The organism is Brevundimonas kwangchunensis (genome assembly GCF_039523815.1).
Taxonomy (GTDB): Bacteria; Pseudomonadota; Alphaproteobacteria; order Caulobacterales; family Caulobacteraceae; genus Brevundimonas; species Brevundimonas kwangchunensis.
The window spans coordinates 1-55,137 of sequence record NZ_BAAAGA010000006.1 but is presented as its reverse complement, the minus strand read 5'-3'; the positions used below and the strand labels follow the sequence as shown (position 1 = coordinate 55,137).

General features: G+C 68.0%; 56 protein-coding genes, 1 tRNA gene and 2 pseudogenes (1 of these 59 only partly in view). 42 read left to right on the top strand and 17 right to left on the bottom strand.

The annotated features are described in order from the left end of the window. The 4 genes in view from ABDZ95_RS12920 to ABDZ95_RS12905 are tightly spaced (at most 45 nt apart) and all read left to right on the top strand, a layout consistent with a single transcriptional unit that may run on beyond the window. Window positions 1–379, top strand: the end of a protein-coding gene (locus ABDZ95_RS12920; RefSeq protein ID WP_343794366.1) for a TetR/AcrR family transcriptional regulator. It extends 383 nt beyond the left edge of the window; only the last 379 of its 762 coding nucleotides appear in the window; the start codon falls outside the window, past its left edge; the stop codon is at window positions 377–379. After that, complete coding sequence (locus ABDZ95_RS12915) at window positions 372–1,622, top strand: serine hydrolase domain-containing protein (RefSeq protein WP_343794365.1); 1,251 nt, start codon at window positions 372–374, stop codon at window positions 1,620–1,622. Before ABDZ95_RS12920 ends, ABDZ95_RS12915 begins: the two co-directional genes overlap by 8 nt. A gap of 45 nt (window positions 1,623–1,667) precedes the next feature. After that, window positions 1,668–2,999 carry an MFS transporter gene (locus ABDZ95_RS12910; protein WP_343794364.1) on the top strand — a complete coding sequence of 444 codons (1,332 nt, stop codon included), beginning with the start codon at window positions 1,668–1,670 and terminating at the stop codon, window positions 2,997–2,999. After that, the gene (locus tag ABDZ95_RS12905) at window positions 2,996–4,177 is read left to right on the top strand and encodes a lipid-transfer protein (protein ID WP_343794363.1); all 1,182 of its coding nucleotides are present in this window, start codon (window positions 2,996–2,998) and stop codon (window positions 4,175–4,177) included. The genes ABDZ95_RS12910 and ABDZ95_RS12905 overlap by 4 nt, the downstream gene beginning before the upstream one ends. A gap of 12 nt (window positions 4,178–4,189) precedes the next feature. Here ABDZ95_RS12905 and ABDZ95_RS12900 read toward each other — a convergent pair whose 3' ends face one another. Then, on the bottom strand, window positions 4,190–5,548 hold the full coding sequence (locus ABDZ95_RS12900; protein WP_343794362.1) for an MFS transporter: 1,359 nt from the start codon (window positions 5,546–5,548) through the stop codon (window positions 4,190–4,192). A gap of 154 nt (window positions 5,549–5,702) precedes the next feature. Here ABDZ95_RS12900 and cyoA point away from each other — a divergent pair, with 154 nt between their 5' ends. From cyoA to mnhG, 13 genes are all read left to right on the top strand, one after another. Then, a complete protein-coding gene (gene cyoA / locus ABDZ95_RS12895; RefSeq protein WP_343794361.1) occupies window positions 5,703–6,890 on the top strand; it encodes a ubiquinol oxidase subunit II in 1,188 nt (395 codons plus the stop codon). An 8-nt stretch (window positions 6,891–6,898) separates the two neighbouring features. Then, on the top strand, window positions 6,899–8,926 hold the full coding sequence (gene cyoB / locus ABDZ95_RS12890) for a cytochrome o ubiquinol oxidase subunit I (RefSeq protein ID WP_343794360.1): 2,028 nt from the start codon (window positions 6,899–6,901) through the stop codon (window positions 8,924–8,926). A 2-nt stretch (window positions 8,927–8,928) separates the two neighbouring features. After that, window positions 8,929–9,552: a cytochrome o ubiquinol oxidase subunit III gene (cyoC, locus tag ABDZ95_RS12885; RefSeq protein WP_343794359.1), complete on the top strand. Its 624-nt coding sequence runs from the start codon at window positions 8,929–8,931 to the stop codon at window positions 9,550–9,552. Continuing rightward, window positions 9,549–9,950, top strand: a complete 402-nt coding sequence (cyoD, locus tag ABDZ95_RS12880) for a cytochrome o ubiquinol oxidase subunit IV (RefSeq protein ID WP_343794358.1) — start codon at window positions 9,549–9,551, stop codon at window positions 9,948–9,950. The genes cyoC and cyoD overlap by 4 nt, the downstream gene beginning before the upstream one ends. Beyond that, complete coding sequence (locus ABDZ95_RS12875; RefSeq protein WP_343794357.1) at window positions 9,940–10,641, top strand: SURF1 family protein; 702 nt, start codon at window positions 9,940–9,942, stop codon at window positions 10,639–10,641. Before cyoD ends, ABDZ95_RS12875 begins: the two co-directional genes overlap by 11 nt. Further along, a complete protein-coding gene (locus tag ABDZ95_RS12870; RefSeq protein WP_343794356.1) occupies window positions 10,638–11,915 on the top strand; it encodes an ATP-binding protein in 1,278 nt (425 codons plus the stop codon). Before ABDZ95_RS12875 ends, ABDZ95_RS12870 begins: the two co-directional genes overlap by 4 nt. Then, window positions 11,912–12,445 carry a response regulator transcription factor gene (locus tag ABDZ95_RS12865; protein ID WP_343794355.1) on the top strand — a complete coding sequence of 178 codons (534 nt, stop codon included), beginning with the start codon at window positions 11,912–11,914 and terminating at the stop codon, window positions 12,443–12,445. The genes ABDZ95_RS12870 and ABDZ95_RS12865 overlap by 4 nt, the downstream gene beginning before the upstream one ends. A 159-nt stretch (window positions 12,446–12,604) precedes the next feature. Then, window positions 12,605–15,538 carry a monovalent cation/H+ antiporter subunit A gene (locus ABDZ95_RS12860; RefSeq protein WP_343794354.1) on the top strand — a complete coding sequence of 978 codons (2,934 nt, stop codon included), beginning with the start codon at window positions 12,605–12,607 and terminating at the stop codon, window positions 15,536–15,538. Next, window positions 15,535–15,879 carry a Na+/H+ antiporter subunit C gene (locus ABDZ95_RS12855; protein ID WP_425542994.1) on the top strand — a complete coding sequence of 115 codons (345 nt, stop codon included), beginning with the start codon at window positions 15,535–15,537 and terminating at the stop codon, window positions 15,877–15,879. The genes ABDZ95_RS12860 and ABDZ95_RS12855 overlap by 4 nt, the downstream gene beginning before the upstream one ends. After that, window positions 15,876–17,471 carry a monovalent cation/H+ antiporter subunit D gene (locus ABDZ95_RS12850; RefSeq protein WP_343794353.1) on the top strand — a complete coding sequence of 532 codons (1,596 nt, stop codon included), beginning with the start codon at window positions 15,876–15,878 and terminating at the stop codon, window positions 17,469–17,471. The genes ABDZ95_RS12855 and ABDZ95_RS12850 overlap by 4 nt, the downstream gene beginning before the upstream one ends. Beyond that, window positions 17,468–17,953: a Na+/H+ antiporter subunit E gene (locus ABDZ95_RS12845; RefSeq protein ID WP_343794352.1), complete on the top strand. Its 486-nt coding sequence runs from the start codon at window positions 17,468–17,470 to the stop codon at window positions 17,951–17,953. Before ABDZ95_RS12850 ends, ABDZ95_RS12845 begins: the two co-directional genes overlap by 4 nt. After that, the gene (locus tag ABDZ95_RS12840; protein WP_343794351.1) at window positions 17,950–18,231 is read left to right on the top strand and encodes a K+/H+ antiporter subunit F; all 282 of its coding nucleotides are present in this window, start codon (window positions 17,950–17,952) and stop codon (window positions 18,229–18,231) included. The genes ABDZ95_RS12845 and ABDZ95_RS12840 overlap by 4 nt, the downstream gene beginning before the upstream one ends. Next, entirely contained in the window at window positions 18,228–18,584 is a 357-nt protein-coding gene (gene mnhG / locus ABDZ95_RS12835; protein WP_343794350.1) for a monovalent cation/H(+) antiporter subunit G, read from the top strand. Before ABDZ95_RS12840 ends, mnhG begins: the two co-directional genes overlap by 4 nt. A gap of 4 nt (window positions 18,585–18,588) precedes the next feature. Here mnhG and ABDZ95_RS12830 read toward each other — a convergent pair whose 3' ends face one another. Continuing rightward, on the bottom strand, window positions 18,589–19,287 hold the full coding sequence (locus tag ABDZ95_RS12830) for a class I SAM-dependent methyltransferase (protein ID WP_343794349.1): 699 nt from the start codon (window positions 19,285–19,287) through the stop codon (window positions 18,589–18,591). A gap of 125 nt (window positions 19,288–19,412) precedes the next feature. On the opposite strand from ABDZ95_RS12830, the pseudogene ABDZ95_RS12825 reads away from it, so the two are divergent. Next, window positions 19,413–19,538: pseudogene (locus ABDZ95_RS12825) on the top strand (IS6 family transposase); the annotation flags it as partial. A gap of 261 nt (window positions 19,539–19,799) precedes the next feature. Here ABDZ95_RS12825 and ABDZ95_RS12820 read toward each other — a convergent pair. Together ABDZ95_RS12820 and ABDZ95_RS12815 are read right to left on the bottom strand one after the other, a co-directional pair. Next, the gene (locus ABDZ95_RS12820) at window positions 19,800–20,921 is read right to left on the bottom strand and encodes a glycoside hydrolase family 5 protein (RefSeq protein WP_343794348.1); all 1,122 of its coding nucleotides are present in this window, start codon (window positions 20,919–20,921) and stop codon (window positions 19,800–19,802) included. Between the two features lie 91 nt (window positions 20,922–21,012). After that, on the bottom strand, window positions 21,013–22,248 hold the full coding sequence (locus tag ABDZ95_RS12815; RefSeq protein WP_343794347.1) for an MFS transporter: 1,236 nt from the start codon (window positions 22,246–22,248) through the stop codon (window positions 21,013–21,015). Window positions 22,249–22,373: 125 nt separating this feature from the next. Between ABDZ95_RS12815 and ABDZ95_RS12810 the strand changes: the two genes are divergently transcribed. From ABDZ95_RS12810 to ABDZ95_RS12790, 5 genes are all read left to right on the top strand, one after another. Continuing rightward, window positions 22,374–23,408, top strand: coding sequence for a LacI family DNA-binding transcriptional regulator (locus ABDZ95_RS12810; protein ID WP_343794346.1), 1,035 nt, complete (start codon window positions 22,374–22,376; stop codon window positions 23,406–23,408). A gap of 137 nt (window positions 23,409–23,545) precedes the next feature. Then, entirely contained in the window at window positions 23,546–26,263 is a 2,718-nt protein-coding gene (locus ABDZ95_RS12805) for a TonB-dependent receptor (RefSeq protein WP_343794345.1), read from the top strand. 69 nt (window positions 26,264–26,332) lie between these two features. After that, window positions 26,333–28,834 carry a glycoside hydrolase family 3 protein gene (locus ABDZ95_RS12800; RefSeq protein WP_343794344.1) on the top strand — a complete coding sequence of 834 codons (2,502 nt, stop codon included), beginning with the start codon at window positions 26,333–26,335 and terminating at the stop codon, window positions 28,832–28,834. Window positions 28,835–28,936: 102 nt separating this feature from the next. Further along, entirely contained in the window at window positions 28,937–29,626 is a 690-nt protein-coding gene (locus tag ABDZ95_RS12795) for an IS6 family transposase (RefSeq protein ID WP_343794343.1), read from the top strand. Window positions 29,627–29,750: 124 nt separating this feature from the next. After that, on the top strand, window positions 29,751–29,981 hold the full coding sequence (locus tag ABDZ95_RS12790; RefSeq protein ID WP_343794342.1) for a hypothetical protein: 231 nt from the start codon (window positions 29,751–29,753) through the stop codon (window positions 29,979–29,981). Between the two features lie 109 nt (window positions 29,982–30,090). Here ABDZ95_RS12790 and ABDZ95_RS12785 read toward each other — a convergent pair whose 3' ends face one another. Beyond that, a complete protein-coding gene (locus tag ABDZ95_RS12785) occupies window positions 30,091–30,216 on the bottom strand; it encodes a hypothetical protein (RefSeq protein ID WP_343794341.1) in 126 nt (41 codons plus the stop codon). 286 nt (window positions 30,217–30,502) lie between these two features. On the opposite strand from ABDZ95_RS12785, the gene ABDZ95_RS12780 reads away from it, so the two are divergent. The 7 genes from ABDZ95_RS12780 to ABDZ95_RS12750 are packed head-to-tail and all read left to right on the top strand — an operon-like array spanning window position 30,503 to window position 39,105. Further along, on the top strand, window positions 30,503–30,589 hold the full coding sequence (locus ABDZ95_RS12780; protein WP_425542996.1) for a potassium-transporting ATPase subunit F: 87 nt from the start codon (window positions 30,503–30,505) through the stop codon (window positions 30,587–30,589). Between the two features lie 12 nt (window positions 30,590–30,601). Next, a complete protein-coding gene (kdpA, locus tag ABDZ95_RS12775) occupies window positions 30,602–32,311 on the top strand; it encodes a potassium-transporting ATPase subunit KdpA (RefSeq protein ID WP_343794339.1) in 1,710 nt (569 codons plus the stop codon). 15 nt (window positions 32,312–32,326) lie between these two features. Beyond that, window positions 32,327–34,399 carry a potassium-transporting ATPase subunit KdpB gene (gene kdpB / locus ABDZ95_RS12770; RefSeq protein ID WP_343794338.1) on the top strand — a complete coding sequence of 691 codons (2,073 nt, stop codon included), beginning with the start codon at window positions 32,327–32,329 and terminating at the stop codon, window positions 34,397–34,399. 29 nt (window positions 34,400–34,428) lie between these two features. Next, window positions 34,429–35,166 (top strand): TorF family putative porin, encoded by a 738-nt coding sequence (locus tag ABDZ95_RS12765; RefSeq protein ID WP_343794337.1) that lies wholly within the window; start codon window positions 34,429–34,431, stop codon window positions 35,164–35,166. Then, window positions 35,166–35,750: a K(+)-transporting ATPase subunit C gene (kdpC, locus tag ABDZ95_RS12760; RefSeq protein ID WP_343794336.1), complete on the top strand. Its 585-nt coding sequence runs from the start codon at window positions 35,166–35,168 to the stop codon at window positions 35,748–35,750. Before ABDZ95_RS12765 ends, kdpC begins: the two co-directional genes overlap by 1 nt. Window position 35,751: 1 nt before the next feature. Next, entirely contained in the window at window positions 35,752–38,415 is a 2,664-nt protein-coding gene (locus ABDZ95_RS12755) for a DUF4118 domain-containing protein (RefSeq protein WP_343794335.1), read from the top strand. 6 nt (window positions 38,416–38,421) lie between these two features. Continuing rightward, entirely contained in the window at window positions 38,422–39,105 is a 684-nt protein-coding gene (locus ABDZ95_RS12750; RefSeq protein ID WP_343794334.1) for a response regulator, read from the top strand. A 90-nt stretch (window positions 39,106–39,195) separates the two neighbouring features. Here the strand turns inward: ABDZ95_RS12750 and ABDZ95_RS12745 are convergent, their stop codons facing one another. The 4 genes from ABDZ95_RS12745 to ABDZ95_RS12730 all read right to left on the bottom strand — a co-directional run bounded on the left by ABDZ95_RS12745 (window position 39,196) and on the right by ABDZ95_RS12730 (window position 41,914). After that, window positions 39,196–40,665, bottom strand: coding sequence for an alpha/beta fold hydrolase (locus ABDZ95_RS12745; protein WP_343794333.1), 1,470 nt, complete (start codon window positions 40,663–40,665; stop codon window positions 39,196–39,198). Between the two features lie 171 nt (window positions 40,666–40,836). After that, entirely contained in the window at window positions 40,837–41,037 is a 201-nt protein-coding gene (locus ABDZ95_RS12740; protein WP_343794332.1) for a helix-turn-helix domain-containing protein, read from the bottom strand. Next, a complete protein-coding gene (locus tag ABDZ95_RS12735) occupies window positions 41,010–41,519 on the bottom strand; it encodes a hypothetical protein (RefSeq protein ID WP_343794331.1) in 510 nt (169 codons plus the stop codon). Before ABDZ95_RS12735 ends, ABDZ95_RS12740 begins: the two co-directional genes overlap by 28 nt. A 305-nt stretch (window positions 41,520–41,824) precedes the next feature. Further along, a tRNA-Ser gene (locus ABDZ95_RS12730) sits at window positions 41,825–41,914 on the bottom strand. Window positions 41,915–42,045: 131 nt separating this feature from the next. Here ABDZ95_RS12730 and msrA point away from each other — a divergent pair. From msrA to ABDZ95_RS12715, 3 genes are all read left to right on the top strand, one after another. Then, a complete protein-coding gene (gene msrA, locus ABDZ95_RS12725) occupies window positions 42,046–42,699 on the top strand; it encodes a peptide-methionine (S)-S-oxide reductase MsrA (protein WP_343794330.1) in 654 nt (217 codons plus the stop codon). Between the two features lie 2 nt (window positions 42,700–42,701). Next, a complete protein-coding gene (locus ABDZ95_RS12720) occupies window positions 42,702–43,046 on the top strand; it encodes an MmcQ/YjbR family DNA-binding protein (RefSeq protein WP_343794329.1) in 345 nt (114 codons plus the stop codon). A gap of 62 nt (window positions 43,047–43,108) precedes the next feature. Further along, window positions 43,109–43,627, top strand: a complete 519-nt coding sequence (locus tag ABDZ95_RS12715; protein WP_343794328.1) for a cytochrome C — start codon at window positions 43,109–43,111, stop codon at window positions 43,625–43,627. Here ABDZ95_RS12715 and ABDZ95_RS12710 read toward each other — a convergent pair. From ABDZ95_RS12710 to ABDZ95_RS12695, 4 genes are read right to left on the bottom strand one after another with little or no spacing between them, the layout of a single operon-like run. Next, on the bottom strand, window positions 43,624–45,417 hold the full coding sequence (locus ABDZ95_RS12710) for a DUF885 domain-containing protein (protein ID WP_343794327.1): 1,794 nt from the start codon (window positions 45,415–45,417) through the stop codon (window positions 43,624–43,626). The genes ABDZ95_RS12715 and ABDZ95_RS12710 overlap by 4 nt on opposite strands. Window positions 45,418–45,466: 49 nt before the next feature. Further along, entirely contained in the window at window positions 45,467–45,970 is a 504-nt protein-coding gene (locus tag ABDZ95_RS12705) for a hypothetical protein (protein WP_343794326.1), read from the bottom strand. Window positions 45,971–45,986: 16 nt separating this feature from the next. Beyond that, window positions 45,987–46,421, bottom strand: coding sequence for a hypothetical protein (locus tag ABDZ95_RS12700; RefSeq protein WP_343794325.1), 435 nt, complete (start codon window positions 46,419–46,421; stop codon window positions 45,987–45,989). Between the two features lie 39 nt (window positions 46,422–46,460). Next, window positions 46,461–46,928: a hypothetical protein gene (locus tag ABDZ95_RS12695; RefSeq protein WP_343794324.1), complete on the bottom strand. Its 468-nt coding sequence runs from the start codon at window positions 46,926–46,928 to the stop codon at window positions 46,461–46,463. A gap of 218 nt (window positions 46,929–47,146) precedes the next feature. Here ABDZ95_RS12695 and ABDZ95_RS15350 point away from each other — a divergent pair. The 5 genes and pseudogenes from ABDZ95_RS15350 to ABDZ95_RS12675 form a co-directional block, all read left to right on the top strand. Next, window positions 47,147–47,314 (top strand): annotated as a pseudogene (locus ABDZ95_RS15350) (response regulator transcription factor); the annotation flags it as partial. Window positions 47,315–47,429: 115 nt separating this feature from the next. Further along, entirely contained in the window at window positions 47,430–47,678 is a 249-nt protein-coding gene (locus ABDZ95_RS12690; RefSeq protein ID WP_343794323.1) for a hypothetical protein, read from the top strand. Between the two features lie 145 nt (window positions 47,679–47,823). Then, on the top strand, window positions 47,824–48,162 hold the full coding sequence (locus tag ABDZ95_RS12685) for a hypothetical protein (protein WP_343794322.1): 339 nt from the start codon (window positions 47,824–47,826) through the stop codon (window positions 48,160–48,162). Between the two features lie 157 nt (window positions 48,163–48,319). Next, window positions 48,320–48,598, top strand: a complete 279-nt coding sequence (locus ABDZ95_RS12680) for a hypothetical protein (RefSeq protein ID WP_343794321.1) — start codon at window positions 48,320–48,322, stop codon at window positions 48,596–48,598. Between the two features lie 49 nt (window positions 48,599–48,647). After that, window positions 48,648–49,028 carry a helix-turn-helix domain-containing protein gene (locus tag ABDZ95_RS12675; protein WP_343794320.1) on the top strand — a complete coding sequence of 127 codons (381 nt, stop codon included), beginning with the start codon at window positions 48,648–48,650 and terminating at the stop codon, window positions 49,026–49,028. A gap of 57 nt (window positions 49,029–49,085) precedes the next feature. On the opposite strand, the gene flgH is transcribed toward ABDZ95_RS12675, so the two are convergent. Genes flgH through flgF form a run of 4 tightly spaced genes read right to left on the bottom strand, consistent with a single transcriptional unit; the run spans window position 49,086 to window position 51,971 of the window. Continuing rightward, on the bottom strand, window positions 49,086–49,820 hold the full coding sequence (gene flgH / locus ABDZ95_RS12670) for a flagellar basal body L-ring protein FlgH (RefSeq protein WP_343794319.1): 735 nt from the start codon (window positions 49,818–49,820) through the stop codon (window positions 49,086–49,088). 14 nt (window positions 49,821–49,834) lie between these two features. Continuing rightward, entirely contained in the window at window positions 49,835–50,434 is a 600-nt protein-coding gene (locus ABDZ95_RS12665) for a flagella basal body P-ring formation protein FlgA (RefSeq protein ID WP_343794318.1), read from the bottom strand. Continuing rightward, entirely contained in the window at window positions 50,431–51,219 is a 789-nt protein-coding gene (flgG, locus tag ABDZ95_RS12660; RefSeq protein ID WP_343794317.1) for a flagellar basal-body rod protein FlgG, read from the bottom strand. The genes ABDZ95_RS12665 and flgG overlap by 4 nt, the downstream gene beginning before the upstream one ends. 14 nt (window positions 51,220–51,233) lie before the next feature. Beyond that, complete coding sequence (flgF, locus tag ABDZ95_RS12655) at window positions 51,234–51,971, bottom strand: flagellar basal-body rod protein FlgF (protein ID WP_343794316.1); 738 nt, start codon at window positions 51,969–51,971, stop codon at window positions 51,234–51,236. Between the two features lie 175 nt (window positions 51,972–52,146). On the opposite strand from flgF, the gene ABDZ95_RS12650 reads away from it, so the two are divergent. The 4 genes from ABDZ95_RS12650 to ABDZ95_RS12635 form a co-directional block, all read left to right on the top strand. Then, window positions 52,147–52,824, top strand: a complete 678-nt coding sequence (locus tag ABDZ95_RS12650) for a flagellar basal body-associated FliL family protein (protein ID WP_343794315.1) — start codon at window positions 52,147–52,149, stop codon at window positions 52,822–52,824. Then, window positions 52,821–53,885, top strand: a complete 1,065-nt coding sequence (gene fliM / locus ABDZ95_RS12645) for a flagellar motor switch protein FliM (RefSeq protein ID WP_343794314.1) — start codon at window positions 52,821–52,823, stop codon at window positions 53,883–53,885. Before ABDZ95_RS12650 ends, fliM begins: the two co-directional genes overlap by 4 nt. Further along, window positions 53,885–54,433 (top strand): DUF6468 domain-containing protein, encoded by a 549-nt coding sequence (locus ABDZ95_RS12640; protein WP_343794313.1) that lies wholly within the window; start codon window positions 53,885–53,887, stop codon window positions 54,431–54,433. The genes fliM and ABDZ95_RS12640 overlap by 1 nt, the downstream gene beginning before the upstream one ends. 19 nt (window positions 54,434–54,452) lie before the next feature. Next, window positions 54,453–55,137 (top strand): MotE family protein (locus ABDZ95_RS12635; protein WP_343794312.1); only part of this gene is annotated, 685 nt, incomplete at its 3' end.

Genomic DNA, 55,137 nt, shown 5'->3' with positions numbered 1-55,137 from the left:
CCTGGATCTCTACATCGAGGGCGGCGAGGGCTGGCGGAATTATGGCGCGCTGGGCGGCCAGGTGAACAACGCGCCGGTCTGGGGCGCGACCCTGATGTACAGCCTGTTCGACCCGGTGGTGCTGAAGCTGATCGGCCTGCTGAAGAAGGCCATGCCCGAGGCGGCCGACGAGGACATTTTCTGGGGCTATCACTTCGTGACGGGCGCCCTGACGCTGACGCTGGCCCGGACGGGCCGGATCGATCACCTGTCGGGCGGGCTGTGCAAGTCCGAGGATTTCGAGGCGGTGAAACTGCGCATGGCCACCTTCATGGCCGGCGGGTTCAGGGCCGTCTGCATCGACCGCATCAAGGCCAGATCCGGAGACCCCAATGGCTGACATCGCCGGCTTTCCCGTCGCGGAGCGGCCCGAGGCTCTCGGGTTCGACAGCGGGCGTCTGCAGAGGCTGGACGACTATATGTCGGACATGGTCGCGGCCGGACGGGTGGCGGGCGTCACGACGCTGCTGATGCGCCACGGCAAGGTGGCGGCGTTCCGGACGCATGGGAAGCCGGTGCTGGGCGGCGGGGCGGACCTGTCGGACGATGCGATCTTCCGCATCTATTCGATGACCAAGCCGATCGCCGCGACGGCGATGATGATGCTGTTCGAGGAAGGTCGCTGGCTGCTGGACGATCCGGTGACGCGGTTCATCCCGGAGTTCGAAAACCTGAAGGTCTGCACCGGCGTGGGGCCCGACGGGCAGATGACGCTGGTGGACGCCAAGCGCGCGCCGACGATGCGCGAGGTGATGAGCCACACCGCCGGCTTCGCCTATGGCCTGTTCGACTTCCACCCGGTGGAGCGCGACTACAGCGCCGCGGCGGTGATGCACCCCGAGAGCGATCAGGACTTCATCGACCGGATCGCGGCGCGGCCGCTGATCCATCAGCCGGGCGAGGAGTGGTTCTATTCGGTGGCGTCGGGGATCCTCGGCGTCATCGTCAGCCGGATCTCTGGCATGCCGTTCGGCGAGTTCCTGAAGATGCGCATCTTCGGGCCGCTGAAGATGGTCGATACGGACTTCCACACGCGGCCGGACAATGCCCACCGGCTGGTGACCTTCTATCAGGACGACCAGCAGGGCGGACTGGCCGAGGTCACGACCGTGCTGGGCGCGCCGATCAACGACTTCCACGCGCCGCCGCGCTTCCAGGACGGGGGCGGGGGGCTGGTGTCGACGGCGAAGGACTATGTCCGCTTCTGCCAGATGATCCTGAACAAGGGCGAGCTGGACGGGGCGCGGATTCTCGCGCCGGCGACGGTCGAGCTGATGGCGACGAACGTTATCCCGGACGCGGTGCTGGCGACGCCGGGGCCGATGCGGCTGCTGCCGTTCAATCCGGCGTTCGGCTTCGGTCTGGGCTTCTCGATCATGAAGGACCCGCGCCGGATGGGCTCGATCGAGGGGCGCGGGACGCTGGCCTGGGGCGGCATGGGCGGGACGTGGTTCTGGATCGATCCGGAGAACGACCTGGTCTTCGTGGGCCTGATCCAGCGCCTTGCGGACCCGATCAGCGGCGAGTTCCGGGCCAAGGCGCGCACCTTCACCTATGCGGCCCTGACCCGGCCGGAGCTCTGACCTGAACGACAGACGGACCCGAAGGTCCGCATCGAGGAAACGACCATGACCACGGCATCCATCGAAGAGCCACCGCAGCCGCCTGTCCTGTTCCGCAAGACGAAGTGGAGCGTGGTGTGGCTGCTGACCATGACCCTCTTCTCCGCCTTGACGGTGGGCGGGCTGCTGGCGCCGATCCAGGAGGCGGTGAAGGCCGACCTGGGCATCAACGACTTCCAGCTGGCCATGATCGTGGGCACGGCGACGGCGATCCCGGCGGCGATCCTGTCGCTGCCGATCGCCTGGATGGTGGACCACTACACGCGGGTGAAGCTGCTGATCGTGCTGGCGACGCTGTGGGCGCTGGGGACGATCGGGACGGCGTTCGCGCAGGACTTCTACGGCCTGTTCGCGGCGCGGCTGGTGGCGGGCGTGGGCGCGGCGACGGCCTTCCCGGTGCTGGTCTCCCTGCTGGCCGACGTCTGCATGCCCGAGCGGCGCGGGCGGGCGATGCTGCTGGTTTCGATCGGCGCATGGGCGGGCGCGGCGGCGGCCTTCGCCATCGGCGGCACCCTGTACGGCTGGCTGGAAGCGAACCCGTCGGCCTTCGTGGCCGGCATGGCCCCGTGGCGGGAGTCGCACCTGCTGGTCGGCATCGGCGCGGCGGTGCTGGTCCTGCCCCTGTTCCTGATCCGCGAGCCGGTCCGGCACGAGGTGAAGGAGGCCAATCCGGGTTTCGTGCAGTCGCTGAAGACATTCTGGGGCCGGCGCTACTTCCTCGGCTCACTGTACGTCGGCAACTTCGCCGGCTCGCTGGCCGAGGGGGCGGCGGCGCTGTGGATCGGTTCGGTGCTGGTGCGGCAGTACAATCAGTCGCCCGGTGAGTTCGGCGGCTGGGTCGGGCTGGTGATCCTGGGCGGCGGCATTGTCGGCTCGATCATCGGCGGCCTGACCGTGGACGCCAGCCAGAAGCTGAAGATGCGCGGGGCCATCCTGCTGCCGGCGGTGATCGCCACGGCGCTGAGCATTCCGGCCAGCGCCTATCCGATCATGCCGAACGTGACGCTGTTCGCCTGGGTGCTGTTCGCCCTGCTGACCGGCGGGGCGGTGGTGAACCTCGTGAACTCGGCGGCCATCGCGGTGCTGCTGCCAAACGAGGAGCGGGCGACCTCGCTGGCGGCGCTGGCCATCATCGGCAAGTTCGTGGGCGGGCCTGTGACGGCGGCGATCATCGCGTGGATGGCGTTCCTGTTCGAGGGACCGACCGGGCTGGGCCTGACCCTGACGTGGCTGGGCGTGGTGACGGGCTTCATCTCCCTGATCGGCTACTGGGCGGCGATGCGGTTCGCCCCGCAGCCGGCGGCGGAAGTCACCGGCGAAGCGGAGCCAGTGTCGTGACGAAGGCTCTCGTCGCCGGCGTCGGGATGATCCCCTTCGCCAAGCCGGGCCAGAGCGCGGACTGGGACGTGATGGCCGAGGAGGCGATCCGGCTGGCGTTGAGCGACGCCGGCGTCGGCTACGAGCAGATCCAGCAGGCCTATGCCGGCTATGTCTACGCCGACTCCACCGCCGGGCAGTCCGCGCTATACCGGGTGGGCTGCACCGGCATTCCGGTGGTCAACGTCAATAACAACTGCGCCACGGGCTCGACCGCCCTGTGGCTGGCGCGGCAGATGATCGAGGCGGGCGCGGTCGATTGCGTGCTGGCCTTCGGCTTCGAGCAGATGCTGCCGGGCGCGCTGGGCGCGGTGTTCAACGACCGCAAGCGGACGCTGGATCACCATCTGACGAAGCAGGAGGAGATCCTCGGCAAGGACGACACCTCCCCGCTCGTCGCCCAGCAGTTCGGCGGGGCCGGGCTGGACTATCAGTCGCGATACGGCGCGGCGGACGAGGTGTTTGGCATGGTGGCGGTCAAGGCGCGCCGCCACGCGGCCAACAATCCGCTGGCCCTGTTCCGCGATCCGATCTCGCTGGAAGAGGTGATGGCGTCGAAACACCTGTACGGTCCGCTGACCCGCTATCAGGCCTGTCCGCCGACCTGCGGCGCGGCCGCGGCGGTGCTGGTCTCGCCGGCGTTCGCGGCCAGGCACGGGCTGAAGGCGGAGGTCTCGATCCTCGGTCAGGCGATGACGACGGACTATGCCGGGACCTTCGTCGGCCGGTCGATGATGAGCGTGGTCGGCTACGAGATGACGCGCGAGGCCGCGCGGTCGGTCTATGAGCAGGCCGGTGTCGGGCCGGGCGACATTCAGGCGGTCGAGCTGCACGACTGCTTCACCGCCAACGAGCTGATCTCGTACGAAGCGCTGGGACTGTGCGCCGAGGGCGGGGCGGAGACCTATATCCGCGACGGCCGGAACAGCTATGGCGGAGACCACGTGGTCAATCCGTCGGGCGGTCTGCTGTCCAAGGGGCATCCGCTGGGCGCGACAGGACTGGCCCAGTGTTTCGAGCTGACGCATCAGCTGCGCGGCACGGCCGGGGCACGTCAGGTCGAGGGCATGCGCTTCGGCCTGCAGCACAACCTGGGTCTGGGCGGCGCCTGCGTGGTGACCCTGTACGGGCGAGCCTGACGCCGCCGGAGATCAGCCCGCCTTTTCGGCCGCGCGCTTTCTGCCCTCGGGCAGGTGGCTGTGGCCGAGGGTGCGGTTCAGCCACAGGGCCAGCAGGGTGACGAGGGCGCCGGACAGCAGATAGGCGCCGGACGCCAGCAGGCCGCCGTAGACCGACAGCAGCAGGGCCGCCAGCGGGGCGAAGCCGGCGCCGAACAGCCAGGCCAGATCCGAGGTCAGGGCCGAGCTGGTGTAGCGGTGACGCTTGGCGAAGCTGTTGGCCACCGCGCCGGAGGCCTGTCCGAAGGCGAGGCCCAGCAGGATAAAGCCCGAGACCATGAAGACCAGCTCGCCCACCGTGCCGCCTTCCAGCAGCTGGGGAGCGAAGCCGCTGAAGGCGGCGATGGCGGCGGCCGTGCCGCCCAGCACCTTGCGGCGTCCGTAGCGGTCGGCCAGCACGCCCGAGGCCATGATGGCGAAGATGCCGGCGACGGCGCCGACCATTTCGATCATCAGGAACCGGCTGGGCTCCTCGCGTGTGAACAGGAAAACCCACGACAGCGGGAAGACGGTGACCATGTGGAACATGGCGAAGCTGGCCAGCGGGGCGAAGGCGCCGATCACGATGCGCGGGCCCTCCGCGCGGATGGCCTCGAACACCGGCGTCGGCTGCAGCTCGCGGCGCTCGAACAGTTCCTGGAAGGTCGGGGTCACCACGATGCGCAGACGGGCGAACAGGGCCACGACGTTGATGGCGAAGGCGCAGAAGAAGGGATAGCGCCAGCCCCAGTCGAGGAAGTCTTCGGCCGACAGCACGATCAGCAGGTAGGCGAACAGGGCCGAGGCGACGAGCAGGCCGAACGGGGCGCCCAGCTGGGGCACCATGGCGTACCAGCCCTTGCGCTTCTCGGGAGCGCTGAGCGCCAGCAGGGAGGGCAGGCCGTCCCAGGCGCCGCCCAAGGCCACGCCCTGACCGATACGGAAGATGCCGAGGATGATCGCAGCCCACACGCCAGCCTGGGCGTGACCGGGGGTGAAGGCCACGGCCACCGTTGAGGTGCCGAGCAGGAGGAGGGCGGTGGTCAGGCGGGTCGCACGGCCGAAGCGGCGATCGATGGCGATGAAAAAGGCGGTGCCCAGCGGGCGGGCCAGGAAGGCCAGGGCGAAGATGGCGAACGACCAGATCATGCCCTCGATCGGGGGCAGATGCGGGAAGATCAGGCGCGGGAAAACCACGACCGACGCGATCGCATAGACGAAGAAGTCGAAGAATTCGGAGGTGCGGCCGATGATCACCCCGACCGCGATCTCACCCGCGTCGACACGCCCGTGCAGCTCTGCAGCGTCGTGCTCCAGACCCTCGGAATTCGGCAGTTCGGCCTTCGCGGACATGAACGAGGATTACTCCTGAGTTTCCTGCGCGACCCTTTCACAGTTACAACGTTCAAAGGGCATTGGACAGATTGTCCAATGTGCAGAGGGCGCGGCTCTTTCTAACGAGCCATCGTCCTCGCTCCCCCGAGGGCTACGTGGAGAGTTAAAGGCGTTGCGCCCGATAACGTTCATCAGCCTCTGTATCGGCGGCCTGCTTCTGTCAGGCTGTCAGGCCGTCGTGCTCGATCCTGCGGGCCATATCGCCGCGCAGCAACGCGACCTGCTGGTCTGGTCGGTGATCCTCATGCTGGTCATCATCATCCCGGTGATGGCCCTGACCATCTGGTTCGCCTGGAAATACCGCGCCTCGAACAAGGAGGCGAAGTACGAGCCCGAGTGGGATCACTCCACGCACCTTGAACTGGTGATCTGGGCGGCTCCACTGCTGATCATCATCTGCCTGGGCGCCATCACCTGGACCGGCACCCACCTGCTGGATCCTTACCGGTCGCTGGACCGCATCGACCACGAGCGTCCCGTCACCGCCGACGTGCGGCCGATGGAAGTGCAGGTCGTCGCGCTCGACTGGAAATGGCTGTTCATCTACCCGGAGTACGGCGTCGCCTCGGTCAACGAGCTGGCCGCGCCGGTGGATCGTCCGATCCGCTTCACCCTGACGTCGTCGTCGGTGATGAACTCCTTCTACATCCCGGCCCTCGCAGGGCAGATCTACGCCATGCCGGGCATGGAGACGAAGCTGCACGCGGTCATCAATGCGCCGGGTGAATATCGAGGCTTTTCCGCCAACTATTCCGGTGACGGCTTCTCCGGGATGAAGTTCGCCTTCCACGGTCTGGACGATGCGGCCTTCGACGCCTGGATCGCCGAGGCCAAGGCCGGCGGGCGTCTGCTTGACCGCGTCTCCTATGTCGATCTGGCCCGTCCCAGCGAGCATGTTCAGCCGATCAGCTACGGCTCGGTCGATCCACTGCTGTGGAACGCCATCGTCGGTCGCTGCGTCGAGCCCGGCTCGATGTGCATGGGCGAGATGATGGCCCTGAACGAGCAGGGCGGCACGGGTCTCGACGGCATCCGCAACTTCCTGCCGCCGGGCTCGCTGCAGTACTCGCGGCCGCGCGTGACGCCGCTGGGCGGCGACAACGCCGGCTATGTCATGCAGATCTGCACCCCCGACGAGGCGCGCGAGGCCGCCATGGGCCGCGCCCGTCTGGCCGAGGAATCCCTGCTGGCCCCGCCGCGCTCGCTGGAGCGCCTGACGGGCGCCGGCCTGCCCCGCAACAAACCTTTCGTCCGTTCCACTCCGGCCTCCCGCGCTGACGCAGTCGAGGCCGGCATCTGATGGCTCCCATGACGTCTTCCGACCCCTCGGCCTATGTCGAGATCTCGCCGCTGCTCGGTCGTCTGACCTGGGCGGCCATTCCGCACGACCCGATCGTGCTGGCCACCTTCGCGGTGGTCGTGCTGGGCGGTCTGGCCCTGCTGGCGATCATCACCCGCTACAAGCTGTGGGGCTATCTCTGGACCGAGTGGTTCACGACGGTGGACCACAAGAAGATCGGGATCATGTACATGATCCTGGGCACGGTCATGCTGCTGCGCGGCTTCGCCGACGCCGTCATGATGCGCCTGCAGCAGGCGATGGCCTTCGGCGGGTCCGAGGGCTATCTGAACGCCCACCACTACGACCAGATCTTCACAGCCCACGGCGTGATCATGATCTTCTTCGTGGCGATGCCGTTCATCACCGGCCTGATGAACTATGTCGTACCGCTGCAGATCGGCGCGCGGGACGTCTCCTTCCCCTTCCTGAACAACTTCAGCTTCTGGATGACCACGGCCGGCGCCGTGCTGGTCATGGCCTCTCTGTTCGTGGGTGAGTTCGCGCGCACCGGCTGGCTGGCGTACCCGCCATTGTCGGGGATCGGGTACAGTCCCGGCGTCGGGGTCGATTACTACATCTGGGCGCTGCAGATCGCGGGGGTAGGAACCACCCTGTCCGGCATCAACCTGATCGCGACCATCGTGAAGATGCGCGCGCCGGGCATGGGCCTGATGAAGATGCCGGTCTTCACCTGGACCAGCCTGTGCGCCAACGTCCTGATCGTGGCGTCCTTCCCGGTGCTGACGGCCGTCCTGGCCCTGCTGACCGCCGACCGCTACCTGGGCACCAACTTCTTCACGACCGATCTCGGGGGCAACCCGATGATGTATGTGAACCTGATCTGGATCTGGGGTCACCCCGAGGTCTACATCCTGATCCTGCCGCTATTCGGCGTGTTCTCGGAGGTCGCCTCGACCTTCTCGGGCAAGCGCCTGTTCGGCTACACCTCGATGGTCTACGCCACGGTCGTCATCACCGTGCTGTCGTACCTGGTGTGGCTGCACCACTTCTTCACGATGGGCTCGGGCGCCTCGGTGAACTCGTTCTTCGGGATCACCACCATGATCATCTCCATCCCGACAGGGGCGAAGATCTTCAACTGGCTGTTCACGATGTATCGCGGGCGCATCCGGTTCGAGCTGCCGATGATGTGGCTGATGGCCTTCATGCTGACCTTCGTGATCGGCGGCATGACGGGAGTCATGCTGGCGGTGCCGCCGGCAGACTTCGTGCTGCACAACAGCCTGTTCCTGGTCGCGCACTTCCACAACGTCATCATCGGCGGCGTGATGTTCGGCCTGTTCGCCGGCATCAACTTCTGGTTCCCCAAGGCCTTCGGTTTCAAGCTCGACAAAAAGTGGGGGCTGGTCAGCTTCTGGTGCTGGGTCGTCGGCTTCTGGGTCGCCTTCGCGCCGCTGTACGTGCTGGGCCTGATGGGCGTGACCCGTCGCCTGCGCACCTTCGACGATCCGTCGTACCAGATCTGGTTCGTCATCGCGGCGATCGGCGCCTGCATCGTCGCCGTCGGCATCCTGGCTTTCCTGATCCAGATCGCCGTCAGCATCCTGAACCGCGACAAGCTGCGCGACGAGACGGGCGATCCGTGGGACGGCCGTACGCTGGAGTGGGCGACCTCGTCGCCGCCGCCGGCCTACAACTTCGCCTTTACCCCGATCATCCGGGACGGCGACGCCTGGTATGACATGAAGCAGGCGAAGTACGAGCGGCCGCTGAAGGGCTTCAAGGCGATCCATATGCCGAAGAGCACGGGCACCGGCGTGATCCTGTCCGGTCTGGCCATCGCGCTGGGCATGGCCATGGTCTGGTACATCTGGTGGCTGGCCATCGCCTCGTTCGTCGCCATCGTCGGCTATGCGATCTGGCACACGTTCAACTACGACCGCGACTATTACATCCCCGAGGATGAGGTGCGCGCGATCGAGGACGGACGCACAGACGCGCTGAAGGCCGCGCTGGCGAAGGCGGAGGGCTGATCATGGCGAGCACCGTGAAATCGACCGAGCCGTTCGCGTTCCACCCGAAGGAGGAGCCGCACCATCCGGAAGGCCACAGCACCCTGCTGGGCTTCTGGCTGTACCTGATGAGCGACCTGCTCATCTTCGCCATCCTGTTCGCCACCTTCGGCGTACTGGGCACGGCCTATGCGGCCGGACCGGGACCGCGCGACCTGTTCGATCTGGAGCTGGTGGCGCTGAACACCGCCATGCTGCTGTGTTCGTCGATCACCTACGGCTTCGCCATGCTGGCGATGTTCAAGGGGGCGAAGAAGCAGACGCTGGGCTGGCTGGCCGTCACCGGCCTGTTCGGCGCGGCCTTCCTGGGCATCGAGCTGTATGAGTTCTCGCACCTGATCCATCTGGGAGCGACGCCGCAGCGCAGCGCCTTCCTGTCCGCCTTCTTCGTGCTGGTGGGCACCCACGGGCTGCACGTCACCTTCGGCCTGCTGTGGCTGGTGGTGCTGATGGTGCAGGTCAGCATGAAGGGGCTGATCCCGGCCAACCGCCGCCGCCTGATGTGCCTGTCGCTGTTCTGGCACTTCCTCGACCTGGTCTGGATCGGGGTGTTCAGCTTTGTCTATCTGCTGGGGATGGTGCGATGAGCGCTCACGACGAAACCCATCACCATGACGACCATCATGATGATGGCCACGACCATGGCACCTATCGCAGCTATCTGACCGGCTTCATCATCTCGGCGGTGCTGACGATCATCCCGTTCGCCATGGTGATGATGGGGGACTTCTCCAGCACCCTGAACATCGCCGTGATCGTGGGCTTCGCGGTCGTGCAGATCGTGGTGCAGATGATCTACTTCCTGCACCTGCATCCGAAGTCGGAGGGCGGCTGGAACCTGCTGGCCTTCCTGTTCACGGCCATCATCCTGGTGATCGTGATCTCGGGCTCGCTGTGGGTCATGCACCACCTCGACAGCAACATGATGCCGGCCCACGACATGGAAGCCATGGGGCAGGCCGCGAGCCCGGGCATTGGCGGGTAAACGTCGCGCTCTGGCGGGGCTGAGCCTGCTGCTGGCCCTGCTGTTCGCGGGGCTGGGTGTCTGGCAGGTGCAGCGGCTGCAGTGGAAGACGCAGCTGATCGCCGATGTCGAGGCGCGGGCGCATGCCGCGCCGATCGCCGCGCCGATGCCCGATGATCGGGATGGGGCTGAGCAAGCCTATCAGGCGGTGCGGGCGCAGGGTGTCTTCGCCCACGACCGTGAGACGCTGGTGCAGGCCGTGACCGCGCTGGGGCCGGGCTACTGGGTGGTGACGCCGCTGGAGACGGACCGGGGCTTCGCCGTGCTGGTCAATCGCGGCTTTGTGCCGGGCGAGCGGGCGGCGGAGCGGGACTGGTCCCGGCCGGAGGGCGTGCAGTCGGTGCAGGGCCTGTTGAGGGTGACGGAGCCGAACGGCGGCTTCCTGCGGGCCAACGATCCCGAAGGCGATCGCTGGCGGTCGCGCGACGTGGCGGCCATCGCGCAGGCGAAGGGCGTCGCCGGGCCGGTCGCGGACTACTTCATCGATGTGGAGGACGACGGGGAGGGCGGCTGGCCGCGCGGCGGGCTGACGGTGCTGAAGTTCTCCAACAGCCATCTGATCTATGCCCTGACCTGGTTCGCGCTTGCGGGCCTGTGCGTGTTCGGCGCATGGCGGTTCCTGCGCGAACCGTTGCAGGGAGACGAGGCGTGAACGGCGTCACCATCACCCAGGCCGCCAACCGCGAGAACCTGCGCCTGCTGATCATGCTGCGCTGGATCGCGGTGGTGGGGCAGCTGGTGACCATCGGCGTGGTGCATCAGCTGATGCATGTTCCCCTGCCGCTGGAGGGGATGCTGCTGGTGCTGGCCGCGCTGGTGCTCTGGAACCTCGCGTCGGTGGCGCGGTGGAAGGCGCAACGGCCGATCGCGGGCCCCGAGGTTTTCGCCGGTCTGATGATGGACGTGCTGGCGCTGTCGCTGCAGCTGTACCTGAGCGGCGGGGCGTCCAATCCGTTCGTGTCGATCTTCCTGTTGCAGGTGATCCTCGGGGCCGTGCTGCTGAACGTGCGGTGGGCCGGGGTGCTGACGGCCGCGACGGCCATCGCCTTCATCGTGCTGAACTTCGTCTACCGGCCGCTGGACGTGCCGAACCTGCACGAGGGGCGAATCTTCAGCCTGCACACCATGGGCATGTTCCTGTGCTTCGTACTGACGGCGGGGCTGCTGCTGATCTTCCTGGCGCGGATCGCCTCCAACCAGCGCGATCACGACCTGAAGCTGGCGGAGCTCAAGCGGCGGGCTGTGGAGGAGGATCATGTCGTGCGCATGGGTCTGCTGGCCACCGGGGCGGCGCACGAGCTGGGGACGCCGCTGGCGACCCTGTCGGTGATCCTGAACGACTGGAAGCGGCTGGACGTGTTCCGCAAGGACGCCGATGCCCGCGAGGAACTGCAGACGATGGGCGCGCAGCTGGAGCGCTGCAAGGCGATCGTCTCGGGCATTCTGCAGTCGTCGGGCGAGCTGCGCGGTGAGGGGACGGTCAAGACCACTGTGCGCGGCTTCCTCGATCAGGCGGTCGAGGAGTGGCGCGGGCTGCGAAGCCCGCCGCGGCTGGACTACGACAACGCCTTCACGCCCGATCTGGATATCGTCTCGGACGTGGCCCTGAAGCAGGTGGTGACCAATCTGCTGGAGAATGCGCTGGAGGCCTCGACCGACCGGATCTCGCTGTCGGCCGCGAGGCATGAGGACCAACTGGGCATCGTGGTGCGGGACAACGGGCCGGGGTTCGATCCGGCGGTGCTGGAACGCTTCGGCCAGCCCTACGTCAGCACCAAGGCGCGGCCGGGCAGCGGGCTGGGCCTGTTCCTTGTCGCCAATGTCGTGCGCAAGCTGGGCGGGACCGTCGAGGCCGGAAACGCGCCGGGCGGCGGGGCGGTGGTGACGCTGCGCCTGCCGCTGGCCGCATTGGGAGCCAAGCCATGACCGATGCGCCGTCGCTGATCATCGTCGAGGACGACACGGCCTTCGCCGAGACGCTGGCCCGCTCGTTCCGTCGCCGCGGCTATGTGGTGGAGACCTGCACCGGGCTGGTCGAGCTGGAAGAGAGGCTGCAGACGTTCTCGCCCGGCTACGCGGTGGTCGATCTGAAGGTGGTCGGCGGCTCGGGCCTGGAGTGCGTGCGGCGGCTGAACGAGCATGACCCGTCCATGCGGATCGTGGTCCTGACCGGATACGCCAGCATCGCCACGGCCATCGAGGCGACCAAGCTGGGCGCCTGCTACTACCTGGCCAAGCCGTCGAACACGGACGACATCGAGGCGGCCTTCGCGCGCGTCGAGGGCGACGCCTCCATCCCGCTGACGGTGCGTCCGACCTCGATCAAGACGCTGGAGTGGGAACGCATCCACGAGGTGCTGGCCGAGACCGACTTCAACATCTCCGAGACCGCCCGTCGCCTCGGCATGCACCGGCGGACGCTTGCGCGGAAGCTCGAGAAGCGCCGGATCAGCTGACGGCCCGCGACGGAAAGGCGAACACCTCCGGAAACTGTCATGGAACGGTAGGGCGTCTCGATCGTCCTGAGACGGATCGACGCGGCGGTTCGTCGATGTGACGACGGCCGCGTTCGGCTAAGCTGTAATTCTTCGGACAAAAAGGATTCGCACGCACGAATGACAACAGGCCTGCTTCTGGTTCTTCTGATCGCCCTGCCGTTCGTCGGGGCCGTGGTCGCGGCGGGCCTGCCGCGTCATGCGAGAACCGCAGCCGCCTTGCTGTCATGGGCCGTCGCCTTCGTCAGCGTCGTCTGTCTGGCGCTGCTGTGGCCCAAGTTCCAGGACGGGGAGATCCTGCGGCTCGACATTCCGTGGATTCCGTCGCTGGGCCTGACGCTGGTGCTGCGCCTCGACGGCCTGTCGTGGCTGTTCAGCGCCCTCGTGCTGGGGATCGGCGCGCTCGTGGTGCTGTACGCCCGGTACTACATGTCGCCGAAGGATCCGGTGCCGCGGTTCTTCTCGTTCCTGCTGGCCTTCATGGGGGCGATGCAGGGGCTGGTGATGTCCGGCAACCTGATCCAGCTGGTCGTCTTCTGGGAGCTGACCAGCCTCTTCTCCTTCCTGCTGATCGGCTACTGGAACCAGAACCCGCTGGCGCGCGAGGGCGCGCGGATGGCGTTGACGGTCACGGCGACGGGCGGGCTGGCGCTGCTGGTCGGCATGGTGCTGCTGGGCCAGATCGTCGGCAGCTACGACCTGCAGACCGTCCTGAACTCGCGCGAGGTGATCCTGAACGATCCCCGCCACACCCTCGCGCTGGGCTTCATCCTCGTCGGGGCGATGACCAAGAGCGCCCAGTTCCCGTTCCACTTCTGGCTGCCGCGGGCCATGGCCGCGCCGACGCCGGTCAGCGCCTATCTGCACTCCGCCACCCTGGTGAAGGCCGGCATCTTCGTGCTGATCCGCTTCTGGCCGATCTTCGCCGAGACGCCGATGTGGATGGCGGTGGTGGGCGGGGCGGGCCTGCTGACCCTGCTGATCGGCGCCTGGACGGCGATCTTCCAGCACGACCTGAAGGGCCTGCTGGCCTATTCGACCATCAGCCACCTCGGCCTGATCGTCCTGTTGCTGGGGCTGGGCACCGAGCTGGGCGCGATCGCGGCGATCTTCCACGTCGTGAACCACGCGACCTTCAAGGCCTCGCTGTTCATGGCCGCCGGCATCATCGACCACGAGGCGGGCTCACGCGACATGCGCAAGCTCAGCGGGTTGATACGGTTCATGCCCGTGACGGCCGTCCTGGCCATCGTCGCGGCGGCGGCCATGGCGGGCGTGCCGCTGCTGAACGGTTTCCTGTCCAAGGAGATGTTCCTGGCCGAGGCCGTCGCCGGCGCGGGGCGGCATCCTTGGGCGACGGCCCTGCCGATCCTGGCCACGCTCGCGAGCGCGTTCAGTGTCCTGTATTCGCTGCGCTTCATTCACGCGACCTTCTTCGGCCCGCCGCCGACGGCGCTGGACCGTATCCCGCACGAGCCGCCCGGCTGGATGCGGCGGCCGGTCGAGATCCTCGTCCTGCTGTGCCTGGTGGTCGGCATCTTCCCGGCCCTGACGGTCGGCCCGTTCCTGCGCAGCGCGGCCGTGTCGGTGGTCGGCTTCGACCTGCCCTACTACAGCCTGAAGATCTGGCACGGCTTCAACCTGCCGCTGCTGCTCAGCGTCATCGCCCTGATGGTCGGGATCGGCCTCTATGTGCTGCTGGGCAAGCGCATCAACGTCAACACCAGCGGCGGTCCGTTGCGCGCGCGCTGGCTGAACGGCGGCTATCTGTTCGAGAAGACCATGACCGGCGTCTTCCGCACTGCGGAAGCGGGCCAGAAAATCTTCGGCGCCAAGGGGGTGCAGCAGCAGCTGCGGACCATCATCCTGGTCTCCGTCGTGGCGGCGGGCGTCGCGGGTCTGGCCTCCGGAGGGTTCTCTGTCGCGGCTCCGGCGCTGACCGCCCCGGCGATGTCCGACGTCGCCTTCGCCCTGCTGTGGGCGGTCGGAGGCGCCTGCGCCATCGCCGCGGCATGGCAGGCCAAGTATCACCGTCTGGCCGCCGTGGTTCTGATGGGCGGGGCGGGGCTGGCCAGTTGCCTGTCCTTCCTGTGGCTGTCGGCGCCGGATCTGGCCATCACGCAGTTGCTGGTCGAGATCGTCACCACGGTGCTGCTGTTGCTCGGCCTGCGCTGGCTGCCCAAGCGGCTGGAGTCGATCCGGGCGACCGATCGTCAGGAGCGCCGCGCGCGCCTGCGTCGGCGCGTGGACCTGATCATCGCCGCTGTGGTCGGGCTGGGCCTCGCCACTGCGTCGTGGGCGGTCATGACCCGCCCGGCGCTGCTGGACGGCGTGTCGCGCTTCTATGTCGAGCAGGCCTATGACTCGGCCGGCGGGCGCAATCTGGTCAACGTCATCCTCGTCGACTTCCGGGCGTTCGACACCTTCGGCGAGATCACCGTGCTGGGCATCGTGGGTCTGACGGTCTTCGTCCTGCTCCGCCGGTTCCGGCCCTACGAGGACAGCCTGCCGCAACCGAAGCAGAAGCGGGTGCAGGCGGCCGCGGATCGTCGTCGTGACGACCGGCCCGAGGGCGAGACGCTGAAGGAGACCATGCTGGTCCCGCAGATCGTCATGCGCTGGATGTTCCCGTTCGTCATCCTGCTGGCGGTGCATCTGTTCCTGCGCGGGCACGACCTGCCGGGCGGCGGCTTCGCGGCCGGCATCGCCCTGTCGGTGGCCTTCGTGCTGCAATACATGGCGTCCGGCGCGCGCTGGGTGGAAGACCGGCTGGAAATCCGTCCGGCCATCTGGATCGGCTCGGGGCTGCTGATCGCCACGGTCGCGGGGGCAGGGGCGTGGGTGTTCGGACGCCCGTTCCTGACCTCGGCCTTCCAGTACGCCGACCTGCCGCTGCTGGGCCGTGTCCCCATCGCCAGTGCGGTGGTGTTCGATCTGGGCGTGGTCATCCTCGTGGTCGGCGCCACGGTGATGATGCTGGTCGCCCTCGCGCACCAGTCGCTGAGGAAGGCCAGACAGACCGCCGCGGTGGAGAAGGCGGAGGATCCGGCATGATCGAGATCGTCCTGTCTCTCGCCATCGGCGTGCTGGGCGCGTCCGGCGTCTGGCTGCTGCTGCGACCGCGCACCTTCCAGGTGATCATGGGGCTGTGCCTGCTGTCCTATGCGGTCAACATCTTCATCTTCTCCATGGGCCGCCTGAAGATCGCCGCGCCGCCGGTCACCGCATCCGGTCTCGAGAACCCGGCCCTGTACGACGATCCGACGCCACAGGCGCTGGTGCTGACCGCCATCGTCATCAGCTTCGCCCTGACCGCCCTGTTCCTGGTGGTGCTTCTGGCCGCGCGGGGCGCGACCGGCAGCGACCACGTCGATGGCGAGGAGCCGGGCGCATGACCGACTGGCTCGAACATCTGATCATCGGACCCATCGTCCTGCCGCTGGTGGTCGCCGCCGGCATGCTGCTGATCGACGAGCGCCGACGCATCGTGAAGGGCGTCGTCAGCCTCGCGGCCATGACGGCCATCCTCGTGATGGCGGGACTGCTGATCCACGAGAGCGCGACGGGTGCGGCGGACGGCGGGGATGTGGCGCGGGTCTACCGGCTCGGCGACTGGGCGGCCCCCTATGGCATCGTGCTGGTCGCGGACCGGCTGTCGACGCTGATGGTGGCGCTGACCGGCGTGCTGGGCCTGTGCGCCCTGATCTTCTCGCTGGCGCGCTGGGACCGGGCCGGGCCGCGTTTCCACGCCCTGTTCCTGCTGCTGGTGATGGGCGTCAACGGGGCGCTGCTGACCGGCGACCTGTTCAACCTGTTCGTCTTCTTCGAGATCATGCTGGCGGCGTCCTATGGACTGGTCCTGCACGGATCGGGCGAGACGCGGGTGCGGGCGGGCCTCGGCTACATCGCGGTCAACCTGACGGCGTCGCTGCTGTTCCTCGTCGGGGTGGCGCTGATCTACGGCCTGACCGGGACGCTGAACATGGCGGATCTGGCGACGAAGGTGCCGGCCATCGCCGCTGGCGACCGCGGCCTGTTCCATGTCGCCGCGGCCATTCTGGCGGTGGCCTTCCTGATCAAGTCGGCGGCCTGGCCGCTGGGCTTCTGGCTGGCCCCGACCTATTCGGCGGCCAGCGCCCCGGCCGCAGCCATGCTGGCGATCCTGTCCAAAGTCGGGGTCTATGTGATCCTGAGGCTGAGCGCCCTGACCTTCTCGCCGGATGCCGGAGCCTCGGCGGGCTTCGGCGACGACTGGCTGCTGACGGCCGGACTGGCGACCATGCTGTTCGGCGTGTTCGGTATGCTGGGCGCGCGGGATCTGGTGCGGGCCGCCGCCTTCGCGGTGATGGTCTCGTCCGGCACCCTGCTGGCCGTCGTGGGGGGAGGCGGGATCGCCAGCCTCGGCGCCGCGCTCTACTATCTCGCCGGCTCGACCTTGGCCTGCGCGGCCCTGTTCCTCGTCGCCGAAATCCTCGAGCGCGGCCGTGACGCCGGCGGAGACGCCCACAAGGCCGTGTTCGACGACGAGTACAAGGATCCGTTTGACGACACCGAACGCAACGATCCCGGTCTGGTCATCCCGGCCGCCGTGGCCGCCCTCGGCGGGGCCGTGATCGTCTGCGCGCTGATGATCGCCGGCCTGCCGCCGCTGGCCGGCTTCATCGGCAAGGTGGCGATGATGGGCGCGCTGATCGCGGCGGACACCGCCGGAGGCTGGGCGATCGTGGCCATGCTGGCGGTGTCGAGCCTCGGCGCCCTGATCAGCCTGACCCGTCTGGGCGTCGGCGCGATCTGGACGCGGGACGAGACGGCGCCGCCGCTGGTCGTCGGGGCAGGGGAGTTCGTGGGCATCGCGGGCCTGCTGGGCGCCTGCGTGCTGATGTCGATCTTCGGCGAGACCGTGCTGGCCTACGCCGACCATACGGCGTCGTGGCTGGCCGATCCGGGGGCCTATATCGGGGCGGTGCTGACGGGAGAGGGCCGATGAGGGCGCTGCTTCCGCATCCGCTGCTCTCGCTGGGCCTGTTCTGCGCCTCGGTGCTGCTCAGCTCCAGCCTGGCGCCGCCATCGCTGGCGCTGGGTCTGCTGATGGCGCTGGCGGCGCCTCAGGTCATGCGGGCCATGCGGATCGATCCCATCCGCGTGCGGGCGCCGGGCGCGATCCTGAAGCTGGCCGGGCGGGTGGTCGTCGATGTCATCCGCTCGAACATCGCCGTGGCGCAAATCCTTGCCGGGCGGCGCGCCGACCGGGTCTCCGGCTTCATCCATATTCCGCTGGACCTGAAGGACCGCTACGCGCTGGCCGTGCTGGCCATCATCATCACCAGCACGCCGGGCACCCTGTGGGTCGAGTACGACCGCGCGCGCGGCCGCCTGCTGATGCACGTGCTGGATCTGGTGGACGAGGAGACCTGGGTCCGGACCATCAAGGACCGGTACGAAAGCTTGCTGATGGAGATCTTCGAATGAGCGCGCGGATCCTCGATCTGGGGCTGACCGCCGCCTTGATCCTGCTGGGACTGGCGCTGGTCTGCGCGACCTTCCGCATCATCCGCGGACCGCGCGCGCAGGACCGCATCCTGGGCATGGACACCCTGTATCTGAACGGCATGCTGATCGCCGTGGTGTTCGGCATCCGCACCGGCAGCGACCTGTATTTCGAGGCGGCGCTGATCATCGGCATGCTGGGCTTCGCCGCCACGGTGGCCTTGGCCAAATTCCTGATGCGCGGCGAGGTGATCGAATGAGCCTCGCATCCTTGCCCGACTGGGCCGCCATCCTGATCGCCGTGCTGGTCGTGGGCGGAGCGGGGCTGTCCCTGCTGGGCGCCTTCGGTCTGGTGCGGCTGGGGTCGTTCTACGATCGCGTCCACGCGCCCACGCTGGGGGCGACGCTGGGCATGGCGCTGATCCTGTTCGCGTCCTGGCTCTATTTCGGCTCGGCCCACGGACGCTGGCTGCCGCGCGAGGCGCTGATCGCCGTCTTTCTGACCGTGACCACGCCCGTGACCCTGATCCTTCTGGCCCGCGCCGCCCTGTTCCGGGACCGGACGGAGGAGTCCGAGCCGGAGGAGAAGCCGGTGCCGCAGGATCAGGCCTGATCGCTCACCGGACGGCGTGCCAGCCCCGGATCATGAAGGCCTGGAAGAAGGGGATGGGGAGGGCGAAGCCGGCCTGTCGCCACAGGGCCTCGGTCTCCGCCACCGACACAACGCCAAGCACGTCGCGCATCATGTCCGGCAGTTTCGCCAGCGAGTCCGGTGTGGCGCCCATCAGGGTCTGGACCTGTTTCCAGTCCTCCAGCATGGCGGAGAATTCAGGGGCGTCGAGATCGCCGCTGATCTCCGCGCTGACGAACCGGCCGCCGGGCCTCAGGCGCGCGTGGATGGCGGCGTAGAAGTCGGGCCGGTCCTCGCGCTTGATGAAGTGGGCGACCAGCAGGCTGACGACCGCGTCGAAGCCCTGATCGGCGACATCCTCGACATAGCCCTGCACCAGCTCGCACCGGTCCATCACCCCGGCCTGCTCCAGCCGGAAACGGCCGACGCCGAGCATCTCGGCCGAGGGATCGACGCCCACGAAGAACCAGCCGGGCCTGGCCTGCGCCAGCGACAGGATCTCCGCCCCCGTCCCGACGCCCACGCACAGCACCCGCGCATCGTCGGCCAGATCGGCCAAGGTCAGCCGCATCAGGAAGTGCAGGCTGTCCGAAATGGGATTCAGCCCCGCATTCCTTCGATCATAGGCGTCCGCCATCTCTTGATTGAAGAAGCCGGCGGTGGAGAAGGACGCATGTTGGGTCATTGTTATTATATAACATGAGCCGTAACGGCTGTCGCTACCTCTGACACGGCCACGCGCAATATGGTGCGCGTCTGGAGGTGACGGGCTGAAGCCTTGGGGATGTGCGGGGGAGGGCCGTGGCGGTGCGTTTCCTCACCACCCATGCCAGCGTCTACAACACCTTCTACAGCCAGCGACATCTCATCAGCCGCCCGACTCTTCGCCAGTTTCGCGCCGGAGCCGATGCGGCATGGGTGGCCGCGACCGCCTGAGGTGGCTGGGGTAGGTCCAGTTGTGCGCTAGCGCAGTTAACCTGACAGCGCTCAGGACGCGACGCATTCAAAGTGAACTCGGCGTAAGTCCAGCGTCTGCTCTGCGGTCGATATGGTGCTGCCCGCTCCTCGTGAGGCAGTGCTCACGGTGCAGACTTGGCGTCCGTCATGAGGCCCGCCGGCTCTTGCGTCAGCGGACGAGCCAGGTTCGGATCAACCTGCGGCTCCGCCGCCGCATCGCGATGTAAGAGCCCTTTGATCTCAATCGGTGGGCATACACGCCTCGTTGTACCGGTCGGCGTTCGACCACACACAGGCACCGTCGATGCAGTCGATCAGGTTGCTGGAGAAGTCCGCGAGGTCGTGGTCGAAGAGCTGGAACCAGCCGCCGTCGTCCCAGACCGTTGTCGGCATCCCGGCGGCACTTGCGTGGACCGCATCGAAACGGCTGTACCAGAGCCGCACGTTGTTGCAGTCCATGGTCGCCAGCCGACTCTTCCAGCCCACGCCCCACTCGCCGATGAAGACCGGCATGCCGCCGCCGGTCGTCGCGGCCCAGTTCGCCATTACCCGCATCGGGCCAGAGATATCTTCGTCGGTCCACGGGTCGGCGTAGTCGCCCTGGTTGTCGCCGTTGAAGGTCCACGGATTGTAGTGGTGGAAGGTCGCCATGACGTAGACGTCCCGGCCGCCGCCGACGGCCTCCAGATCGGGCCAGGTCGCCGCCATCTCGTGGGCGCCGAACCACTGGTTGCCGCCGATGACGACGAGGCGTCGGGGGTCGGCCGCGCGGATGGCGTCGTAGGCTCCGCCGGTCATGGCGCGCAGGGTGGCGGGGGCCATGGGCTCCTTGTTGCTGAGATGCGGCTCGTTCAGGATCTCGAAGATCAGGCGGCCGTCGCGATCGCCGAACCGAACGGCGAGGTCGGCCCAGAGGCGGGCCAGGACGTCGGCGCGGCCGCCGTCCTTCAGCCGGACCTCGTGGTGGGCGTTGAGGACCACATGCAGGCCGGGCTGCGCGAGGGCGTAGTCGATCACCGCCGTCAGCTCGGCAAGACGGCGCGAGGCCGGATCCAGCGCGCCGGTGTCCGGATCGGCCAGGGTCGTTCCGCCGACCGGCTCGGTCCAGGTGACGGGGATCCGGACGGTGCGGAAGCCGCGGGCGTAGTAGGCGTCGATCTTGGGCCGGGCGACCGCGAGCGTGGGCGCATGCTGGTCGTTGTCGAACATCTGGCCGAGGTTGAAGCCCCGGCCCATGGCGGCGGCGGCCTGCTGCGCCGTGGGGCGATCCGCGGCCGAGGCGATGGCGGGCGCAGCGAGGGCCAGAAGGAGGGCGGCGAGCAGCAGGCGGAACAGGCCGGGCCGGACAGATCGGTGAGACATCGCGACCCTCGGGGACAATCGGAGGGGGAGGGCAACAGGGCGCCGGCGGGTCCGTCAAGCCGGATCGCGGATCGGCCGGACAACTCTGGTGTCAGCGCACCCGCCGCACGCCCAGCACCGCCAGCCCGCCGAGCAGGGCCGTTACCGCGACCACGCCCATCAGCTGGGGCCAGTCCTGACGGTCCGGGCCGAGGGCGACGAGGGCCAGCAGGGGGGCGAGGACGGCGGGCAGGGTGTTGGTCAGGTTCATGATGCCGAGGTCGCGGGCGGTGTCCCGCCGCGAGGGCAGGACCTGCGCCACCAGCGCGGCGTCGACCGTGGTGTAGAGGCCGAAGCCGACGCCGTAGAGGCTGTAGCCGACCAGCGGTCCGGGCCAGGTCGGCCAGAGGGCGAAGACCGCAAGACCGGCGGCCATCAGGCCCGCGGCCAGCAGGATGAAGCCCTTGCGCTGGTTGAAGCGGTCGGAGGCGAGGCCGCCGAGGAAGCCGGAGACGACGACCAGGACCGTGGACAGGGCGATGAGCCGGGCGAGACCGCTCTCGACCGTCGAGCCCGGGAACTGGTCGGCGTATCCGGCGTGGTCGGCCAGGTAGAAGAGCATGTAGGCGTTCACGATGCTGGCCGCGATCTGGAGACAGAAGCGCGAAATCCAGGCGAAGCCGAAATCGGCCGACAGGCGGGGCAGGGCCCAGGGCCGTCGCTCGCGGACGGCGGCGGCCGGGGGCTCGCGACAGGTCAGGAGGAACGGCGTGAGGCAGGCGACGACCAGCAGGCCGAGGACGGTCATCCGTTCGGCGGCGCCGGCGAACAGTGGGGCGGTGATCAGCACGCCGCTGGCGGCACCCATGGGCGCGCCGAGGCCGAGGAAGGCCGCGACCCGGCCCTTCTGGCGATCGGGCACGCGGTCGGCGAGGACGGCGGTCAGCGGGGCGAACATCATGTTGAACGTCAGTTGGAACAGCATGACGCCAGCCAGCAGCAGGACGGGGCTGGCGGCCAGGGCGATGAGCGCATAGGCGAGGAGGACGCCGGCGAGGCCGGCGAAAATCCACGGTCGGCGACGTCCCAGACGGTGCCGGGTGCGGTCGCTGGCCCAGCCGACGACCATGTTGGCGCCGCTGGCGACCACGGCGCCCCACAGGGTGACGAGGCTCAGCAGGCCGACCTTGTCCGCCGGCGAGAGCGCCTGGGCCTGAAGCGGCACGAGCAGGGACAGCAGGGGAACGAAGGCGATGAAGGCGCCGACGTAGGCCAGCGTCAGGCTGGCGATGAAGCCTGCGCTGACGGGGGTTGCGGGACCGCCCTCGAAGTCCTGGACAGCCTTCATCGTCGGGACATTGGCCAATGTCGCCCGGCCGGGCGAGCGAAATCTTGCGCGAAGCGGGCGGGAGACCGCATATCGTCGGCCGACGGCGGCCCTTCGGATCCCGCCCGGGGGAGACGGCGAACACGATGACCGCGACGATCTACGATGTCGCCGCCCTTGCCGGCGTCTCCATAAAGTCCGTGTCGCGCGTGCTGAACCGCGGGCCGAACGTCAGTCCGAAACTGCAGGCCAAGGTGCTGGCGGCGGTCGAGACGCTCGACTACCGCCCCAATCTGTCGGCGCGCAGTCTGGCAGGCGCGTCCTCGTATCTGATCGCAGCGTTCGTGGACGCCGAGCTGACGCTGGAGCACTGGCGCAGCGGACGGGGCAACGACTATCTGAGCCGGCTGGAGTACGGCGCGCTCGTCGAGTGCCGCAAGGCCGGCTACCACCTGATGGTCGAGCTGGTGGACTACGGATCGCCGAGCCTGGAGACGTGGCTGCTGGCCCTGCTGCGCTCGCTGAAGCCCGACGGCGTGCTGCTGACGCCACCGAATTCCGATGACCCGCGCGTGCTCGATGTCCTGGAGCGGAACGGCACGCCGTTCGTGAGGCTGGGGGCGGAGATCGACCTGGACCGGGGCATGCGGGTCTTCATGGACGACCGGCAGGCCGCGGCCGACATGACCGCCCACCTGATCGCGCTGGGGCATCGCCGGATCGGCTTCATCGCCGGGCCGGGCAGCTATGCGGCCAGCCGCAAGCGGCGCGAGGGGTTCGAGGCGGCGATGGCGCGCCATGGTCTGGAGGTCGACCCCGGCCTGGTCGTCGAGGGCGATTTCACCTTCGACTCCGGACGCAGGGCAGGGACGGCCATACTCGGCCGGCCCGAGCGGCCGACGGCGATTTTCGCCAGCAACGACGACATGGCGCTGGGCGTGTTGAACGCGGCAGCGGCGCTGGGCGTGGCGACGCCGGCGGCGCTGGCGGTGTGCGGGTTCGACGACACGCCGAGCGCGATGCTGAGCACGCCGCCCCTGACCACGATCCGGCAGCCGGTGGCGGAGATGGCGGCGGCGGCGACCCGTCTGCTGCTGCCGCCCTCCGCTGGCCAGCAGGGCCATGCCGAGCGGGTCGATTATGCGCTGATCGACCGGCTCTCGACCCGGCCCCCAAGCTGAAGATCGTTGATGACAGCGCTGTCAAATCCGATTGACAGCGCTGTCAAACGTGAACAGTCTGCCTTGAGGAAACAGGCGCGCCTTGGCGGGTCGGTGAGCTGGAACCCCGACGAACGGGGTCCACGGGAGGGAAGACAATGACCACGTTCAAACGTTCGCTTCTGCTTGGCTGCGCGTCACTGGCCGTCAGCGCCGGCGGTGCATGGGCCCAGACGGCGCCCGCGCCCGAGACGCCGGAGACGCAGGACGAAACCGCCGAGCTGGGCGAGGTCGTGGTCACGGCCGAACGCCGCGAGCAGACGCTGCAGAACTATGCAGGCGTGGCCCAAGCCATCTCCGGCGACGATCTGCGCGCGGTCGGCATCGACCAGATCGAGGATCTGCAGTCGGCCATTCCGGGCCTGTCGATCTCCAATCAGGAGGGCAACGTCCAGATCTACATCCGCGGCGTCGGCACGGCGAACAACACCGAGCTGGGCGACCCGTCGGCGGCCACGCACCTGAACGGCATCTATCTGCCGCGTCCGCGCGGCCTCGGCGGCCTGTTCTTCGACCTTGCGCGCGTCGAGGTGGCCAAGGGGCCGCAGGGCACGCTGCGGGGCCGCAACGCGGTCGCGGGCACGCTGAACATCATTCCGAACATGCCGCGTCTCGGCTCCTATGAGGGCTTCGGGCAGGGGGAAGTCGGCACCCTCGACACCGTAGGTTACGAGGGCGCGGTCAACCTGCCGATCGGCGACGATCAGGCGCTGCGCCTGGCGGTCTACGGCGTCGATCGCGGCACCGCCTACGAGAATGTCGGCAATGACCAGAGCCTGGATCCGACCGGCGAGCAGCAGCTGTTCTCGGCCCGCGCCACCTATCTGTGGCAGCCCAACGACCGCTTCCGCCTGAGCCTCATGGGCGATTTCGAATCCGAGCGCGGCACCGGCTATCCCGCCACCAATATCCGAAACGGTCTCGTCGGCGGCGGAACGCCCGATCAGCTTGAGCTGCGCGAGGTCCTCTACCGTGGCCCGCAGGGCTTGGTCGAGAATGACAACTGGGGTCTGGCGCTGAACGCGTCCTACGATTTCGGGCCGGCCGTGCTGGAGTACATCGCCAGCCGGCGCAGCGTGGACTACTACCAGGTCAATGCCGCCAGCGAGGGCGTGGTCCGTCCCGGCTATGGCGCGGCCGACGTCGACTACGACAATTTCGGCACCCAGTACTGGCTGACCCTGTCGGAATCCGATGTTCACGAACTGCGGCTGTCATCGTCGGCGGGTTCGGACACCGTGTGGTCGACCGGCCTGTTCTACTTCAAGGAAGAGCAGCAGGTCGGCTTCCTGTCCGTGGTCGACAAGGGACAGTTCTACTCCGGCACCGAGTTCACCTTCCCGGATGTCCAGTCCGACTCGTTCGCGGCCTATTTCGACATCACCTGGCCGGTCACCGACCAGCTGCGGCTGAAGGGCGGCTTCCGCTACACGGAAGAGAACAAGTCCCGTCGCGGCATCGGCGGCAACTGGTCGCTGGGCCTCGGCTCGGAAGGCTTCGGGTGTTGCTTCACCACGCGCCTTGGTACCGAAGGCTTCCGTCCGATCTTCACCGGGCGATCGACCTATGCCCCGCCGACCCCCGGAAACAACCAGCAGGCCGCGCAGTATTTCCTGGGCGCCTTCAGTCCTGGCGCCCGCGACACCTTCCTGCAGCAGATCGCCGGCGTCGCCGACGGCTCGCGGCCTAACGGCACCTGTGTCAACCGTCCCGACACCCAGCCCTCCTATGGCGGCCAGGTCTGTCCGGCCAACGGCCAGCACAGCTTCTTCCAGATCTCGGCTCCGGGGGAGCAGGTCGGGTCGTACGAGGACTCGTTCAAGGACTATCGGGTCGGCTTCGAATACGACCTGACGCCGGATCACCTGTTCTACGGAACCGTCTCCACGGGCCACAAGTCCGGCGGGTTCAACGACACCATCGTCGTGAACGGCGTGTCGACCGCGCCGACCTTCGCGCCAGAGTCGGTGACACTGTACGAAGCGGGCGTGAAGAACACCTTCCGTCCGGCTTTCGGCCGCGTCGACGTCAACGCCAATGTCTTCCACTACGACTATGCGGACCAGGTCTTCCAGACGCTGGTGTCGCTGGGGACCGGGCCTGGAGGCGCGAGCGCCGGCTTCTCCCAGCAGAACATCAACGTCGCCCAGTCCACCATCAGCGGCTTCGAGCTGGAAACCAGGTTCAGCCTGCCGTTCGGCATGCGCCTCGACCTGATCGGCGCCTACATCGACGCGCGGGCCGACAACGGCGTCCTGACGGACACCCGGGGTACGGATTACGGGGATGGAACGCCCAACTTCAACATCGATATCGGCGGAAACGAGCTGCCCAACGTGTCGAAAGTCAACCTCAACGCCCACTTGCAGCAGACGATCGACCTGTTCGGCGGTCGGGCGGATTTCCACCTGCTCGCGAACTATCGGTCGTCCTATTATCTCAGCATTTACAATGAACTGCCGGTCATCCAGTTTACGGCCCGACCGGCGGACGCGGCGGGCCAGGCGGCCTACGACGCCTTCAAGGCCTCAATGGCCGGGGCCACGGTGGATCCGACCGCACCTCTCGCCAGTCCGTTCCTGCGCAGCACCGACGCGCGTCAGGGCGGCTTCTGGGGACGTCAGGAAGGCTATGTCACGGTCAACCTGGGGGCCGGCTGGGAGCCGTCGGGCGGCCGATACCGGATCGAGGGTTATGTGAACAACGTCTTCGACGAAACGGTCGTCGAGAAGCAACTGGTCTCCGATCAGGTCGTCAACGTCCTGTTCCTGAACCAGCCGAGGACCGCGGGCCTGCGTCTGCGCGCCAACTTCTAGTCTCCCGAGCCTTGAGGCGGTCCGGCCTTTGGCTCGGACCGCCATCTCTTTCCCGTTTCGAGGTCGAGCATGTCCGCGTCCCGCCGAACGCTTCTTTCCGCCGTCGCCCTGGCGGCCGTTCTCTCGGGATGCGCGCCGCTGGCGGCGCAGGCGACCGACCCTGCCGCGGCGGTCGCCGATCCTGCCGCATGGCCGGTCGCGGCCAGCCCCGCTACGATCACCGACGCCGCGACCGAGGCCCGGATCGACGCCCTGCTGGCGCGGATGACGATCGAGGAGAAGGTCGGCCAGCTGATCCAGGCCGACATCGGCTCAATCACGCCGGCCGATCTCGCCACCTATCCGATCGGCTCGATCCTGGCCGGCGGCAACTCCGCGCCGTCCGGGAACGAGCGGGCGCCGCTGGCCGACTGGGTCGCCCTGTCGCAGGCGTTTCGCGCCGCCGCCGCGGCGCGTTCGGGCGCGGCCGTCCCGCTGATGTTCGGCATCGACGCCGTGCACGGCCACAACAATATCGTCGGCGCGACCCTGTTTCCGCACAACATCGGCCTGGGCGCGACGCGCGACCCGGACCTGATCGAGCGGATCGGCGCGGCGACGGCGCAGGAGGTGGCGGCCTCGGGCGCGGACTGGACCTTCGGCCCGACCCTGGCCGTGCCCCGCAACGATCGCTGGGGCCGGGCCTATGAGGGCTATGGCGAGCATCCCGAGATCGTCACCAGCTACGCCGGACCGATGACGCGCGGCCTGCAGGGCGTGCTGGCCGACGGACGGCCGCTGGCCCCCGACCGGATCGCCGGCTCGGCCAAGCATTTCCTCGCCGACGGCGGCACGACCAACGGCGTCGACCAGGGTGATGCGGCGATCCCGGAATCCGAGCTGATCGCCATCCACGCCCAGGGCTATGTGCCCGCGATCGACGCCGGCGTCCTGACGGTGATGGCGTCCTTCTCGAGCTGGAACGGGGTCAAGATCACCGGCAATCGCTCGCTGCTGACCGATGTGCTCAAGGACCGGATGGGCTTCGAGGGCTTCGTCGTCGGGGACTGGAACGCCCACGGCCAGATCCCTGGCTGCAACAACGAAAGCTGTCCGGAGGCGATCAACGCCGGCCTGGACATGTTCATGGCCCCCGACAGCTGGCGCGGTCTGTACGTCAACACCCTGGCGCAGGCGCGGTCGGGCGAGATCCCGGCGGCGCGCATCGACGACGCCGTGCGCCGCATCCTGAGGGTCAAGCTCAAGCTGGGCGTCTTCGACCGGGACCGGTCGCTGGAGGGGCGCGCGGACATCCTCGGCTCCGCCGCCCACCGGGCCCTGGCGCGCGAGGCGGTGCGCAAGTCGCTGGTGCTGCTGAAGAACGAGGGCGTGCTGCCGATCCGGCCGGGCGCGCGGGTGCTGGTGGCGGGCGAGGCGGCCGACTCGATCGGTCAGGCGTCCGGCGGCTGGACGGTCTCGTGGCAGGGCGCGGACACCACCAACGCCGACTTCCCCGGCGGGGTCTCGATCTGGGCGGGGTTGGACGCGGCGGTGAAGGCCGCCGGCGGGACGGCCGAGCTGAGCGCGGACGGTTCGTGGGAAACCCGACCGGACGTGGCGATCGTGGTGTTCGGCGAAACGCCCTACGCCGAGTTTCAGGGCGACATCGAAACCCTCGACTTCCAGCCGGAGGGACCGCTGGAGCTGCTGCGCCGCTTCAGGGCGGCGGGCATTCCGACGGTGTCCGTCTTCCTCAGCGGGCGGCCGCTATGGACCAATCCCGAGATCAACAGTTCGGATGCCTTTGTCGCCGCCTGGCTGCCGGGCACGGAAGGGGCCGGCGTCGCCGACGTTCTGGTGGCGGGACCGAACGGGCGCGCGCCGTTCGACTTCACCGGCCGACTGTCGTTTTCCTGGCCGCGCAGCGCCGGGCAAGATGTCCTGAACGTGGGCGACGTCGGATACGCGCCGCAGTTCGCCTATGGCTATGGACTCAGTTATGCGGCGCCGGCCCGGACCGGACCGCTGTCCGAGGACCCCGGCGTGGCTGCGAGCCGTACCAACGTCGACGGTTACTTCGCCGATGGCCGGGTGCAGGCTCCCTGGTCGTTGATGCTGCGGGACGAGGGCGGTGACAGTCGCGTCGGCACGCTGCTGGCGGCGACCAGCCCGCGCGAGACGCTGCGGGTGCGCTCGACGGACGGCGCTGCGCAGGAAAGCGCGATGGCGCTGACGTTCAGCGGTCCGGGCGAGGCGCTTATCACAGGGCCAGCGATCGATCTGTCGCGCCAGCGCAACGGCGACATGGTGCTGGCGTTTTCGATCCGTCTCGACGCACCGCCTTCGGGGGCGGTCGAGATCGGATTCGGACGCGAGCGTTTGGACATCGCATCGGTGATCGAAAAGTTTCCTACCGGGGTATGGAGACGTCTGCGCATCCGCCTCGGGTGTTTCGATGTCGCGCGTTCAGGGGTCACGACGATCGAGGCGCCATTTTCGCTGCGTACACCGGGTCCGCTCGCTGTTTCGCTCGCTGATATCGGACTTGAGAGCAATAACGGCGACCAGACCTGCGTGACCGCGCCTCAATAGACGACGGTAGAAGCGAACCACTGTACCGCCCGGAAGGTGCTGTCAGTCCAACGACAACTCGTCTCCACTGTTTAGCCAAAAGGTGATGTGGGACAGAGGGTTATGGGAAAAATTTGTTCCAAGCGTCATCGGCATAAGCCGGCTACGATCCGCCAAGCGGTTTGGTTATACTTTCGCTTCTCGCTGAGCTTTCGAGACGTCGAGGAGATCTTGGCTGAGCGGGGCGTGGACGTCTCGTACGAGGCCATTCGGAGCTGGACCCGAAAGTTCGGACCTAAGATAGCCAAGAACCTGAAGCGGCGGCGGCCGGCGCCTTCGGCCCGATGGCATCTCGATGAGATGGTCAGTCGGATTGAGGGCAAGCACATGTACCTTTGGCGCGCGGTTGATGACGAGGGCGAGGTCTTGGGCACGACCGTCCATAGGCGGCGAGATGCAGCCGCGGCGACTCTATTCCTGACAAAGCTCCTGCGTGATCCGACAGTTAAGCCGAAGACCATCACAACAGATGGACTTCGGTCATATGTCACGGCAGCCGAAACGCTGGGTGTGCTCGGGCTCCATCGGCCCGGTCGGCTGCAGGAGAACCGTATTGAGAACTCGCATCTGCCGATCCGAAAGCGGGAGCGACAAATGTTGGGTTTCAAGTCGCAAGGGTCGGCGCAGCGGTTCCTGACCACTCACGCCGCCATCTACAACACCTTCTACACCCAGCGTCATCTGACCAGCCGGGCCACGTTGCGGGAGTTCCGATCTGCCGCGCACCAAGCTTGGCAAGCAGCCGCGTCGTGAGGTCGATGCTGGTGTTACTCAGCCAGCTCTTGGAGTTAAGTTGACAGCACTCTTTGGAGCTATCCGAGCAGCTGGATATTTAGCTCGGAAGCCGGGTTGGCGGAGGTGAATCCCGAGCCGGGCCATGAGCGTCGAGTTCATTGGCCGCTTCGCGCAAGGCAAGCTGGCGGTCCACGAAGACGCCTTCAAACAGTCCGTCGGATCGCGTGACCCGCCAGAGTTCGCCGAGGCGCTCGATCACGATGCCCGGCGGCGGAGGAGGGAGGTCGATCATCGGCGGCCTCCCAGCCAGTCCGCTGGTCGCTGGAGCGTCGCCGCGATCCTTTCGGCCGCTCGCCGGCTTGCGAAGGTGTGAGTGCACGCCCCATCGAAGGAAGATGCTCCAGCCATTCGCGGGGGGACGACGTTGTAACGACGGCGGCCTTCGGTCGCCGGGCTGTGACGACTGGAGCAATAGCCGGCCATCATCGGCGGGTCTCCGGGCGCACGCCGAAGGCCTGGCCCAGCACGTCCATGGTCATCCGCCAGACGCTGGGCCGGCTTGCGGTCGTCGGACGTGTGGAAAGCCGGAGGAGATGATTGCGGGTCACGGGGACCTCCTTTCGAAGGTTGTCACTCCACACCCGTCGCCCGTAAGCGCGCCATGCGGATCGCCCGCGCCCGCATAAGGCCGGCGTAAGCGGCGACGCCCGCCCTTATGTTTTCCTTATGCGCCGTCACAAAACCCGAATGGCGCGCTTACGCCGTTCGGGAGCCTTGTGCCGTCTCCATCAAGTCGGAGGCGATCGGCATGGCCGATGTTCTGTTTCTGGCGATCGGCGGCGGGGCCTTTCTGGCCTTCGCCGCGCTCGCCTTTTTCCTGAAGCGGGTGTGACGATGATCGTCGGCATCCTGTGGGGCGTCGGCGCGGTCGCCGTCGCCGTCTACATTGTCGCGGCGCTGCTGCGGCCCGAGCGGTTCTAGGGAGCCGCCGTCATGACTTTTCAAGGCTGGGCGGAAATTGCCCTTACGCTCGGGCTGTCCGTGCTGATCGCATGGCCGCTGGGCATCTATCTGTCGCGCGTCTGGAATGGTGAGAAGACCTGGCTTGATCGGGTCCTGCGGCCCGTCGAAGGCGTCTTCTACAAGGCTTCGGGCGTCGACCCGAGCCGCAGCCAGGGATGGCTCGGCTACGCCGGCGCCCTGCTGGCCTTCAACCTCGTCGGCTTCCTGGTCCTTTATGGCCTGCTGCGCCTGCAGAGCGGCCTGCCGTTGAACCCGCAAGGGTTCGACGGCCTGTCGCCGCATCTCGCCTTCAACACGGCCGTCAGCTTCGTGACCAACACGAACTGGCAGAGCTATGGCGGCGAGACGACCATGTCGACCTTCAGCCAGATGGCCGGTCTGACGGTCCAGAATTTCCTGTCCGCCGCCACCGGCGCCGCGATCGCGGCGGCCTTGGCGCGCGGCTTCGTCGCCAATCGGGGCGAGGGCGTCGGCAACTTCTGGGCCGACATGACCCGCACGACCCTGTATCTGCTGCTGCCGGCCTCGCTGATCCTGGCGCTGGTTCTGGCAGGTCTGGGCGTGGTCCAGAGCCTGTCGGCTTCGGTCGTCGCGACCGGCGTCGAGGGGGGCCAGCAGACCATCTCCCTGTTCCCGACCGCGTCGCAGCTGGCCATCAAACAGCTCGGCATCAACGGCGGCGGCGTCTTCAACGTCAACTCGGCCCACCCGCTCGAGAACCCCTCGGCCCTGACCAATCTGATCACGGCCGTCTCGATCAACGTGCTCGGCTGGGCGGCCTTCTTCGCCTTCGGCCGCAGCGTGCTGGCCCAAAAGGACGTCCGCGCTCTCGTGGTCGCCGCCTTTGTGCTGCTGGCCGCCGCCACCGCCGCCATGTACGCCGCCGAAACCCGGCCTGCGCCGGCGCTCGTCGCCGCCGGGATCGAGCAGCCTCTCAATATGGAAGGCAAGGAGGTCCGCTTCGGCGTTCCCGCCTCCATCGTCTGGGAAGCCACGACCACCGGCGCCTCGAACGGCTCGGTCAACTCCATGCACGCCAGCTCCATGCCCCTGTCGGGCGGCCTGGCCATGTTCCTGATGCAGCTGGGCGAAATCCTGCCGGGCGGTATCGGCTCGGGCATCGCGATCATGGTCGTCATGGCCATGCTGGCGGTTTTCGTGGCCGGCCTGATGGTTGGACGCACGCCGGAGTATCTCGGCAAGAAGATCGAGGCGCGCGAAATCCAGTTCGCCATGATCGCGGTGCTGGTCCTGCCGCTGGCCATCCTGGGCTTTGGGGCCGTGGCCGCCGTCTTCCCGACGGCGCTAGAAGGCCTGCTCAACGACGGCCCGCATGGCCTGTCCGAGATCCTGTACGGCTACACCTCGGCGGCCGCGAACAACGGCTCGGCCTTCGCCGGCCTGACCGCCAATGCGCCTTGGTGGAACACGACGCTGGGCCTCGGCATGCTGATGGGTCGGTTCGTGCCCGCCGTGGCGGTGCTGGCTATCGCCGGCGCGCTTGCAGCCAAGCCGAAGCTCGCGCCGTCCGCCGGCACCCTGCCGACCCATGGTCCGCTTTTCATCGGCCTGCTGATCGGCGTCATCCTCATTCTGGGCGGGCTGCAGTTCTTCCCCGCCCTCGCTCTCGGACCCATCGTCGAGCACTTCCAGATGCTCGCCGGTGCGGCCGGGGCGTGACCTGGACACCCTGAAATGACCTTCGCAAACCCTGAAGACCTGTCGGACGACCGACCGCGTCAGCCTTCGCTGGCTGGCGGCCTGACCGGGGCCATGATCGGCCGCGCGCTGGGCGAGGCCTTCGTCAAGCTCAACCCCCGCCACCTGCTGCGCAACCCGGTGATCTTCGTCACCTGGATCGTGGCCCTGCTCGCCACGATGTCGGCGGCGGCGGCCATCGGCGCCGGACAGTCGGCGGGCTTCGCCATCCAGCTGGCGATATGGCTGTGGGCAACGGTCCTGTTCGCCAACGTCGCCGAAAGCGTTGCCGAAGGGCGCGGCAAGGCGGCGGCGGATTCCTTGCGCGCTACCCGCGTGACGACCAAGGCCAAGCTGATCGTCGACCCCAAGACTGGCACCGTGGTTCCAACCCCGGCGCATGAACTGGCGGTGGGTTCGATCATCCTCGTCGAGGCCGGCGACGTGATCGCCTCTGACGGCGAGATCATCGAGGGCGTGGCTTCGGTCAACGAAGCGGCCATCACCGGCGAAAGCGCCCCGGTGATCCGCGAGGCCGGCGGCGACCGGTCGGCCGTGACCGGCGGCACGACCGTGGTGTCGGACTGGATCAAGGTGCGCATCACTTCGGCCCCGGGCTCGACCTTCCTCGATCGCATGATCGCGATGGTCGAGGGCGCGAACCGGAGGAAGACGCCGAACGAACTGGCGCTGTCGGTCCTGCTGGCCGGTCTGACGCTGGTGTTCCTGATCGCGGTCGTGACCCTGCTGGGTCTGGGCGCCTATTCGGGCGTATCGCTGGATCCGATCGTGCTGGGCGCCCTGTTCATCACCCTGATCCCGACGACCATCGGCGGCCTGCTGAGCGCCGTCGGGATCGCGGGCATGGACCGTCTGCTCAAGGTCAACGTCCTGGCCACCTCTGGCCGGGCCGTCGAGGCCTCGGGCGACGTGGACACCCTGCTGCTCGACAAGACCGGCACCATCACCTTCGGCAACCGCATGGCCACCGAAGTCATCCCGGTTCCGGGCGTGCGTCCCGAGGCCGCCCTGCGCGCCGCCGTCACCGCCTCGCTGGCGGACGAGACCCCGGAAGGCCGTTCGATCATCGAACTGGGCCGCAACGCCGGCGTCGTGATCGAGCAGCCCGCGGGCGCCAAGGTCATCCCGTTCAGCGCGGTGACCCGCCAGTCGGGCCTCGAATCGGGCAAATCGTCTTGGCGCAAGGGCGCCGTCGACGCGGTCCTGAAGTCGCTCGGCATCGACGAAGGCAAGGCTCCGGCCGAGTTCCGCGCCGCCGTGGACCGTATCGCCCGCTCGGGCGGCACGCCCCTGGCCGTCACGCAGGACGACGCTCTGGTCGGCGTCATCCACCTGAAGGACGTGGTCAAGCCGGGCGTGAAGGAGCGGTTCGCCGACCTGCGCCGCATGGGCCTGCGCACCGTCATGATCACCGGCGACAACCCGGTGACGGCCGCCGCCATCGCGTCGGAAGCCGGCGTCGACGACTACCTCGCCGAAGCCACGCCCGAGGACAAGCTGCGCCTGATCCGCGAGGAACAGTCGAAGGGCCGGCTGGTCGCCATGTGCGGCGACGGCGCCAACGACGCCCCCGCCCTGGCCCAGGCCGATGTCGGCGTCGCCATGCAGACCGGGGCCCAGGCCGCCCGCGAGGCCGGCAACATGGTCGACCTCGACAGCGACCCGACCAAGGTCATCGAGATCGTCGAGGTCGGCAAGCAACTGCTGATCACCCGCGGCGCCCTGACGACCTTCTCCATCGCCAACGACGTGGCCAAGTATTTCGCCATCATCCCGGCGATGTTCGTGGTCGGCCTGCCGGCGCTGGGCGCGCTCAACATCATGGGCCTGCACAGCCCCGAGAGCGCCATCCTGTCGGCGGTGATCTTCAACGCCCTGGTCATCGTGGCGTTGATCCCGCTAGCCCTGCGCGGCGTGAAATACCGCGCCGTCGGCGCCGGAAAGCTGCTGTCCCGCAACCTGCTGATCTACGGCCTCGGCGGCCTGGTCGCCCCGTTCATCGGCATCAAGCTGATCGATCTGGTCATCTCCGGCCTCGGCCTGGCGTGACCGCGATGTCTCTCGTGAAAGTTCAATCCATGACCCGCAAATCCCGTTTCCGCGCCTCCGGCGCGAACGACGTCTGGTTCGCCGGCGCCTGTCTGGTGGCCCTGGTCGTCTGGGGCGTCGCCAGCCATGCCGAGGCCCAGGACGCCGAAGGCCCGCAATGGTCGGCCAACGTCGCCGTCGTCTCGGACTACGTTTTCCGGGGCGTCAGCCAGACGGAAGAGGACGCGGCCATCTCGGCCGGCGTCGACATGACCAGCGGCGTCTTCTACGCTGGCGCTTGGGCCTCGAACGTCTCGTTCGCGGGCGATGACGACACGGGGATCGAAGCCGACGTCTACGCCGGCGTCCGCCCCGAGTCCGGCGGCTTCAACTGGGATTTCGGCGTCGTCGGCTATCTGTATGACGAGCCCGAGGCGCTGGACTACGACTACGTCGAGCTGAAAGCCGCTGCCTCGCGCGCGGTCGGTCCGGCCACGGTCGGCGCCGCCGTCTTCTGGTCGCCCGATTTCTTCGGCGCCTCGGAAGATGAAGCCACCTATGCCGAGGTCAACGCCGCCTTTGCTCCGGCCGATCGCTGGACCGTCTCAGGCGCAGTCGGCCGCCAGTGGCTGTCCTCCGACCTCGACTACACGACCTGGAACATCGGCGCGGCCTGGGCCCTGACCGACACCTTGGCGGTCGATCTCCGCTACCACGACACCGACGAGCACGACTTCGGCCAGATCTACGAAAGCCGCGCCGTCGCCAGCCTGAAGGCGACCTTCTGATGATCCGCTCCCTTCGCCCGGCGATCGTGACGGTCGCCTTCTTCACCCTGCTGCTCGGCCTCGGCTATCCGCTGTTGGTCACCGGCGCGGCTCAGGCCGTGTTCCCGAACCAAGCCAACGGCAGCCTGGTCCGGAGTGCCGACGGAACCGTGGTCGGCTCGGCCCTGATCGGCCAGCCGTTCGCGGGCGCCGGCTATCTGCACCCGCGCCCGACCGCGGCCGGCGACGGCTATGACGCTTCCGCCTCCTCGGGCTCCAATTACGGTCCTTTGAACGCCGATCTGGCCACGCGCGTCGCGGAGTCGGCGACGGCCATCCGCGCCGCCGACGGTCCGGGCGCGGTGCCCGCCGACGCGGTCACGACCTCCGCCTCGGGCCTCGACCCGGACATCTCGCCGGAATACGCTCAGCGTCAGGCCGCCCGCATCGCCGCGGCCCGGGGCGCGCCCGTCGAGGAGATCCGTCGCGTGATCAGCCAGCACACCGAAGGCGCGCTTCTGGGCTTCATCGGCCAGCCGCACGTCAATGTCCTCATGACCAACCGCGCGCTCGACGCCCGCTTCCCGGCGCCGGCCGGCGCCTGAGTTGAGCGAGGGGTTCCCCACCGATCCGACCCGGCCGGTCCCGCGAAAGCGGGGCCGGCTGAAGGTTTTCCTGGGCATGTCGCCCGGGGTCGGCAAAACCTACGAAATGCTGCGCGCCGCCCGCCGCCGAAAGGCCGAGGGCGGCGATGTCGTTGTCGGCGTGGTCGAGACCCACGGCCGGCGCGAGACCGAAAGCCTGCTGCGCGGGCTGGAAGTGATGGCGCGCCAGCCGATCGACTACAAATCCCGTGTCCTGATGGAGTTCGACATCGACGGTGCCTTGGCCCGTCGTCCAGACCTTCTGCTGGTCGACGAATACGCCCACTCCAATGTGCCGGGCTCGCGCCATCCGAAGCGATGGCAGGACGTCGAGGAGATCCTCGCGGCCGGGATCGACGTCTGGACCACGCTGAACGTCCAGCATCTGGAGAGCCTGTCCGACGTCGTCCTGCGCATCACCGGGGTGCGCCAGCGCGAGACCGTGCCGGATGGCGCCCTGTCCAAGGCCGACGACATCGAGGTGGTGGACATCACCCCCGAGGAGCTGCGCAAGCGGCTGGCCGAGGGCAAGGTCTATGTGCCCGAGACCGCGCGGCTGGCGTCCGAGAATTTCTTCAAGGTCGAGAACCTGACGGCCCTGCGCGAGATGGCGCTGCGGCGGGCGGCCCAGACGGTGGACGACCAGCTGGTCGCCACCCTGCGCGAAAAGGGGGTGTCGGGCCCTTGGGCGGCGGGCGAGCGGATCCTGGTGCTGGTCGGCGGCGACGCCATGACCGCCGATCTGGTCCGCACCGGGCGCCGGCTGTCCGACATGATGATGGACGCGCCTTGGACCGTGGCGCACGTGGACCGGCCCAGCGCGGCCGCCTCGGACGCGACGCGGGCGGCGCGCATTGCGGACGCCCTGAAGCTGGCGGAACAGCTGGGGGGGCGGGCCGTGGCGCTGAGCGGCGACGACATGGTGCGCGCGGTCATGGACTACGCCCACCGCAACAACGTCACCCAGATCGTGCTGGGCAAGGGACGCGACAGCCGGTTGAGCGAACTGTTCGGCCGCTCGCTGGCGGCCGAGCTGCTGCGGTCGGCGCGCGGGGCGGCGATCCATGTGGTCACCGACCGGACGACCGAGGCCGCCGCGCCCCCGCCGCCGCGTCGCCCGGGGCGGCCGGACTGGCCCGGCTACGCCATCGGCGCGGCTTTCGTGGCGGTCGCCACGGGACTGGCCCTCATGCTCGACCAGTCGTTCGAGCGGGTCGATCTGGGCGTGGTCTATCTGTCGGCCGTGCTGGCGGCGGGCGTCCTCTACGGCCTGCGCCCGGCGCTGGCGGCGGCGACGGCCGCATTCCTGACCTACAACTTCCTGTTTCTCGAGCCGCGCTACAGCTTCTCCATCGGCTCGCCGACGGACATCCTGACCCTGCTGGTCTTCTGGGCTGTGGCCCTGGTGACCGGCTATCTGGCCGGGCGGGTGCGCGATCAGGCGCGGCGAGCGCAGAGGCGCGCGTCGGCGGTCTCGGCCCTGCTGGTCGCCAGCCAGAGCCTGACGGACGCCGACGGGGTCACCGATACGGCGCGCGTGCTGGCCGAGCAGACCGCTGCCGCCGCCGGCGCCAAGGCCGTGGTCCTGCTGCCCGAAGGCGAGGACATCGCCCTGGCCGCCAGCGCGCCCAAGGCCGAGACGCTGGGCTCCGCCGCCATGGCCGCCGCCCGCTGGGCCTGGGAGCGGGGCGAACCGACCGGCCACGGCACCGGCACCCTGCCCAACACCAGCTGGACCTTCCGGCCGCTGGAAGGCGTGCGGGGCAGGGCGGGCGTCGCGGGCATAGAGGCCGACGCCCTGGCTTCCGGCTCCGACGAAGAGCGGCTGGCGCTCGCCTTGCTGGACCAGGGCGCCGTGGCGCTGGAGCGCGCGCGTCTGGCCAACGACGCGGTCGAGACCGAAAGCCTGCGCCGCGCCGACCGCTTCCGGGGCGCACTGATGAACTCGGTCAGCCACGACCTGCGCACGCCCCTGTCCACCGTGCTGGGCGCCTCGACCACCCTGATCGACTACAGCGACACCCTGAAGCCCGAGGTGCGCGACGACCTGCTGCTTAGCATCCGCGAGGAGGCCGAGCGGCTGAACCGCTACGTCGGCGACCTGCTCGACATGACCCGCCTCGAGGGCGGAGGGCTGAACGTCCGGGCCGACTGGGTCGATGTGCGCGACGTCCTGAACGCCGCCGCCGAGCGGGTCTCACGCCGGCTCGAGACCCGCGTCATGACCCGGGACTTCCCGGCCCAGCTCAGCCTCGTCATGCTGGATCAGGGCCTGCTCGAGCAGGCCGTCGTCAACATCCTCGAGAACGCCATCACCTACAGCCCCGATGGCTCGACCATCGAACTGGCCGCCTATGAGGACCGGGGCTCGGTCGTCATTTCCATCGAGGACGAGGGCAAGGGGATACCGACGCCGGAGCTCGAACGCGTGTTCGACAAATTCCGCCGTATGGATCAGCCCTCCGACCGCTCCAAGGGCGCCGGTCTCGGCCTCGCCATCGCCAAGGGCTTCGTCGAGGCCATGGGCGGCCGCATCGCCGCCGCCAGTCCCATCACCAACGGCCACGGCACCCGCATTCTGATCAGCCTGCCCAAGGCGATCGCCACCCATCGCGACCTGCTATAATCGATCATGTCCGCCGTCCGCCCCGTCATCCTCGTCATCGACGACGAGCCCCAGATCCACCGCTTCCTGTCCCCGGCTCTGGATGCCGCCGGCTATGAGCCCAAGCGCGCCGACAGCGGGCAGGAGGGTCTGCGCGGGGTTGCCCTCTGGTCGCCGGACGCGGTCGTACTGGACCTCGGCCTGCCCGACATGGACGGCAAGCATGTGCTGGCGCGCGCGCGGGAGTTCTACGCCGGCCCAATCATCGTCTTGTCAGCCCGGGACCGTGAGGCCGAGAAGATCGCCGCCCTCGACTTGGGCGCCAACGACTATGTCGAGAAACCGTTCGGCGTCGGCGAACTGCTGGCCCGCCTCCGCGTCAGTCTGCGCGCGACGACGCCCGAAGCGACCGGACCGATCGAGGCCGGCGAGGTGTCGATCGACCTGGAGTATCGCCGGGTCCGCAAGGCCGGCGAGGTGGTGAAGCTGACACCCAAGGAGTTCGAGGTCCTCGCCCATCTGGCCCGCCACCGGGGCAAGGTGATCGGCCACGGCGACCTGCTGACCGCGGTCTGGGGAGCGGCCCATTCGCACGACACTCAATACCTCCGAGTTGTTGTGGGGCAGTTGAGGCAGAAACTGGAAATCGATCCGGCCAGCCCGGCGCTGCTCCTCACGGAACCAGGCATCGGCTACCGCCTGGAGGCCTGAACGTCTGCTCTCCGGCTGCACGTCAATGTCCGGTTTTGGCGCGTTGCGGCGGCGCGACCAGGTCGCAACCGCCATCCGCAGGCAGGCGGCCTATCTCTGCTCTGCTGCGCTAGCGGAGAAATCCGCCCCGGCGAGCTTTGAAACGCAGGTCAGGGTCGGAGGTGCTGTCGGGTCGTTGATGAAGTCGAAGGCCATCCGACCACCGCAGGCATTGAAGCTCGCGCCATGGCTCAGGCCTGGCATCAAGACGAAGAACGCCTTGGGCATGTTGGCCAACAGACGTCGGCCCCACTGAGGCGGCGTGGAGGGGTCGAACTCGCCGGCGAGGATCAGGGTCGGCGTGTCGCTGACGACCGGCTCATTCGCAGAGGACGCCGCTGATGCAACGCCCCAGGCGTCGCACATCTCAGGCGATGCGGCTCTGGGGTCGATGCCGCCCAATCCGTTTACCGGCGCCGTCTGGGCGCGAACCCTGTCCGCGTTCTCGAACGGCATCTCTTCGCCGCACCACACAGACAGCCGCAGTCCCCAACTGAATGACGCAGGGTCCTGCGCCCCGCCAATCCAAGCTGCCAACTCTTCGTAACGCCCCGCCAGCGCATCGCCCACGGCGCGAGGGATCAGCGGAATGCGGCGAGGGTCCTGGAGGGCCGCCGCGACGCCCTGCACGACCTGGGCGCCGCGGACGTGGATGGAAGGATCCGTCAGCCTGAACGGGAGTCGCTCGCTATCGGCGCGGGAGACCAGAGTTTCGAAATCGCCCCTTGGGTTCGGCCATCTGGCGGCACAGGCCGGATCCACGGCGCAGCCGTCGAAGACGGCGTTCAAGGCTCGCCATGTGTTCGCGGTTGCGGTTTCGTCATAGCCGACTTCCGGCGGCAAGGCGGAGTCGAGGACCATCGCCTTTACCGACCCTGGATGACGACGCGCCACTGTCAGGGCCAGGCGCGTTCCATAGGACAGGGCGTAGAGATTGAGCTGCGGATAGCCAAGGGCGACGCGGAGATCTTCGATATCGTCCGCGGCCTCCGCCGAATTATAGCCATTCAGGTCCGCACCGGCGCCGACGAGCCGCGCTCGACACGTAGAGGCGGCCGCCACGAGGCCATCGTCCGCCGCTTCGGCCCTCAGCCGACCGGCCGCGATCTCACGCTTCGCCGTGATGATTTCCGGGCAGTCGAGCGCCGGGGTGGAGAGGCGGGCGCCACGCGGTTCCAGAAGCACCTGATCACGCTGGTCGAGGAAGGGGTTGCTTCGTCCTGACCGCTGGCCCGTCAGGGCGCTGTTGCCCGGGCCGCCCGTCAGGAACATCACCGGGTCTGCAACAGGTTGGGACGACCGGCTACGGAAGATCATCACTGGCAGCCGTATCAGACGGCTGTCGGCGATGGCCCGGTTCTCGGGAACGCTGAGCATTCCGCACTCGATCTTCTCATCGGGCGCGATCTCGACAGCGCACGGTCCGCTCTCGAACGCCGAACGCGAGGGCGTGGCCTGAGCGAGCGCTGTTGAGGGGATGGCTGTGACCAACGATAGGCACAGGATGATTGGTTTGAACATGTCGATCCCTGTTTCGAGGCGACCGTCGCGACCACTAGCGCTTGGCGCAACTTAATCATCGGTAAGGGACCAAGCGCCGTCAGAAACAGCGTTTGCAGTTCACTCGTCGGGCGTGAGCTGAGGTCTGCTTCTCGGGAAGGAGGCAATGTCCGCTGTTGGCGCCAAGCCGACCTAAGGCCGGATCAGATCAACCGGCGTCACGTTCAGCGCCTGCGACAGCTCGAACAGTGTCACGACCGTCGGATTTCGCTGCCCGCGTTCCAGGCCGGACAGATACTGCTGACTGAACCCCGAGCGCTCGGCGAGCTGCTCCTGCGACAGGCCTGCTGTCAGGCGAGCCTCTTTCACGTTCTGTCCGACGAGCTTGCGCATATCCATGCGGAGCGATTACTCGTCGGAGAAGAGCCGCCGAACCCCTGCTCGCGCAGGACCTGGAGCAGCTGGGTGCCCGAGGCGTGATCCTCGATCAGCACGACCGTCGGGTCGAACTGGTCGGCAAGCCGTCGCACCACCCTCACCAGATCCGGGAACAGTAGTGGCTCCCGGTCGACGTGGAGCAGATAGATGCTTTCGCCCAGCCGGCCCCATGTCGAGCAGACCGTCCAGTCCGCCCACTGGGTGACGGTGTTGGCCGTGTCCCAGGACTGGATGATCTCGTCGAAATGCTTGGGTCGATCCTCCCTCGCATAGCGCTGGAACCATTCCGCCTGAACAAGGCCCCCACCGGCCGGCGCCGGGCGCTGCTGGTACTGGGTCGCGAACAAAGCCTTGCCGATGCTCTGCTCCATCGACGTCAGGTACTCCAGCGGCGCCCACTCCGGGTGGAGCGGCTCGCCGGCCTTGCGGCTGAACATCTTCCGCCCGGCGAGCGTGGGATAGGTATGGACTTCGACAAATCCCCCGCTTCTCGCGGTCTCGCTGGCGCTTACGGCGTGCGCACAAGGGACAGGCATGGCGGAATCCCTGATAATTTCCCTGATCGCAGGGAAACTCCACCGGATCATTGGCGCGCAGAGACGGCCGCGCAGAGTGTGCCGCAAAGCGGCGCGGAACAGCGCTGATCCAAGGTCGGATTGCAGGAGTTTGGCTGCGCCGAAGCGCCCGTACGCGGCGTCTCCCCGTCGGGGACGCAGATACAGAGACATACGGGGAGGGCGAGTGGCGGACAGAGAGGGATTCGAACCCTCGGTACGCTTTCACGTACACACGCTTTCCAAGCGTGCGCGATCGACCACTCCGCCACCTGTCCGTTTCCACGACGTGCGTGAACCGCCGGACGGTCGATCCGGCGAGGGGCGCTGATTAGAACAGTCGAACCCCCTCGGCAAGCGTCGTTTCAGGCCCCATATGGTGCGCAAGGGATTTGTCCGGAGTTCTCCCATGCTGAGCCAGAAGACCACCATGCCCGCGCCCGACGCCGCCCTGCCGGGCCGCGCCGCGCCCCTGCACACCGACGAGGTGCATTTCGTCAGTGGCCGGCCGCTGAAAGGGCCACATCCGGAGGGCTTCCAGACCGCCATCTTCGGCATGGGCTGCTTCTGGGGCGTGGAGCGGATCTTCTGGCAGTTGCCGGGCGTCTGGGTGACTTCCGTCGGCTATTCGGGCGGCTACACGCCCAACCCGACCTATGAAGAGACCTGCACAGGCCGCACAGGCCATACCGAAGTGGTCCAGGTCGTCTTCAACCCGGCGGAGATCAGCTACGGCGAACTGCTGAAGGCGTTCTGGGAAAACCATGACCCCACGCAGGGCATGCGTCAGGGCAACGACATCGGCACCACCTACCGGTCCGCGATCTATTATCTGAACGAGGCCCAGAAGGCCGAGGCCGAGGCGGCGCGCGACGCCTATCAGGGCGCGCTGACCAGGGCGGGGCGGGGCGAGATCACCACCGAGATCGCGCCGGCAGGGCCCTACTATTTCGCCGAGGACTACCATCAGGGCTATCTGGCCAAGAACCCGGCCGGCTACTGCGGCATCGGCGGGACGGGCGTGACCTGCCCGATTGGCGTCGGCGTCGGCGTCGAGGCCTGAGCATGGACCGGGCGGGGATAGGCAAGGTCTGCCTGTCCCTGCCCGGCGCCACGCTGGACCATCCGTTCGGCGAGCATCACGACGCCTATCGTGTCGGCGGCAAGATGTTCGTGATGGTCGGCGAGCAGGGCGGGGTGTCGTTCAAGGTCTCCGACATCGCCTTCGCGGTGCTGACCGAGGACGGCCGCGCCCGTCCGGCGCCCTACCTGGCGCGGGCGAAGTGGGTGAACCTGCCCGAGCCGGCCGCCTGGCTCGACGACGAACTGGCCGAACATTTCGCCATCGCCCATTCGATCATCGCGGCGAAGCTGACGAAAAAGCAGAGGGCCGAACTGGGTCTGGGCTGATCGCGCGCGATTGCACGACTCTGAAAAACAATGTTCTCTTCTCTCGTCGGGGGAGAACAAGGATGATCAGACAACTTATTGGGCTGACGCTGATCGGTGTCGGCCTCGCCGCCTGTGATCAGGCGCGGGTCGATGTCAGCACGTCGGAGGCCGGCCCGCACGTCGTGGCCGCCACCGATATCGAGGCCGGGCGTTATCTGGTCATGACCAGCGGCTGCAACGATTGCCATACGCCCGGCTATGCGCCGAGCGGCGGCAAGGTGCCTGAGTCCGAATGGCTGAAGGGCTCGGGGATGGGCTTCATGGGCCCGTGGGGCACCACCTATCCGCACAATCTGCGTCGGACCGTGGCGGGCATGACGGAGGACGCCTGGGTCGAGATGCTGTCGACCCGCGAAGATTCCGCGCCTATGCCATGGCCGAGCGTCCGCGCGATGGCGGAGCCCGACAAGCGGGCGCTGTATCGCTACATCAAGTCCCTGCCGCTGGCGGGCGAGCCTGCGCCGACGGCCCTTCCACCCGGCCAGACGCCGACGACGCCCTACGAGAACATGATGCCGGTGATGCCGACCGGCGGCTAGCGCGCCTTCTCGTCGGCAATCCAGCGGTCCATCCGCTGGTCCAGCAGGGCCAGCGGCAGTGGACCGTCGACCAGGAGGGCGTCGTGGAAGCGGCGGACGTCGAAGCGGTCGCCCAGCTCCTGTTCGGCGCGGGTGCGGATGGCGCGCAGGCGGATCTCCCCGACCTTGTAGGCCGTCGCCTGGCCCGGCCAGCCGATGTAGCGCTGCAGCTCGGTCTCGATGTTGTGCGGAGCCAGCGCCGAGTTGTCGCGGAAGCAGGCGCGGGCCTGTTCGATGTCCCAGCCCAGCCAATGAATGCCGGTGTCGGCCACTAGACGGCAGGCGCGCCACATCTCGTAGCTGAGGCGGCCGAACCGCTCGTAGGGCGTGCGGTAGAAGCGCATCTCCTCGCCCAGGAACTCGGCATACAGTCCCCAGCCCTCGGTGAAGGCGGTCACGTCGACGCTGCGGCGGAAATAGGGGCCTTCCTCGGCCTCCTGCTGCAGGGCGATCTGGATGTGGTGGCCGGGTGCGGCCTCGTGGAGCGTCAGGGCGGGCAACTCGTACAGCGGGCGCTGGTCCAGCCGACCGGTGTTGACCAGATAACCGCCGGCCACGCCGTTCTCCATCGAGCCGGGGGAGTAGCGGCCGGTGGTGTAGTTGGCCTCGATCTCGCGCGGCACCTCGCGCACGCCGTAGGGGGTGCGGGGCAGGGCGCCGAACAGGGCCGGCAGGCCGTCGTCGGCGCGCTTGGCCATCTCTGACGCCTTCTCCATCAGGCCTTCGCGGGTAGTGGCGTAGAACTGCGGATCGGTGCGCAGGAAGTTCAGGAAGCCGGCGAAGTCGCCGGTCCAGCCGGCCGCCTGCATCTCCTGGTCCATGCGGGCGCGGATGCGGGCGACTTCCTGAAGGCCCAGGGTGTGGACGTCGTCCGGCGTCATCTCCGTCGAGGTGAAGCCGCGCACCAGATAGGCATAGAGCTCGCGCCCGCCCGGACGGTGGGCGAGACCCAGCGTTTCCGGCGCGACGGGCAGATAGTCCTCGCGCAGGAAGCGGACCCATTCGCGGCGCTGGGGCGCGATCCGATCGGCGACCACGGCGGCGGCGCGGGCGCGCAGTTCGGCCTGACGGTCGGCGGGGATCGAGGCGGGCAGGGTTGTGAACGGCTTCAGCAGCGGATCGGCGTCGGGCGTCAGGGCCGCCTCTGGCTCCATCAGCGACAGGGCGTTCTCGACGATGGAGCGGGGCTGGACCAGACCGCTTTCCAGCCCGCGGCGGGCGTTGGCCAGCTGATCCGTATAGACCTTGGGCATGGCCTCCAGCCGGGCGATCCAGGCCTCGGCGTCGGCGGTGTTGGTGATGCGGGTGACGCTGGCGAGATAGCCCAGGTTCTGACCCGGTCCGCCCTCGGAGCTGAAGGCGTCGATCCGGCCGGTGTCCAGCGGGATGCGATCCAGCGAGCGCTTGAGCACATAGGCGAGGAAGGCATGGTTCAGGCTGTCGTCAGGGGACAGCGTGGCCGGGTCGATGGCCTCAAGGCGTTCTGCGAAGGCCTTCAGCACCGGCTCCTGCGCCAGTTCGAAGGTGCGCGAGGTGTCATACATCCGGGACCGGGCTGCGCGGTCGCCTTCCATGCCCGCGGTGACGGGATCGACCGAACGCAGCCACGCCTCGTAGTCGGCGAGGATGGAGGCCAGCGCCGGATCCTCGGCCTGCGCCCGGACTGCTACGGGGGGCGGGGTCTGCGCCAGAACGGGCGCGGCGGCGGCGCAAAGCAGGGCTGCCAGACTGGCGGCGACGACGGTTTTCATGATGTCCCTCCCGGATCGGGCGGGACTGCACCCTGACCGGGCGCGGGCGTCAACCGCAGAAGGCGAAGAAGCGCTCGATCCGCTCGGCAGACTGGGGATGGGGCGCATAGGCGTTGCGCTCCTCGCCCTGCCAGACGGCCAGCCAGCCGACCCGGCGGAAGCGCTGGAACACCGGCTCGCTGGTGCGCGCCGCGGCCGTCAGGAACAGGCCGTCATGAAGTTCCGAAGGCTCGCTGTGCGCCGGATAGCGTTCGGTGTCGCCGCCGGATTCCAGATGGATTTCGGAGCGGGCGCCGGCCTTGGCGATGGCGCTGAGATCCAGCTTTCCGGACGCGCGGCGGCAGTCGAGACCGATACGCAGGTCGTCGCTCTCTTCCAGCCCGTAGGCCAGGCGGGCCTCGTCGCCGTCCTCGCTGAGGAACCAGTCGTAGTTCTCGGCCGGTTGCGGCGATCCCGAGCCGGTCGACAGTGAGGCAGGCTCCATCGGTCCGCTGGCGCAGGCGGCTGCGGTCAGGGACAGGCCGGACAGGGCCAGAACAGTGATCAGGCGCATCGGTCCCTCCGGTGCATCAACCCGAACACAGTTCCGCAAACCGGCGCAGCTTGGCAAGGTGCGGCTGTGCGATCTCGACCGAGCGGCGCTGTTCACCGATGGCCACGCCCAGCCGTCCGGTCGCGCCGAAGGCCGCGAAGGCGGGGTGATCGGTGCGCAGGGTCAGCTTGAGGCCGCCGCCCCTCGCCGGTTCGGCGGCGGCCATGGCGGAAGAGTCTCCGGCAGCGACGCGCGCCGTGCCGGTGGCGCCCTCCCCGCCATAGAGGGTCAGGCTGGCGACGTTGGACCCGCGATCGCACTGCAGGGTGCTGCGCAGGTAGGCCGTGTCCGGCACCTCGTTGGCCAGGACGATCGGATCGTCCTCGTACAGCGTCCAGGTCCAGGCGGTTTCGGCCGGCGAGTCCTGGACGGCGGTCGCCAGCAGGCTGGCGGCGGCAATGGCGATTAGCATTGGGTCAGCCCCCGCTGATGATCCGGACAGGAAATCTGGTCAGACCCGGCCGGTTCCGCAATAGGCGAAGAAGGCGGCGATCGCCTGACGCTCGCTGCGGGTGGCCGTCAATTCGAACTGTCCGGCCTCGCCCTCGACCTGCAGACGGCCGGCGGTCTTCAGGCGCTGCAGGCTTGCCGAGGTCGTGGACATGCTGACCTCGTCGGCCAGTCCGCCGCTCAGAGGATCGATCGGCGCCATGGCCGATGCATGGACCATCTGCGGGCCGACAGGCTTCACCTCGCCATAGACCACGGTCTGGGCCGCGCCGCGTTCGCAGGTCATCAGCAGGGCCAGCTGGTCGGAGTTGGCGACGCCATAGGCCAGCTTGGCCATGCCCGGCTCCTCGCTGAGGTGCCAGCCCATGCCCCCGACGCGCGTGTCGTCGTTCTGGTCGGTCGCGCTGGACTGGGCGGCGACGGCGATCAGGGCGAGGGCGGCGGTGGCGGGCAGGGCGAACTTCAGCATGGGACAAAACTCACATCTGTCCGGCTAACGCCGTTGCCCCGTTAACGGTTCAAGGCAGAGCTTGAATTGTCGCCATTGAGTAATCCTTGAACGAGAGGTGTGCTCTGCAGGTAGCTGTCCCGTCCGGAAACCGCGGGCCGGTGCGCCGGACGGCCATGCCCGGTTGACGGGCTGCAACCGTGAGGATTGGTTAAGCCTGTCGGGTACGGAACAAACGCATGGGCACGATCGAACTGCTGACGCCAAGGGAGCGGGAGTGTCTGCGCCTCGTCGCGGCCCACATGCAGTCCAAGCAGATCGCCCGCCGGCTGGGCATCAGCCCGTCCACCGTCGACCGGCATTGCGAGAAGGCGATGCGCAAGCTGCAGGCCGGCGATCGCGTCACCGCCGCCCTGATGCTGACGGCCGAGGAAGGCCTACCGAACGACTCGGAATGGGACCCGTCCCCCATCGCCCAACGCCCCCCGATCCGGCTCGATGACCCGGCGAAAGGGAGGCGGCATGAGCCAGACCACAAGTCACAGGGGTATGTTCCCGACCATGCGTTGGGAGCAGCTGGAAGCGGTCATGATCGAACTGGCGGATACGGAGGCCAAACGGCTGATGGTCCGGCATCTGGTTGAGGGTACGCGCAAGCAGGCGGCCTTTCTTCCGGTCGAGGAGACGATCCGCGAAGTGCTGTGCATCGGGTTCGCCCTGATGGATGGCGACTTCCAGCCCCAGGCTCCGACCACCCGTTTGCACGCCTGACCCTGGTGGTCGGCTTCGCGGCCTTTGTGGCGGCGACGGCGGCCGTGTTCATCGGCGCGGAGAAGGTGGCCTTCCTCTTCCAGTGGCTGCGCTACGGAGAGGTCGCTCCCTGATCGCGCCCAATCTCATCGAGAGAAGGCCCATCATGAAACGAGTGGATGTAGCGAAGAACCTCGCCGAACAGCTTTTCGAGGCGGAAGCGGCGATCGAGGATGCCTACCGGAAGATCGGCGTGCTGGCCCAGGCCCTGCCGGAAGCCCGCGCCAACTCCGGCATGGCGTCGACCGTCGGCCAGGCGGCGTTCCAGGCCGTGATGGAGTCCATGGCCGGACAGGTGCAGTCGCGCAGCGCCATGATCGCGGTGCATGAGGAGCTGGCGCGTCTGAAAGCCGTCTCGCCCTATCGCGCCGTCGCCGTCGGCGGCGGGCAGAAGTCGGATGAGCCCGTGCCCCGGCCCCGCGGGCAGCTTGCCCTCGTCGGCTGATCGCGACAAGGATGGCGCGGGCAGGGGAGGCCCGCGTCATCTTTTACTATGCCGGGTTCGTCGCGCTCGCGGTCACAGTGCTCGTCGCCTTCTGGCGGGGCGGGCGGCTGGAGAAACAGGCCGCTATCGTCATCGCCCTGGCCTGGGCGGGTCCGCCTTGGCGCCCAACGATCAGACCAACCTGTCGTGGCCGCTGTTCGCAATAGATGTGAGCCTGCTGATTTATCTTCTGTATCTGGCAGTCTTTGCGAAGCGCCTGTGGCCTGTCGCGGCGGCCGGGTTTCAGCTTCTGATTGTGGCCACCCACGTCACTTTCGCCATGCGGCCTGAACTCGAGCAGTGGGGCTACTTCAGCGCCTACTACCTATGGAGTTGGGGGCAACTGGCCGCCCTGGCCGTCGGCGCGTGGCGAACACGACGACCTGACCTTGCGTAACCTTGCGATTTGAGAGCAGTGGGGTAAGCCTGACCGCAAGGAGTCGCCCATGCCGTTTGATGTCGATGCCATTGATCCCGTTGACCGCCACGTCGGCGCGCGGATCCGTGCGGAGCGCACCCAGGCGGGATTGACCCAGTCCCAACTCGGCGCCGCCGTCGGCGTCACCTTCCAGCAGATCCAGAAGTACGAGCGGGGCGCCAACCGCGTTTCGGCCTCGATGCTGGTGCGCACGGCCAAGGCGCTGGGCGTGTCGGTGAACTGCCTGTTCCCCGATCCCGAGGGCCAGACCGACGAAGAGGCCGCCGCGGGTATCGGCGCGTTCAAGGACGGCCGCGTGCTGGCCGAATGCTTCGCCTCCATGGCTCCGGAGCAGCGCCAACTGCTGGTCGCCATCGCCCGCGATTTCGCCAAACGCGATCGCCGCTAGGCAAAATTGGACGAGGAGCCTTTCGGCCCCTCGCTGAACCCGACTTTCAAGCCGCGATCAGAACGGGCTGAAACGCTCGACAAGCGACTGTGCGGCCGGCGTGGCCTGCATGCGGCTGATGTCGCCACGACCGCCGTAAGAGATGCGAGCCTCTGCGATCTGGGTGTGGGCGATGGTGTTGGCCGAGGAGATGTCCTCCGGACGCACGATGCCGGCGACGGTCAGTTCGCGCACTTCGCGGTTGGTGCGGACCTCCTGACGGCCCTGGATCACCAGATTGCCGTTGGCCATCACGTCGGTGACGACGGCGGCGATGGTCAGGTTGACCCGCTCCGCCCGGCTGACGGAGCCCTGTCCGCTGGCGTTGGCCTGGCCTTCCATGCCGACCATGTTCGCCGGGTCGAACCCGCCCGGGAAGGCCCGACCAAGCGCGTTTTCGAGGCCCAGCAGGTTGGTGACGCCGCCCGAAATGTCGTTCGAGCGGCTGCGGTTGGTCGAGTTCTGGGTCTCGGCGCGGTCGTCGATGTTGATGTTCACCGTCAGGATGTCGCCGACGCGGCGGGCGCGCTGGTCGCCGAAGAAGGTGCGCGAACCGACGCGCCACAGACTGTTGGCGCTGGCGGCGCGGGCGGCCCGCTGCTCTTCCGGCGTCGGCAGATACACCTGGCTGGTCGGGACGAGGGCGGCCGGATAGCCGATCGGGGCCAGCTCGGGGCCGCGAACGGCCTCGACGGCGGTCGAGCAGGCGGCGAGCGACAGGGCGGCGGCGGAGACGATCAGGGCGGTACGCATGATGGGCTTCCCTCTTATCGGGCGGCGAACTGTTGGGCGCGAAGCGCCTGTGCGGCGGGACCGGCGACGGCCATGCCGGGCGCGGTGGCGACGGCGTCGATGATCCGGTTGGATTGCAGATTGCGGATGGCGAGGCGCTGGCCCTCGGCGGCATTGCCTTCGGCGCGGCCCGAGATCGTCAGGCGGACGCCGTTGGACTCGTACAGCACCTCGACGATGTCGTTGCGGCTGATGATGCGCTGGCCGGCGGCGGTGACGCGCGGAGCCGGGGTCATCGAGGCCATGACCGGAGCCGCGGTCGGGGCGGCTGCGCCCTCGACGGTCGGAGCGGCCGACGCGGCGCGTACGACGACCCGGCGCAACCCGGTCGGATTTGCCCAGTCCAGTCCGGCCTGACGGGCCATGCCCTGCAGCTGGCCGGCCTCGAAGACCAGCGAAGGCCCGCCACGCTGGCCGACGACCACGTTCGTGGCCGCGCCGGCGCCGTCGAATATGTCGCCCAAGGTGACCTGGCCGTCGTGATCGACCGGGTTGGCCTTCAGGGTGACGGGGCCGGCGAAGGCCGGGGAGGCGACGAGCAGGCCCGCGACGGCGGCGAGGATCAGGGACTTCACGATTTCACCTGCGCGCTGACCGACAGCATCTGGTCGGCTGTGGTGATGACCTTGGAGTTCATCTCGTAGGCGCGCTGGGCGATGATCAGGGCGCTGATCTCGGCCACGGCATCGACGTTCGAGGCTTCGGTGAAGCCATGCAGGATCTGGCCGAAGCCCACGTCGCCGGGCGAGCCGATGTTGGCGGGGCCCGAGGCGGTGGTCTCCAGCAGCAGGTTGTCGCCGATGGCTTCCAGACCCGCCTCGTTGAAGAAGGTCGCCAGCTCCAGCTGACCCACGATGGTCGGCTCGGTCTGACCGGCGGTGATCACCTGCACCTGACCCGACTTGGAGATCGAGACGTCGACGGTGTCCTGCGGCACCGAGATGTTCGGCTGGACGGCGTAGCCGTCGTCGGTGACCAGCTGGCCCTCGCCGTTGACGGCGAAGTTGCCGGCGCGGGTGTAGGCGGTCTCACCCGACGGCATCAGGATCTGGAAGTATCCCTTGCCCTCGATGGCCACGTCGTATCGGCCGCCGGTCTGGGTCGGGGTGCCCTGTTCGGTGATGCGATAGACGGCGCCGGCCTTCACACCCGCACCGATCTGGATTCCGGTCGGAACCACCGTGCCCTGGGTGGACGACTGCGCGCCCATGCGCTCGACGTTGTGGTACAGCAGATCCTGGAACTCGGCCCGTTGGCGCTTGTAGCCAATGGTGTTCATGTTCGCGATGTTGTTCGAGATGACCTCGACGTTCAGCTGCTGGGCAGCCATGCCCGAGGCGGCGGTTCTGAGCGCGCGCATGTTCCGGCCTTCCCTTAAGCGGCCCGACCGAGGCGCTCGACGGCGCGACGGGACAGGTCGGTGGTGTTCTCGATCATCCGGGTCACGCTTTCGTAGGCGCGCTGGATCTCGATGAGGTTGGTGATCTCGAGGATCGGATTGACGTTGGAGCCCTCCAGCATCCCCTGACGAACGCGGGCGTCGGGCGCTTCCTGCGCGACGGCGTTGGAGGCGTTGCGGTACAGGCCGTCGCCGCTCTTCTCGAGCACGCCCAGCGAGTCGAAGCGGACGACCGACAGGCGGCCGATGGTCTCGCCGTCCTGGCTGATCGTGCCGTCGGCGCCGACGGAAACCTGGCCCAGTTCCGGATTGATGACGATCTCGCCGCCGTCGCCCAGGACCGCGTGTCCGGTCTCGGTCGTCAGCCGTCCTTGGGCGTCCAGGGTGAAGGCGCCGTCGCGGGTGTAGGCCTGATCGGCGCCGTCCTGCACCGTGAAGAAGGCGCCTTCGCCCTCGATGGCGAAGTCCAGCGTGCGGCCGGTCTGGGACAGGGCGCCCTGGCTGAAGTCGCGACCGACGCCGTTGTCCAGCACGAAGCTGACGCCGGGGCGGATGAAGGCGTTGCGGGCGCGCTCGCCCACTTCCTCTCCGACCAGCAGCTGTTCGACCTTGAAGCCGGTCGTGTCGGCGTTGGCGATGTTGTTCGCCACGATGTCCAGCTCGCGGCGCAGGGTCATCTGACGTGACAGTCCGACGTAGGCGGCGTTTTCCACGGGCGGCTCCTTTCGCCGTCTCCCGTCGCAACGGTCGTGCCAACACGGTTAATCCAGCAATGGCGGGCTTTTCCACGGTAAAGCCTGTCGCGCCGCCCGGCAGGATTTGCCGGTTCTAAACGGCTCGTTAACCAAAAAACGGTGGAATGGACGCTGAGATTCTCGGGGCGTCGGCATGTTGAAGTTCGGCAAGAAAAAGAAGGACGAGGCGGCGCCGTCGGGCGACGAATCGACCGCCGTCGCCGTGTCGGAAGGCGGGGAGGGCGATGCGCCGCCTGCCAAGAAGAAGATCCCGCTGCTCTTCATCATCATCCCCGCCGCGCTGATCGTGCTGGGCGGAGGCGGCGGCGCGGCCTTCATGCTGATGCAGCCCAAGCCGGCCGCAGCCGAGGGCGATGGCCACGGCGCCGAGAAAAAGGGCGGCGACCACGGCGAGAAGAAAGGCGGAGGCCACGGGGAGAAGAAGGGTGGCGGCGGTCACGGCGGAGGCGGCGACGCGGCCGCGAATCCGGCGCTGGGCGTGATCGCCGAGGGGCCTGACGGCGTCACCTTCTACACCCTGCCGGACCTGCTGGTGAACATTCAGGGGCCGCAGGGCCGTCCCACCCTGCTGAAACTCAAGCTGACGCTTGAGATGAAGGACGCGGCGCTGGCCGAGCACCTGCAGGCCGAGATGCCGCGGGTTCAGGACATGTTCCAGAGCTTCCTGCGCGAACTGCGTCCCGAAGATCTCGCCGGTTCGGCCGGCAGCTTCCAGCTGCGCGCCGAGATCCTGCGCCGCATCAATCTGATCGCCGCGCCGGGCAAGGTTGACGCCGTGCTGATCGAAGAGATGCTGGTGCACAACGGATGACCGACGCCGCGTTCGCCGAGAGCACGGATCCGTTCGCCGAGCCCGATGACGCGGCTGAAGATCGCTCGGCCGTCTCCGAGCGTGTTCTCAGCCAGGACGAGATCGACAACCTTCTCGGGTTTGACCTCGGTGACGACGACGGCTCCGAGCGCTCGGGCATCCGGGCGATCATCAACTCGGCGCTGGTGTCCTACGAGCGTCTGCCGATGCTCGAGATCGTCTTCGATCGCCTGGTGCGGCTGATGACGACGAGTCTGCGCAACTTCACCAGCGACAACGTCGAGGTCAGCCTCGACAACATTTCGTCGATCCGCTTCGGCGACTATCTGAACTCCATCCCGCTGCCGGCCATCCTGGCGGTGTTCCGGGCCGAGGAGCTGGACAACTACGGCCTGCTGACGGTCGACTCGAACCTGATCTATTCGATCGTAGACGTGCTACTGGGCGGCCGTCGCGGCACCGCGGCCCTGCGCATCGAGGGGCGGCCCTACACCACCATCGAGCGGGTGCTGGTCCAGCGCATGATCGAGGTCGTGCTGGCCGACGCCCAGGCCGCCTTCGAGCCGCTGACGCCGGTCCACTTCAATCTGGATCGTCTGGAGACGAACCCACGCTTCGCCGCCATCGCGCGTCCGGCCAACGCCGCCATTCTGGTGAAGCTGCGCATCGACATGGAAGACCGCGGCGGCCGCGTCGAGCTGCTGCTGCCCTACGCCACGCTCGAGCCTATCCGGAAGATGCTGCTGCAGCAGTTCATGGGTGAGAAGTTCGGCCGCGACAACATCTGGGAAGGCCACCTGGCCACCGAGCTCTGGACCACCGAGACCGAAGTCCGCGCCGTGCTGGACGAGCAGCAGGTGCCGCTGTCGCAGGTGCTGAACCTTAAGGTCGGCGACACCCTGATGCTGAACGCCACCCCGGACTCCGAGATCACCGTCCGCGCCGGCGCCATTCCGCTGACCGTCGGACGCATGGGCCGCAAGGGCCAGCATATCGCCGTGCGCGTCGAGGCCCCGGTGAACGTCGAGGCCGCCGCCCACCTGTCGAAAGGGAAACGCTGATGACCGGGATGATTCTGGACGGCGTGCTGATGCTGTTGCTGGTCGCGGCCTTGGGCTACGGTGTGCGGCTGGAGCGCAAGCTGACGGCCCTGCGCGCCGGCCAGCTGGCCTTCGCCTCGGCGGTCAACGACCTGAACCAGGCCGCCGGCCGCGCCGAGGCCGCCATGGCTTCGCTCCGCGCCTCGGGTCAGGAGACCGACCTGCTGCACGACCGCATCATCAAGGCCCGCGAGGTGAAGACCCAGCTGGAGGCCCTGATCGCCCGAGCGCCTTCGGCTCCGGCGCCGCGCGCCGCCGAACCGGTTCGCGAGGCCCCGCGCCCGGCTCCGGCTCCCACCGCCCCGGTCGCCGCGACCGAGGACGACGAGCGCGCCCTGCGCATGGCCGCGCTGGCCGAGCGCATCCAGGGCCTGTCCGCGCCCGCCCGCGCGCCGGAAGGCCGCGACAACGTTCGCGCCATCCTCGGCGCCCTGACCGCTAACCAGTCTGCGAAGCAAAGCCTCAATCAGGCGCGCCGCAGACTGGACGACGACCTGTTCGCCGCCTGATCCCCGCCCGAGTATCGCCATGCGAAAGATCCCCCGCCTCCTGCCCCTGATCGCCGTCGCCATCGGCGGCGTCGTGGTGGTCCGCGCCATCGGCGTCGCGCCGGGCCTGTTCGAAGGCGCGCGCGCCTGGGCCGAGGAGGCTGTGCCAGCCGCCGCGCCGTCCGCTCCGCCTGCCGCCGTCTGCGCCCTGACGCCCGAGCAACTGGCCCAGCAGGCTGGGATCTCCCCGGCCGAGCTGCGCATCATCCAGTCGCTGTCGCAGCGCCGCACCGAACTGGACGCCCGCGATCAGGATCTGGCCTCCATGCTGCCGCTGATGGCCGCCGCAGAGCAGAAGCTCGACGCCAAGGTCGCCGCGCTGGAGGCTGTGAAGCGCGACGTCGCCGCCATGCTGGGACAGGTGGGCGAGCGCGAGCAGCAGGAGCTGGATCGTCTGGTCGCTGTCTATTCGGCCATGCGTCCCAAGGAAGCCGCCCGCGTCTTCGCCACGCTTGACGACGATGTCCGCCTGCCGGTCGCCGCCGCCATGCGCCCGCGGTCGCTGGCGGCCGTCATGGCGCAGATGGAGCCGGACGCCGCCCGCGTCCTGACCGAGCGTCTGGCCCGTCGGTTCGAGGCCCAGCAGCGTCTGGCCGCCCGCGCCGCAGCCGCCGCTTCGGACACTGCCGCGCCCGCCGCCGCCACGACCGGGACCCCGGCTCCGG

Bases quoted from the DNA above. Each gene is read 5' to 3' on its own strand.
- ABDZ95_RS12915 (WP_343794365.1), top strand. From the start codon at position 372: ATGGCTGACATCGCCGGCTTTCCCGTCGCGGAGCGGCCCGAGGCTCTC.
- ABDZ95_RS12910 (WP_343794364.1), top strand. From the start codon at position 1,668: ATGACCACGGCATCCATCGAAGAGCCACCGCAGCCGCCTGTCCTGTTC.
- ABDZ95_RS12900 (WP_343794362.1), bottom strand. From the start codon at position 5,548: ATGTCCGCGAAGGCCGAACTGCCGAATTCCGAGGGTCTGGAGCACGAC.
- cyoB (WP_343794360.1), top strand. From the start codon at position 6,899: ATGACGTCTTCCGACCCCTCGGCCTATGTCGAGATCTCGCCGCTGCTC.
- cyoC (WP_343794359.1), top strand. From the start codon at position 8,929: ATGGCGAGCACCGTGAAATCGACCGAGCCGTTCGCGTTCCACCCGAAG.
- cyoD (WP_343794358.1), top strand. From the start codon at position 9,549: ATGAGCGCTCACGACGAAACCCATCACCATGACGACCATCATGATGAT.
- ABDZ95_RS12865 (WP_343794355.1), top strand. From the start codon at position 11,912: ATGACCGATGCGCCGTCGCTGATCATCGTCGAGGACGACACGGCCTTC.
- ABDZ95_RS12860 (WP_343794354.1), top strand. From the start codon at position 12,605: ATGACAACAGGCCTGCTTCTGGTTCTTCTGATCGCCCTGCCGTTCGTC.
- ABDZ95_RS12855 (WP_425542994.1), top strand. From the start codon at position 15,535: ATGATCGAGATCGTCCTGTCTCTCGCCATCGGCGTGCTGGGCGCGTCC.
- ABDZ95_RS12850 (WP_343794353.1), top strand. From the start codon at position 15,876: ATGACCGACTGGCTCGAACATCTGATCATCGGACCCATCGTCCTGCCG.
- ABDZ95_RS12845 (WP_343794352.1), top strand. From the start codon at position 17,468: ATGAGGGCGCTGCTTCCGCATCCGCTGCTCTCGCTGGGCCTGTTCTGC.
- ABDZ95_RS12840 (WP_343794351.1), top strand. From the start codon at position 17,950: ATGAGCGCGCGGATCCTCGATCTGGGGCTGACCGCCGCCTTGATCCTG.
- mnhG (WP_343794350.1), top strand. From the start codon at position 18,228: ATGAGCCTCGCATCCTTGCCCGACTGGGCCGCCATCCTGATCGCCGTG.
- ABDZ95_RS12830 (WP_343794349.1), bottom strand. From the start codon at position 19,287: ATGACCCAACATGCGTCCTTCTCCACCGCCGGCTTCTTCAATCAAGAG.
- ABDZ95_RS12820 (WP_343794348.1), bottom strand. From the start codon at position 20,921: ATGTCTCACCGATCTGTCCGGCCCGGCCTGTTCCGCCTGCTGCTCGCC.
- ABDZ95_RS12815 (WP_343794347.1), bottom strand. From the start codon at position 22,248: ATGAAGGCTGTCCAGGACTTCGAGGGCGGTCCCGCAACCCCCGTCAGC.
- ABDZ95_RS12810 (WP_343794346.1), top strand. From the start codon at position 22,374: ATGACCGCGACGATCTACGATGTCGCCGCCCTTGCCGGCGTCTCCATA.
- ABDZ95_RS12805 (WP_343794345.1), top strand. From the start codon at position 23,546: ATGACCACGTTCAAACGTTCGCTTCTGCTTGGCTGCGCGTCACTGGCC.
- ABDZ95_RS12800 (WP_343794344.1), top strand. From the start codon at position 26,333: ATGTCCGCGTCCCGCCGAACGCTTCTTTCCGCCGTCGCCCTGGCGGCC.
- ABDZ95_RS12795 (WP_343794343.1), top strand. From the start codon at position 28,937: ATGGGAAAAATTTGTTCCAAGCGTCATCGGCATAAGCCGGCTACGATC.
- ABDZ95_RS12790 (WP_343794342.1), top strand. From the start codon at position 29,751: ATGAGCGTCGAGTTCATTGGCCGCTTCGCGCAAGGCAAGCTGGCGGTC.
- ABDZ95_RS12780 (WP_425542996.1), top strand. From the start codon at position 30,503: ATGATCGTCGGCATCCTGTGGGGCGTCGGCGCGGTCGCCGTCGCCGTC.
- kdpA (WP_343794339.1), top strand. From the start codon at position 30,602: ATGACTTTTCAAGGCTGGGCGGAAATTGCCCTTACGCTCGGGCTGTCC.
- kdpB (WP_343794338.1), top strand. From the start codon at position 32,327: ATGACCTTCGCAAACCCTGAAGACCTGTCGGACGACCGACCGCGTCAG.
- ABDZ95_RS12765 (WP_343794337.1), top strand. From the start codon at position 34,429: ATGACCCGCAAATCCCGTTTCCGCGCCTCCGGCGCGAACGACGTCTGG.
- kdpC (WP_343794336.1), top strand. From the start codon at position 35,166: ATGATCCGCTCCCTTCGCCCGGCGATCGTGACGGTCGCCTTCTTCACC.
- ABDZ95_RS12750 (WP_343794334.1), top strand. From the start codon at position 38,422: ATGTCCGCCGTCCGCCCCGTCATCCTCGTCATCGACGACGAGCCCCAG.
- ABDZ95_RS12745 (WP_343794333.1), bottom strand. From the start codon at position 40,665: ATGTTCAAACCAATCATCCTGTGCCTATCGTTGGTCACAGCCATCCCC.
- ABDZ95_RS12740 (WP_343794332.1), bottom strand. From the start codon at position 41,037: ATGCGCAAGCTCGTCGGACAGAACGTGAAAGAGGCTCGCCTGACAGCA.
- ABDZ95_RS12735 (WP_343794331.1), bottom strand. From the start codon at position 41,519: ATGTTCAGCCGCAAGGCCGGCGAGCCGCTCCACCCGGAGTGGGCGCCG.
- msrA (WP_343794330.1), top strand. From the start codon at position 42,046: ATGCTGAGCCAGAAGACCACCATGCCCGCGCCCGACGCCGCCCTGCCG.
- ABDZ95_RS12720 (WP_343794329.1), top strand. From the start codon at position 42,702: ATGGACCGGGCGGGGATAGGCAAGGTCTGCCTGTCCCTGCCCGGCGCC.
- ABDZ95_RS12715 (WP_343794328.1), top strand. From the start codon at position 43,109: ATGATCAGACAACTTATTGGGCTGACGCTGATCGGTGTCGGCCTCGCC.
- ABDZ95_RS12710 (WP_343794327.1), bottom strand. From the start codon at position 45,417: ATGAAAACCGTCGTCGCCGCCAGTCTGGCAGCCCTGCTTTGCGCCGCC.
- ABDZ95_RS12705 (WP_343794326.1), bottom strand. From the start codon at position 45,970: ATGCGCCTGATCACTGTTCTGGCCCTGTCCGGCCTGTCCCTGACCGCA.
- ABDZ95_RS12700 (WP_343794325.1), bottom strand. From the start codon at position 46,421: ATGCTAATCGCCATTGCCGCCGCCAGCCTGCTGGCGACCGCCGTCCAG.
- ABDZ95_RS12695 (WP_343794324.1), bottom strand. From the start codon at position 46,928: ATGCTGAAGTTCGCCCTGCCCGCCACCGCCGCCCTCGCCCTGATCGCC.
- ABDZ95_RS12690 (WP_343794323.1), top strand. From the start codon at position 47,430: ATGAGCCAGACCACAAGTCACAGGGGTATGTTCCCGACCATGCGTTGG.
- ABDZ95_RS12685 (WP_343794322.1), top strand. From the start codon at position 47,824: ATGAAACGAGTGGATGTAGCGAAGAACCTCGCCGAACAGCTTTTCGAG.
- ABDZ95_RS12675 (WP_343794320.1), top strand. From the start codon at position 48,648: ATGCCGTTTGATGTCGATGCCATTGATCCCGTTGACCGCCACGTCGGC.
- flgH (WP_343794319.1), bottom strand. From the start codon at position 49,820: ATGCGTACCGCCCTGATCGTCTCCGCCGCCGCCCTGTCGCTCGCCGCC.
- flgG (WP_343794317.1), bottom strand. From the start codon at position 51,219: ATGCGCGCGCTCAGAACCGCCGCCTCGGGCATGGCTGCCCAGCAGCTG.
- ABDZ95_RS12650 (WP_343794315.1), top strand. From the start codon at position 52,147: ATGTTGAAGTTCGGCAAGAAAAAGAAGGACGAGGCGGCGCCGTCGGGC.
- fliM (WP_343794314.1), top strand. From the start codon at position 52,821: ATGACCGACGCCGCGTTCGCCGAGAGCACGGATCCGTTCGCCGAGCCC.
- ABDZ95_RS12640 (WP_343794313.1), top strand. From the start codon at position 53,885: ATGACCGGGATGATTCTGGACGGCGTGCTGATGCTGTTGCTGGTCGCG.